The sequence below is a fragment of the Chondromyces apiculatus DSM 436 genome, from assembly GCF_000601485.1.
Classification (GTDB): domain Bacteria; phylum Myxococcota_A; class Polyangia; order Polyangiales; family Polyangiaceae; genus Chondromyces; species Chondromyces apiculatus.
In genome coordinates this window covers 230686-288356 of the sequence record NZ_ASRX01000002.1, presented here as the reverse complement: position 1 = coordinate 288356, position 57671 = coordinate 230686, and the positions used below count along the sequence as shown (strand labels likewise).

The 57671-nt window shown below is 70.6% G+C and carries 44 protein-coding genes (2 of these 44 only partly in view); 21 read left to right on the top strand and 23 right to left on the bottom strand.

Annotation, left to right across the window (positions count from 1 at the left end; all coding sequences use genetic code 11):
• The 3 genes in view from pdxA to CAP_RS01450 are tightly spaced (at most 42 nt apart) and all read right to left on the bottom strand, a layout consistent with a single transcriptional unit that may run on beyond the window.
• Positions 1-33 carry the 5' portion of a 4-hydroxythreonine-4-phosphate dehydrogenase PdxA gene (gene pdxA / locus CAP_RS01460; protein ID WP_044235100.1) on the bottom strand. Its footprint begins 978 nt before the window's first position, so only the first 33 of its 1011 coding nucleotides appear in the window; its start codon is at positions 31-33; its stop codon lies beyond the left edge, outside the window.
• Positions 30-758 carry a winged helix-turn-helix domain-containing protein gene (locus tag CAP_RS01455; protein ID WP_231511019.1) on the bottom strand — a complete coding sequence of 243 codons (729 nt, stop codon included), beginning with the start codon at positions 756-758 and terminating at the stop codon, positions 30-32. The genes pdxA and CAP_RS01455 overlap by 4 nt, the downstream gene beginning before the upstream one ends.
• Before the next feature lie 42 nt (positions 759-800).
• On the bottom strand, positions 801-2246 hold the full coding sequence (locus CAP_RS01450; RefSeq protein WP_044235099.1) for a TldD/PmbA family protein: 1446 nt from the start codon (positions 2244-2246) through the stop codon (positions 801-803).
• A gap of 120 nt (positions 2247-2366) precedes the next feature.
• Here CAP_RS01450 and CAP_RS43470 point away from each other — a divergent pair, with 120 nt between their 5' ends.
• Both CAP_RS43470 and CAP_RS01440 read left to right on the top strand, forming a co-directional pair.
• Positions 2367-2849, top strand: a complete 483-nt coding sequence (locus CAP_RS43470; protein ID WP_081864440.1) for a HemJ family protein — start codon at positions 2367-2369, stop codon at positions 2847-2849.
• Positions 2850-3141: 292 nt separating this feature from the next.
• Positions 3142-5847 (top strand): tetratricopeptide repeat protein, encoded by a 2706-nt coding sequence (locus tag CAP_RS01440; protein WP_052373933.1) that lies wholly within the window; start codon positions 3142-3144, stop codon positions 5845-5847.
• A gap of 158 nt (positions 5848-6005) precedes the next feature.
• Here CAP_RS01440 and CAP_RS01435 read toward each other — a convergent pair whose 3' ends face one another.
• From CAP_RS01435 to CAP_RS01420, 4 genes are read right to left on the bottom strand one after another with little or no spacing between them, the layout of a single operon-like run.
• Positions 6006-7382, bottom strand: a complete 1377-nt coding sequence (locus CAP_RS01435) for a hypothetical protein (protein ID WP_044235096.1) — start codon at positions 7380-7382, stop codon at positions 6006-6008.
• Between the two features lie 10 nt (positions 7383-7392).
• A complete protein-coding gene (locus CAP_RS01430; RefSeq protein ID WP_044235094.1) occupies positions 7393-8136 on the bottom strand; it encodes a hypothetical protein in 744 nt (247 codons plus the stop codon).
• 19 nt (positions 8137-8155) lie between these two features.
• The gene (locus CAP_RS01425) at positions 8156-9355 is read right to left on the bottom strand and encodes a DUF1549 domain-containing protein (RefSeq protein ID WP_156040388.1); all 1200 of its coding nucleotides are present in this window, start codon (positions 9353-9355) and stop codon (positions 8156-8158) included.
• 33 nt (positions 9356-9388) lie between these two features.
• Positions 9389-10696 (bottom strand): hypothetical protein, encoded by a 1308-nt coding sequence (locus CAP_RS01420; protein WP_044235090.1) that lies wholly within the window; start codon positions 10694-10696, stop codon positions 9389-9391.
• 345 nt (positions 10697-11041) lie between these two features.
• On the opposite strand from CAP_RS01420, the gene CAP_RS01415 reads away from it, so the two are divergent.
• Entirely contained in the window at positions 11042-11824 is a 783-nt protein-coding gene (locus tag CAP_RS01415) for a hypothetical protein (RefSeq protein ID WP_044235087.1), read from the top strand.
• Positions 11825-12026: 202 nt separating this feature from the next.
• Here CAP_RS01415 and CAP_RS01410 read toward each other — a convergent pair whose 3' ends face one another.
• Positions 12027-12938 (bottom strand): uroporphyrinogen-III synthase, encoded by a 912-nt coding sequence (locus tag CAP_RS01410; protein ID WP_063748620.1) that lies wholly within the window; start codon positions 12936-12938, stop codon positions 12027-12029.
• A gap of 60 nt (positions 12939-12998) precedes the next feature.
• Here CAP_RS01410 and CAP_RS01405 point away from each other — a divergent pair, with 60 nt between their 5' ends.
• On the top strand, positions 12999-13319 hold the full coding sequence (locus CAP_RS01405) for a hypothetical protein (RefSeq protein ID WP_044235086.1): 321 nt from the start codon (positions 12999-13001) through the stop codon (positions 13317-13319).
• A 56-nt stretch (positions 13320-13375) separates the two neighbouring features.
• Here CAP_RS01405 and CAP_RS01400 read toward each other — a convergent pair whose 3' ends face one another.
• Positions 13376-13873 carry a tellurite resistance TerB family protein gene (locus CAP_RS01400; protein ID WP_044235084.1) on the bottom strand — a complete coding sequence of 166 codons (498 nt, stop codon included), beginning with the start codon at positions 13871-13873 and terminating at the stop codon, positions 13376-13378.
• A 45-nt stretch (positions 13874-13918) separates the two neighbouring features.
• On the bottom strand, positions 13919-17056 hold the full coding sequence (locus CAP_RS01395) for an MXAN_5808 family serine peptidase (protein ID WP_044235082.1): 3138 nt from the start codon (positions 17054-17056) through the stop codon (positions 13919-13921).
• A gap of 153 nt (positions 17057-17209) precedes the next feature.
• On the opposite strand from CAP_RS01395, the gene CAP_RS01390 reads away from it, so the two are divergent.
• Together CAP_RS01390 and CAP_RS01385 are read left to right on the top strand one after the other, a co-directional pair.
• Positions 17210-17875 carry a hypothetical protein gene (locus CAP_RS01390; RefSeq protein WP_044235080.1) on the top strand — a complete coding sequence of 222 codons (666 nt, stop codon included), beginning with the start codon at positions 17210-17212 and terminating at the stop codon, positions 17873-17875.
• Positions 17876-18048: 173 nt separating this feature from the next.
• Entirely contained in the window at positions 18049-22926 is a 4878-nt protein-coding gene (locus CAP_RS01385) for a serine/threonine-protein kinase (protein WP_081864439.1), read from the top strand.
• A gap of 310 nt (positions 22927-23236) precedes the next feature.
• On the opposite strand, the gene CAP_RS01380 is transcribed toward CAP_RS01385, so the two are convergent.
• On the bottom strand, positions 23237-23929 hold the full coding sequence (locus tag CAP_RS01380) for a hypothetical protein (RefSeq protein WP_044235078.1): 693 nt from the start codon (positions 23927-23929) through the stop codon (positions 23237-23239).
• A gap of 137 nt (positions 23930-24066) precedes the next feature.
• Between CAP_RS01380 and CAP_RS01375 the strand changes: the two genes are divergently transcribed.
• Together CAP_RS01375 and CAP_RS01370 are read left to right on the top strand one after the other, a co-directional pair.
• Entirely contained in the window at positions 24067-24912 is an 846-nt protein-coding gene (locus CAP_RS01375) for a DUF2760 domain-containing protein (RefSeq protein WP_044235076.1), read from the top strand.
• Complete coding sequence (locus CAP_RS01370; protein ID WP_044235074.1) at positions 24909-26810, top strand: Hsp70 family protein; 1902 nt, start codon at positions 24909-24911, stop codon at positions 26808-26810. Before CAP_RS01375 ends, CAP_RS01370 begins: the two co-directional genes overlap by 4 nt.
• A gap of 12 nt (positions 26811-26822) precedes the next feature.
• Here CAP_RS01370 and CAP_RS01365 read toward each other — a convergent pair whose 3' ends face one another.
• The 4 genes from CAP_RS01365 to CAP_RS01350 form a co-directional block, all read right to left on the bottom strand.
• Complete coding sequence (locus CAP_RS01365) at positions 26823-27683, bottom strand: FG-GAP repeat domain-containing protein (RefSeq protein ID WP_052373932.1); 861 nt, start codon at positions 27681-27683, stop codon at positions 26823-26825.
• Positions 27684-28055: 372 nt separating this feature from the next.
• Positions 28056-29168, bottom strand: coding sequence for an FG-GAP repeat domain-containing protein (locus CAP_RS01360; protein ID WP_052373931.1), 1113 nt, complete (start codon positions 29166-29168; stop codon positions 28056-28058).
• A gap of 90 nt (positions 29169-29258) precedes the next feature.
• Complete coding sequence (locus CAP_RS01355) at positions 29259-29903, bottom strand: DUF4360 domain-containing protein (RefSeq protein WP_044235072.1); 645 nt, start codon at positions 29901-29903, stop codon at positions 29259-29261.
• A 57-nt stretch (positions 29904-29960) separates the two neighbouring features.
• A complete protein-coding gene (locus CAP_RS01350; protein ID WP_197040941.1) occupies positions 29961-30620 on the bottom strand; it encodes a DUF4360 domain-containing protein in 660 nt (219 codons plus the stop codon).
• 255 nt (positions 30621-30875) lie between these two features.
• Between CAP_RS01350 and CAP_RS01345 the strand changes: the two genes are divergently transcribed.
• Positions 30876-32423 carry a serine hydrolase gene (locus CAP_RS01345; RefSeq protein ID WP_197040940.1) on the top strand — a complete coding sequence of 516 codons (1548 nt, stop codon included), beginning with the start codon at positions 30876-30878 and terminating at the stop codon, positions 32421-32423.
• Here the strand turns inward: CAP_RS01345 and CAP_RS01340 are convergent.
• The 4 genes from CAP_RS01340 to CAP_RS01325 form a co-directional block, all read right to left on the bottom strand.
• Positions 32392-33486: a WGR domain-containing protein gene (locus CAP_RS01340; protein WP_044235066.1), complete on the bottom strand. Its 1095-nt coding sequence runs from the start codon at positions 33484-33486 to the stop codon at positions 32392-32394. The genes CAP_RS01345 and CAP_RS01340 overlap by 32 nt on opposite strands.
• A 213-nt stretch (positions 33487-33699) precedes the next feature.
• Entirely contained in the window at positions 33700-34641 is a 942-nt protein-coding gene (locus tag CAP_RS01335; RefSeq protein WP_044235064.1) for a response regulator, read from the bottom strand.
• Positions 34638-36239 (bottom strand): sensor histidine kinase, encoded by a 1602-nt coding sequence (locus tag CAP_RS01330; protein WP_044235060.1) that lies wholly within the window; start codon positions 36237-36239, stop codon positions 34638-34640. The genes CAP_RS01335 and CAP_RS01330 overlap by 4 nt, the downstream gene beginning before the upstream one ends.
• Positions 36240-36248: 9 nt before the next feature.
• The gene (locus tag CAP_RS01325; protein WP_044235292.1) at positions 36249-37190 is read right to left on the bottom strand and encodes a carbohydrate kinase family protein; all 942 of its coding nucleotides are present in this window, start codon (positions 37188-37190) and stop codon (positions 36249-36251) included.
• A 198-nt stretch (positions 37191-37388) separates the two neighbouring features.
• Here CAP_RS01325 and CAP_RS01320 point away from each other — a divergent pair, with 198 nt between their 5' ends.
• The 5 genes from CAP_RS01320 (at position 37389) to CAP_RS01300 (ending at position 44529) form a co-directional block, all read left to right on the top strand.
• Positions 37389-38516, top strand: coding sequence for a cytochrome-c peroxidase (locus tag CAP_RS01320; protein ID WP_044235056.1), 1128 nt, complete (start codon positions 37389-37391; stop codon positions 38514-38516).
• A gap of 94 nt (positions 38517-38610) precedes the next feature.
• Positions 38611-39051 carry a VOC family protein gene (locus CAP_RS01315; RefSeq protein ID WP_044235053.1) on the top strand — a complete coding sequence of 147 codons (441 nt, stop codon included), beginning with the start codon at positions 38611-38613 and terminating at the stop codon, positions 39049-39051.
• Between the two features lie 75 nt (positions 39052-39126).
• On the top strand, positions 39127-42069 hold the full coding sequence (locus CAP_RS01310; RefSeq protein ID WP_044235051.1) for an Hsp70 family protein: 2943 nt from the start codon (positions 39127-39129) through the stop codon (positions 42067-42069).
• 203 nt (positions 42070-42272) lie between these two features.
• On the top strand, positions 42273-42485 hold the full coding sequence (locus CAP_RS01305) for a hypothetical protein (RefSeq protein WP_197040939.1): 213 nt from the start codon (positions 42273-42275) through the stop codon (positions 42483-42485).
• A gap of 310 nt (positions 42486-42795) precedes the next feature.
• Positions 42796-44529 carry a hypothetical protein gene (locus tag CAP_RS01300; RefSeq protein ID WP_044235048.1) on the top strand — a complete coding sequence of 578 codons (1734 nt, stop codon included), beginning with the start codon at positions 42796-42798 and terminating at the stop codon, positions 44527-44529.
• A 95-nt stretch (positions 44530-44624) separates the two neighbouring features.
• On the opposite strand, the gene CAP_RS43465 is transcribed toward CAP_RS01300, so the two are convergent.
• Together CAP_RS43465 and CAP_RS01290 are read right to left on the bottom strand one after the other, a co-directional pair.
• Entirely contained in the window at positions 44625-46181 is a 1557-nt protein-coding gene (locus tag CAP_RS43465) for a formylglycine-generating enzyme family protein (protein WP_156040386.1), read from the bottom strand.
• Positions 46182-46410: 229 nt separating this feature from the next.
• Positions 46411-46935 (bottom strand): dihydrofolate reductase family protein, encoded by a 525-nt coding sequence (locus CAP_RS01290; protein ID WP_044235045.1) that lies wholly within the window; start codon positions 46933-46935, stop codon positions 46411-46413.
• 210 nt (positions 46936-47145) lie between these two features.
• Here CAP_RS01290 and CAP_RS01285 point away from each other — a divergent pair, with 210 nt between their 5' ends.
• Complete coding sequence (locus tag CAP_RS01285; protein ID WP_052373929.1) at positions 47146-47454, top strand: Dabb family protein; 309 nt, start codon at positions 47146-47148, stop codon at positions 47452-47454.
• Between the two features lie 269 nt (positions 47455-47723).
• Here CAP_RS01285 and CAP_RS01280 read toward each other — a convergent pair whose 3' ends face one another.
• Complete coding sequence (locus CAP_RS01280) at positions 47724-48455, bottom strand: YceI family protein (RefSeq protein ID WP_044235043.1); 732 nt, start codon at positions 48453-48455, stop codon at positions 47724-47726.
• Positions 48456-48800: 345 nt separating this feature from the next.
• Here CAP_RS01280 and CAP_RS01275 point away from each other — a divergent pair, with 345 nt between their 5' ends.
• The 3 genes from CAP_RS01275 (at position 48801) to CAP_RS01265 (ending at position 52237) form a co-directional block, all read left to right on the top strand.
• Complete coding sequence (locus tag CAP_RS01275; protein WP_063748617.1) at positions 48801-49370, top strand: hemerythrin domain-containing protein; 570 nt, start codon at positions 48801-48803, stop codon at positions 49368-49370.
• 86 nt (positions 49371-49456) lie between these two features.
• Positions 49457-51136: a thioredoxin domain-containing protein gene (locus tag CAP_RS01270; RefSeq protein ID WP_044235041.1), complete on the top strand. Its 1680-nt coding sequence runs from the start codon at positions 49457-49459 to the stop codon at positions 51134-51136.
• A 183-nt stretch (positions 51137-51319) separates the two neighbouring features.
• On the top strand, positions 51320-52237 hold the full coding sequence (locus CAP_RS01265; protein ID WP_052373928.1) for an alpha/beta fold hydrolase: 918 nt from the start codon (positions 51320-51322) through the stop codon (positions 52235-52237).
• Positions 52238-52270: 33 nt separating this feature from the next.
• Here CAP_RS01265 and CAP_RS01260 read toward each other — a convergent pair whose 3' ends face one another.
• The gene (locus CAP_RS01260; protein ID WP_231511017.1) at positions 52271-54202 is read right to left on the bottom strand and encodes a MutS family DNA mismatch repair protein; all 1932 of its coding nucleotides are present in this window, start codon (positions 54200-54202) and stop codon (positions 52271-52273) included.
• 247 nt (positions 54203-54449) lie between these two features.
• Here CAP_RS01260 and CAP_RS01255 point away from each other — a divergent pair, with 247 nt between their 5' ends.
• The 3 genes from CAP_RS01255 to CAP_RS43460 all read left to right on the top strand — a co-directional run.
• The gene (locus CAP_RS01255) at positions 54450-55754 is read left to right on the top strand and encodes an alpha/beta hydrolase (protein ID WP_052373927.1); all 1305 of its coding nucleotides are present in this window, start codon (positions 54450-54452) and stop codon (positions 55752-55754) included.
• A gap of 61 nt (positions 55755-55815) precedes the next feature.
• Entirely contained in the window at positions 55816-56427 is a 612-nt protein-coding gene (locus CAP_RS01250) for a hypothetical protein (protein WP_044235039.1), read from the top strand.
• Between the two features lie 164 nt (positions 56428-56591).
• Positions 56592-57671, top strand: partial view of a protein kinase domain-containing protein gene (locus CAP_RS43460; RefSeq protein WP_156040385.1) — the 5' portion only. 414 nt of this gene lie beyond the right edge of the window; only the first 1080 of its 1494 coding nucleotides appear in the window; it begins with the start codon at positions 56592-56594; the stop codon falls past the right edge of the window.

Genomic DNA, 57671 nt, shown 5'->3' with positions numbered 1-57671 from the left:
TCCCAGGCTGATCGCCAGGAGAGGCGCCTTCATCGCGCCGCTCCCTGCGTCGAGCCCGCGCCCCCTGCGCTCACCGACTCACCGTCCGTCGCATCGGGCCGCTCCAGCCGGTATCCCGCGCCGCGCAGGGTCGCGAGTGGCAGCGCCGCTCCGAGTTTCGCGCGCAGGCGCCTCACATGGATGTCCACCGTACGCTCGCCTCCCTCGTAATCCGAACCCCAGACCCGCCGCAGCAGCTCGGCCCGCGACACCACCTTCCCCCGCCGCTCGCACAGATACGAGAGCAGGGCGAACTCCCTGGCCGTGAGCACCACCTGGGCGCCGCCCACCGTCACCTCGTGCGCGGCGCGGTCGATGACCAGCGGCCCCACCTTGAAGCGCTCCTCGGTGGAGAACTCGCTCCGGCGCCACTCCACCATGCGCACCCGCGCGTAGAGCTCTGCGGGGACATAGGGCACGAGGAGGAAATCATCGAAGCCGCTCGACGGATCGAGCCGCGCGATCTGCGCCACGCTCACGGAGACCAGCGCCCCCACCTGCTCCAGGCGCGGCTCCCGCCGGAGCGCCCTCAGCGCCGCGGCGGCCAGATCGGGCCGCTCCAGCGCCTCGACGACGATGGCCCTCGCCGTCGACTCCTCGTCGCTGCCGAAGAGACGCCACGGCTCGTCCCACAGATCCAGCGCGCGCACCTCGGCCCCCAGCCCGCGCAGGACCGCCGCGGCGCCCTCCTCGCGACCCAGCTCGGGCTCGTGGCCCACGATGGCAATGAACGAGCGACGCCGCAGAAGCTCCGGCCTCTCTCAACCGATCCGCGTGCCGCCCACGGTGATCCGGTCGATCTTGATCGTGGGGCACCCGACGCCGACGGGAACGCTCTGCCCATCCTTGCCGCAGGTCCAGATCCCGTCCGAGGTCTCGACGTCGTGACCGAGCATGGTCACCCGCCGCAGCACCTCGGGGCCGTTGCCGATGAGGTTCACGCCCTTGAGGGGAGAGGTCAGCTTCCCGTCCTCGATGAGGTAGCTCTCGGTCAACGAGAACACGAAGTCGCCGTTCGAGATGTCCACCTGACCCCCGCCGAATTTCCTGGCGAACACCCCCCGCTTGACGCTCTTCAAGATCTCCTCCGGGTCGTCGGGCCCGGCGAGCAGGATGGTGTTCGTCATCCGCGGCAGCGGCGCGGCCCCGAAGCTCTCGCGCCGCCCGTTCCCCGTGCCCGTCAGGCCGTAGTGCCGGGCCGAGAGCCGGTCGTGCAGGTAACCGACGAGCTTCCCGTTCTCGATCAGGGTGGTCCGCTGCGGCTCGTTCCCCTCGTCGTCGACGTTGATCGAGCCGCGCGACTGGATCATCGTCGCGTCGTCGACCACGGTGCAGAGCGGGCTCGCGACGCCGTTGCCGATCTGCCCGGAGTAATTGCTGGTCCCCTTGCGGTTGAAGTCGGCCTCCAGACCGTGGCCCACCGCCTCGTGGAGCAGGATGCCGCTGTCGCCCGGAGCGAGCACCACCGCCATCTCCCCCGCAGGCGCCTCGCGCGCGTCCAGCATGATCACCGCCTGGCGCGCGGCCTCGGTCGCGTGCCACTCGGGTGACTTGCCGTCGAAGTACGCGAGGGTCATCCGCCCCCCGCCCCCGCTCGACCCTTCCTGACGCTTGCCGTCACGCTCGGCCAGCGCGCGCACCCCGAACCGGATCATGGGCTGGACGTCGTGGGCCATGCGCCCGTCGCTCGTCGCCACCAGGATCTCGCGCACCTCCTCGGCGAAGCTCGCCTCGACCTTGATGATGCTCGCGTCGTGGGCGAGCCCGGCAGCGCTGGCGCGCTCGAGGAGGGCCCGCTTCGCGAGCCCGGCCATGTCCAGCGAGATCTCCGGCAGATCGTAGCGCTGCGGCAGCTCCCTCCGGCGCAGCTCGATCCGCTCGACCCCGCCCCCGCCGGTGGCGATCTGGGCAGCGGTCTCCGCCGCCCGCTTCATCGACTCCCAGGTCAGGTCCTCGGTGTAGGCGTACCCCGTCGCATCCCCCCGCTGGACGCGCACCCCGAGCCCCAGCGAGACGCCGCGGGAGGCAGCCTTCAGGATCCCTTCATCGAAGGTGAACCCCCCACCGGCGCGGTACTCGAAGAAGAGGTCGGCATAGTCTCCGCCCCTGGAGAGCGCCGCGGAGAGCAGGCGCTCGCAGAGAGCGGCATCCACGGGGCTGTCCCCTCCGGGGGCGAACGGGGCGCGGTAGGCCTGGCTGAGTGTCATGCTGCCCAACTGTAAGCCCTTCTCCTCCCCCGGTCGAGCCGCGGCCGGCGCTCGGGAAGCGCGAGAGGCACGCGCAAGCAGCGTCCGGGCAGCGCCCGAGCAGCGCCCGGGGACTGCGCGATGCGCGCCGATAACGTGACCATCCCGCCAGCGCCAGCTAGCCTCTTCCGAAAGGCCTGCATGCTCACGCTCAACACCGTTCTCATCTGGCTGCACGTCGTCGGCAACATCACCTGGATCGGCGCGATCCTCGCCGTGGCCGCGGTCCTCACCGGGGCCGCCGGGGACGCCAGGACCCGCGGGGAAATCGGCCTCCGCGTGTACAACCACCTGGCGGTGCCCGCCTTCATCGTCTCGTTCGTGTGTGGCGCGACGCGGCTCGCCCTGGATACCTCCTACTACCTGGTCCAGAGCCACTGGATGCACCCCAAGCTACCGGCCGCCCTGGTGGTCATCGGGCTCCACCACGTCCTCGGCGCGCGCGCCCGGAAGATGGCGCAGGGGAAAGTGCAAGAAGCTGGCCCGGCTGCTAAGATCGCGGCAGTCTTGGCGCTGATGGCGGCCGCGGCTGCCTTCTTTGCCATCGTCAAGCTACCCAGGTGATTTCGTGGCGCGAGCCGTGTTCCGGTCCGGTCGCCACGCGCCTCCACCCCTCCCGGGTGAGGCGACCCTCTCGGACGCAGTGACCTGGCCGCCCATCCAGCGCTTCTGCCATAGCTTCAAGAAGTTCCGGTACCCCGTGCTTGTATGGGGTGACCGGATTCGGTAGGTGTTTTCAGTCGAGGTCCGGTGGCCCGGCGGGGGTCCTGGTCTCCGCTCCTCGCGGCTCTGGTCCCTAGACTTTCGTCCCACTGCTCAACGTCCGGACTCAGGTCCGTAGGAGATCCTCGACATCGTGGCGGTCGATCGCGACAAGGTGCTCCAGGCCGCACAGAAGCTGGTCGAGCGGAAGCGCTTCGACAAGGCCATCCTTGAGTACCAGAAGCTCGTCGCCGACGACCCGAAGGACGTCCGGACGCTGCTCAAGATCGGCGACCTCTACCTGAAGACCGACGAGTACGTCGACGCCATCACCACGTACGAGCGGGTCGGCGAGTTCTACTCGGGCCAGGGCTTCGCGCTGAAGGCGATCGCGGTCTACAAACAGATCCGCGAGATCATCAACAAGTACGTCCCGCACCTGTCGGATCGCTTCGGCCACATCGTCCCGCGGCTCGCCGAGCTCTACGTCCAGCTCGGGCTCACCAGCGACGCCCTCGCCACCTACGACGAGGTGGCGACGCGGCTCCAGAAAGCCGGCCGCGAGCGCGACGCCATCGACGTCTTCCGCAAGATCGTCGAGCTCGATCCCAGCAATCCCCTCCCCTACCTCCGCCTCGCCGAGGCGCTCGTCCGCATCAAGGACTTCGACACTGCCATCCAGCGCTTCGGCACGGCAGCCGAGATCCTGCTCAAGCACGGCCGCAGGGACGACGCCCTCAAGGTGCTCGAACGGCTCCTGCAGCAGCGCCCTGATGCGCGCTTCGCCCGCCTCGCCGCCGAGATCTACCTCGACCGCGGCGACCCCAACGACGGCATGGTGGCGCTCCAGCGGCTGCAGACTGCGTTCAAGGAGAACCCCAAGGACCTCCAGACGCTGACGCTGCTGGCGCGCGCGTTCGACCTGCTCAACCAGCCCGCGAAGGCCATCGAGGTCCAGAAAGCCGCCGCGCGCACCGCCAAGGAAGCTGGGCGATCCGACCAGTTCGCGGCGATCGTCACCTCGCTCCGCACCCGCGCGCCGAACGACGAGGAAGTGCGCCAGCTCGCGGCGCATCTCCAGCCGGCACAGCCGGCGAGCACCCAGGATCCTCGTGCCTCCATCGACGTCGAGGTCGAGGACTCCGTCGCCGAGGAGATCGACCTCGATCCCGACGAGGAGCCCGAGGAGGTCCGCGCGCCGGTGGCGCCTGTCGCGCATGCCTACCAGCGCCCTGCCCCGCCAGCGTTCAACACGCAGGACCCCGCGGCCATGGCGCATCAGATCATCGGCCAGGCCGATGGACTGCTCCGGGCCAGGCAGATCAACAGGGCGATTGGCCTGCTGCGCACCGGGGTCCAGCGTCTGCCCTCGGACCGCAGCCTCCGCGAGCGCCTCCACACGGCCCTGTACGAAGACGCGCAGGACCAGGACGGCGCCATCCAGGAGATGCTCGCCTTCGCGGAGATGCTCCTCGGAGAGAACGACGTCGACGCGGCGGTGCAGAAGCTGAACGAGGTGCTGCTCCTCGACGGAGAGTGCGCCCCCGCGATCGAGATGCTCGCCGCGCTCGGCTACACGGAGGCGGTCGAGGCACAGCACATCTACCCGGACGCCTACCAGCAGTCCGTCGCGCCGGAGGCGGCCTACAGCCCCGAGGGTCTCCCCTCCTACGACCCTGAAGCCGTCGACCCCGCGCAGGCGATCTCGCAGGACTACCGCCGCTCGGTGATGCCGAGCATCCTCGACGACCTCGACGACCCCTTCAAGGGCGAGCCCCTCCCGAGCTTCCCCCTCGACCCCCCGGCGTCGCAGCAGCACGGCGCGCCGCTACCGCACTTCCCCCTCGAACCGGAGCAGGCTCACTTCGACCAGCCGATCTACGCCTCGGTCGCCCCTGGCATGCCGAGCCAGCCCCCGTTCGCCTCGTACCGCCCTCCGCCCTCGCAAGGCGTGGGCGGCATGGGCGGCATGGGCTCGCAGTCAGCGCCTCCACCGACCTCGGGTGGCTCTCGCGCCGAAGCGCTCGACGAGGATGCCCTCGAAGAAGCGGAGTTCTTCGCGCAGCACCAGATGTACGGCGAGGCCCGCACCATCCTGCACGAGCAACTCGCGCGCCTGCCGAACCATCCCCTGCTCCTTGAGAGGCTCAGCGAACTCGACGGCCTGGAGCACCAGGCGAACCCTCCCGCGGACAACCAGAGCGGTACGCGCCCGAGGCCCGCGGAGGGTCAGGAGGCGGAGCAGGGCGACTGGATCGACATCATCGGCAACCTCGACAACCTCGACAGCGTCATCGAGGAGCCACCGCCGGCCGCAGCGTCGGATCAGGTGAGCGCCGAGGAGATCTTCAACCAGTTCAAGGACCAGCTCAAAGAGCACGTCAAGGAGAACGACTCCGCCACGCATTACGATCTCGGCGTCGCCTACAAGGAAATGGGCCTGCTTCCGGACGCCATCAAAGAGTTCGCGCTCGCCGCGCGCGACCCGGCGCGTGAATGCGTGTGTCAGTCGATGATCGGCGTCATTCACCTGGAGACGAACAACATCGACGGTGCCATCGATGCCTTCATCCTCGGCCTGCGCGCGCCCCAGAAGACGCTCGATCAAGAGCTCGCCCTGAACTACGAGATCGCCTGCGCCTACGAGATGCGCAGCGACCGTGACCAGGCGCTCTACTACTTCCACCGCGTGTCGCGGCTGAACGCGAGCTACAACGACCCGCGCGGCGCCGTCGCCGACCGCATCCGCCGCCTCGAAGCGCCCAAGCCGGTGGCCCGCGCCGCGGTGGGCGCCGATCCTCTCGGCGACGACTTCGACGCTGCCTTCGACGACCTGCTGAGCCGCGCCAAGCTGCCCTGAGCATCGCGCTCCCGGCCGTGGCGGCTGTGGCGGTCGTGGTGGTCGTGGCGGTCGTGGCGGTCGTGACGGTCGTGACGCAGAAGCCGCTGCGGAGCGCACAAAGAAAAAGCGCGCCTCCCTGGGGAAGCGCGCTCCTTCATCACGAGATGGCGACGAGATCAGCCGTCCAGATCGGGGCGGATGTAACCGTCGATGCCCTCGTCGGCCTGGTAGTAGTTGCGCACCAGCCGCATGTCACCGCTGATCGCGTAGAGCACTGCCGCGTTGGCGGCCGCCGTGCAGCTCGCGGTGTTGCGGTTGTTGTCGATCTTGCCGGTGACGGGGTTGCTGGCCACCGCGTTGCCCTGGGTGGGGTAGCGCATGAACCCACCGGTGCGCAGGCGCCCGTTGCCGAGCACGTACATCCAGTTCGAGTTGTTCGAGGTGCCGTCGGGCCAGCCGTCGCGCTGACGCGCGTCTTTCGGCGTGTCGCCGTGCACGGTGACCACGTACTCCTCGTTGAACTTCCCGCCGCTCTCCGAGTTCGCCACGTCGAGGTCCTTGTCGAGCATCTCGAAGTACAGCTTGAGGAGCCGCGCCGTCTCGTTCAGGCGGGTCATGTTGCCGAACGCGCCGTGCGGGTCGTCGCTCATGACCTGCACGATCACGCTCTGGGTCAGCCCGAGCTTGAACGCCTTCGACGCCGTGATGAACGTCTGCGCGATGCGGCGCATCTTGTTCTCGGTGTTGCCGTTGATCTCGTACCGCGCCAGGTCGTCCTGGGTGGGAGCGAGCTTGTCGCGGAGGTTCTGCCCGAGGAAGTTCGAGGCAGACCGGCCGAGATCCAGCGACTTGTGGAACGTCTGGCGGTTCGCGGCCTTGAGCAGGTTCACCTGCGCCTTGTAGGTCGACTCGAACAGCACCGCGTCCTGCGACGCCTGGAGGGCGTACTGCGACGCCGCGCTGTTGAAGAGCTCGACCATGCCGCCGGGGTCCTGGACCGTGGTGATCGCAGGCGCGCCAGGCGCGGTCCCGAAGTTGACGGGCTCGATGCCGATGACGGGCACCAGCGACGAGTTCACCATCTGCATCGACGCCACCGAGGCCATCATGGTCCGGTTGGGAGCGACCACCGAGACCTGGTTCGGGTTCTGGGTGTGCGTCTGGTTGACGCCGCAGCCGAAGATGGAGACCTGCTTGTTGCGCCCCATGCCCACGAACGGGGTGTCCGGACCGACGGCGGACGGCTCGTCCGTGTCTCCCTCCTGGACCTGCCCCATGCGGTGGTAGGAGAAGTTGTTGTTGCCCGACATCGCGATGTCGCGGTGAGGCCACAGCAGGTTGAACCACGCGAACCCACCGTTGCCGGCGATCAGGTGGATCGACTTCTTCGTGGGCGCCTTGGCCGACTGCGCGAGCGCCGAGCCACCGACGTCCGCGATCGCGTTGAGGATACCGGCCTGATCGAGGCCGATGGCCGCACCGAACGCCGTCGTCAGCTTGAGGAAGGTGCGACGCGACTCACCCTGGAGATTCTTTGTTTTATCGCAAACCATGTCGTCCTCCTCACTCGCACGAATGCGCCGCAGCAAGCAGCGAGGCCACAGCGATGATCTTGCCCTTCTCGACGCTGCTCGCGTCCTCGACGGTCTTCGAGCAGATCGAGATATGCTTGTCGGTCGCCGGCCTGCCGATCAGGCAGGTGACCGCGTCCGGGTTGCAGCTATCGTCCGCGTTGAACATCTCGACGCCACAGTGCTCCGTGGTCGGGAGGTTCTGGATGATGGCCGGCGCCGCCTGCACGAAGATGTCGAACGTCTTCGTGGCACCCGACGACCGCCACACGATCGACTCGGCCGCCATCGCGTTGTAGTCCTCGACGCCCAGGGTACGGAGGCCGCCGTTGTAGAGCTGCCCCGCGGAGGGCGGCATGCCCTGGCCCGCGCCGGCGCCGAGATCCACGCCGAAGTCCTGGAGGATGTTCCCCAGGGTCGCGACGGTCAGCTTCGAGCAGGAGTGCAGCCGGCTGCGCACCTGCAGCGGGCCCTCCTTCTCACGCTGGGCCATGATCTCCTCGTCGCTCTTCCCGGCGCCCGGAGTGAGATCGTCCATGTGATCGAACGTGCTGTCCTCGCCGCCGACGGTTGCGTCGTCGTCGTTGGCGATGATCACGTTGTTCTCCGGAGCTTCCTCCGAACCCGGCTCCTCAATTCCAGGAACCGACTCGACGCATCCGACCCCCGCGAGCATGAGCGCGGCGAGGAGGCCAGGTACGGCGAACCCATGCAGAATCGTTGTTGCACGCTTCATGGTTTCTCTCCTCTAGGCTCTAGTACTTCACGAAGTCTTCGCTCTTGAGCATCGCCCGGAGGACCTCCTTGAGGTTCCGGTTCGCGCTGAACATGTCGATGAACGGCTTGATGACCGCGCCATCGATGTTCGCCGCGTCGCTCACGATGTCCTCCTTCGACATCGTGAAGTTCCACGCGCGAGACACCATGCAGCGGTGCACCTCCGCGTCCTCGGCCATCACCGCGCCAAGGGCGGGAAGGTCCGCTGCCGGCTTGCCGAAGCGCCACGCCGTCTGCTCGGAGTCGGGCAGCCAGTGGGTGCGCTGCGAGTCCACGAGCTCGCCGTTGACGTTGGTCTTCACCGCCGGCATGTTCTGCCACATGCCGTCCTCGCCGAAGTTGGCGAAGAGCGGCGCCAGGTGATTGCTCGTCTGGTGGCAGTTGGCGCAGATCGCCGCCTGCGTGTCGAGGAAGTTCACCGGATCAGCGGAGATCGACTCCCACGGCCACGCCGCGTAGTAGGTCCCGTTGCCGCGGTTCTCCGCCTTGCCGGTCTCCGCGGGGAAGGCCTTGCACGCGAAGATCTCCTGCACCCAGCGCACCCGCCGGAACGCCATGGGGCCGTAGAACTGCCGCATCACGCCCGGGTTCGTGAGCACGCCTGCCTCGGCGGGAGCGCCGCTGTTGCAGGTCCCGGCCTGGAAGGTGTTCATGCCCTCGTTGTAGGTCGGGCAGTTGTTGGCCGTCGCGGTCAGCACGTCGGTGAAGGGACGATCCTCCACGATGAGCTGAGCCGCGAAGGTCGGCGCCGTGTTGCGATCGTCGCCGTTGCCGCCGCCCTGGCGCATGATGTCCTGCCACCACTTGACCATGCGGGCCGCGAAGAGCGGATCCTGGAGCATGTCGTCGATGGCAGCCTCGTAGGCCTCCTTGCCGCCAGTCTCCACTTCCTTGATCTCTGCCAGCGTGGGCAGCCGTCGCAGAAGCTTGAGGCTCGCGGTGCGGAGCGCCTCGGGGTACTCGATCTGCCGCTCGCCGAGCACCGTGAACTCTTCCTCCTCGGGCTCGACATCATCCGGGTTGACCGGCTTGTTGGGATCGTCGACCGAGCCGCCAGGCACGCCCGGGGTCGCCCCGGGGTTATTGTCCGTGTTGTTCGTGTCATCGGGAGAAGAGCCCGAGCACGCGGCCGCCACGACTGCCGTCGCAAGAGCCAGGAGAATCGGAGTGGTTCTCATAGACCGCCTCGCATTCCTTTCACCATGTTGCTGCTATTGACCTGCAGACTCAGCGGCATCCGCCTCAGCCTCGATCCAAGTCGTGACCGCCGTCCTGAAGTTGTTGAAATCATTCGCGTTCGGGAAACGAAAATCGTGATTCGCTTGCATCGCCGGGTTGGTGTTCCTGAAGATCAGGCTATTCGCAGGGTTTGCATAATCCCCCGATACCCGGACCCTGATCTGTGCACAGGCCTCCTCCGGACCCGTCGGTGCATTGTTCGTGAGCCCCGTCATATCGATCGCGGAGACTGCACGGTTGTTGTTGTTGTTTCCGTGGCAGCCACCGCAGCTTGCCCGGAACAGTTGCTGCGGGCTCTGCGCGCCGCCCACCCCCGTCGAGAACGACTCGAAGGCCTCGCATCCGCCCCCGCCCGTCTCCGGCCGAGTATACGGAGTGATGCTCTCGAAGAACATCGCGATCAGCGAGTCCGGCTCCCACTGCGTGAGAATCACCGAGCCGATACCGATATTTGCGGTCTCATTGGCACCGACGTCCACCTTGACCCCCGTGAAGCTCCGGTCCAGCACCGCGGGCTTGTTCGGGGGATAGACCGCGAACTTCGGGATGTTCACGGTCACGCCGGTCACGTTCGAGGTATAGACCCGCAGATCCGAGACATAGAGAATGCCCGCCTCTTCCTCGGCCATGAAAGTGACCGTCACGCCGTAAAGCTGAGGATCGATGTCCTCCAGGTAGATCGCATTGATGCCCATGACCGGCGTGAAGGGCTCGGTGCCAGCGCCGAGCGGGTTCGCCGGCGCCTCGATCAGGCTCGCCTCGGCCTGCAGCCACTCGGTCAGCCCGGTCTCGAGCGTGCCGTCCGAGAGCGTGTCGAAGTTCTTGCCGCCGTGAACGCTGCCCTGGGTCGGGTGCGTCGCGCCCGTCCGCGGGTAGACGAGGAGGACGCTCTCGTCCCAGTTCTTCTTGATGAAGCCATCCTGGGCCTTCAGGCGGTCATAACGACCTTCCGGAGTCTCGGCGTCGAGAAACAGATCCTCGGTCTGCCCGCCCTTGCCGTCGTGACAGCCCACGCCGCAGGTCGCGTTGAAGATGCCGTCGACCGCAAAATAAAGCGCTTTCGCCTCGTCGATCGTCTCCACGACCACCGGCGGCTTGCTCGTCCCCGCGCCCTCACCGTTGTTCGCGCCCTGACCCCCCGTAGGCTCCGGGGAATCGTCGGGGAACTGCTGCGGACTGACACAGCCCGTCGCCACGCCCATCGCGAGCGCCAGCGACCCGGCTCCCATGAGCACCATGGAGAAGAGGGGGTTCGATCGTGACAGGTGAACCTTGAGCATAGCCTCTTATCCTCTCCCGATTCCGGGAGACCTCCAAGCAGTTCTCCGCAGCGCGACCCTGTTACTGCACATCGCGGGCCAACCTCATCGGACCCTGGAAACCTCGGTGCAGGCGCGCATTTCAGCCTTTATTCCCCCCTCTCGCTGGAGAACCACAGCCAGAGCGGCCGACTGGATCATCTGTGACCCGGTCTCCCGGATCCCAGGGGCCCCTCCCTGACCAGGTCCACCCCGCGCGGCGCCACACCACGAGCGGCTTTTTCCGCAGCGCGAACGGGCCCCTCCGACCCGCCTTTGCTCCGGAAATTGGTCCCTTCGCCGCAACCTCCGGTAGCGGGGGAGCCCATGACGCGAACGCTCCTCTCCGCCGCCCTCGCCTCTCTCCTCGCCGTCGGCTGCGGCCGCGCCGCGCTCGACGCACAGCCGACGACCCCCGCGAATACCGCCAAGGCAAAGACGTCCAGTGACGCCGCCGCGACCTCCCCCGAAAAGGGAACGAATGACGAGATCTCCGGGAAATCCAGCCCGACCGCCACCGCCGCCGCCCTCCTCGCGGCGTCTCCCCTGCGGCAGCCTGGTGATTACGTTGCTTACCGTTTCACCGGATCCTTTCAGAAGAAGCCCGTCACCCTCACCCAGCGCGTCGTCGCCCGTGAAGGCGACGCCCTCCTCGTGGAGATGACCCTCTCGGCGGAGGGGCGCGACGAGTCCCTTCGCGTGCGCATGAGCGACGCGCCTGCGACGCGCGGTGAGGTCCTCGGCGTCCTGCGCGTCGACGCCACCGGCGCGGAGCGGCCCGCGACGCTCGCGGCCTACGAGGCCCTCATGGCCCGCACCATGGTGGCCGCCGACGTCAACGAAGCCGAGCTCGGGACCGAATCCCTCAACCTCGACGTGGGCGGCCAGCCCATTGCCTGCCAGCGGACCAGCTACCGGGTACGCATCGGCGGCAAGACCGCGACCATGCACACCGTGCAGAGCGAGCGGTTCCCCTGGGGCGACGTGGGCGGCGAGATCACCGCGGAGGACGGCAGCGTCATCTACCGCGCCGAGGTGATCGACGCGGGCCACACCAAGCCCTCGCGCACCTCCACAGCGATTGCCTCGGACGAGGATTACGAGCCCTGAGTACCTCGTTCACACGGCAGGGGCTCGCGCCCCCGCCCCCCACCGAGCAAAGCGCGTCGGGGCCCCCCACTCCCCGATCCACCCGCGGTTTCCAGAGCGCTCTGCCGCTTCGGGCCTGACGCCCGTCGCATCGGGAAGCGAACCATGTCCCCGGCCGTGTGTATCGGAGCGGGCATTGCGAGCGGGCATTCACCCCGCGCCATCACCCGGCCCCTCCGGCCCCTCCGGCCCCTCCGGCCCCTCCGGCCCCTCCGGCCCCTCCGGCCCCTCCGACGCCCTTGAGCGCGAGGATCTCCTCCGCCCGCGCTGCCGCCTCCTTCACGAGGTGCCCCATCTTCGGATGCTCCGGCTCCAGGTCGGGCGGCAGGCCATCGGCGCGGAGCGCCTCCGAGCACACCGGCCCGATCGAGGCCACCATCCCCTGCGCGAGCGCCGCGCGCACCGCGGCGAGGATCCCCTCCTCCGCGGCCACCATCGTGAAGTGCTCGATCTGCGGCCGGCTCGTGAACAGCGCGATCGGCACCTCCCCCGCGGCCAGGGCGTGGAGCGCCTTCCGCAGCGGGCCCGTGTCCTCGGGCAACGCCCAGCGGTACACGGGCACGGGCGTGACCACCGCCCCTTCGCCCGCGAGCGCCGCGTGGAAGTCCAGGTTCGGCGCGCCGTACTCCTGCACCACCACCCGCTTGCCGGCGAGCGGCGCCGAGACCCGCGCGAGCACCGCCAGCACCTCGCGCCACGTGTTCGGCTCGGGCACCGTGGCGAAGCCCGTCACCCCCAGCTCCCGCAGCGCCCCCGCGGGCTTCGGCCCCCTGGCCACCACCTGCACCCCCCCGAGTGCCGCGGCGAAGGCCTCACGGCTCATCTCGGGCTCCAGCTCCCCCGCGAGCGCCCGGGTCCCCACCCCGGTCATCAGCACCACCACGTCCACCTCGCCGCGCCGGAGCGCCGAGGCAAACGCGAGGGCGTGTTCGTTCCGGTCGACCACCACCTCGCGCAGCGTGGGCGCCTGGATGGGGACCCCACCGTGGCGCTGGATGAGCGAGGCCATCTCCGCTGCGCGGCGGCTCTCGAAGCTGACGACGCGCCTGCCGGCGAAGTCACGTGCGGTGCTCACCGCGCGAGCTTACCCCAACGCCGAGCCCCCCCACGCCCCTCGGTCTGGTAACCTGGACCCGTGGTGACGGCAAAACAGGCGGACCAGCGCGAAGACGACGAGGCCCCCTCCTCCTCGCCCGACGAGGCAGCGAGCGCGCGCAAACGTCCCGGACCTCCTGCCGCCCCTCGGCGCGCCACCACGGGTCCGGACCCGGTGATCGGCGCCGGCGTGACGCTCCTCGGCATCTTCCTGATGGGCATCGGCGGCGCGGGGGACATGCACTACCTCTTCAACGCCGGCACCCTGGTGGCCGTCGCTGGAGCCGTCCTGTTCGTCCTCTTCGTGACCCTGACCGCCCTCCGCCAGCGCCCCCGCAGCGAAGCCACCCAGGACCCCTGACCGTCGCCCTCATTCACACGGCCGGGGGTGGTGCTCGCTTCCGGAGGTGACGGGCGTCAGGCTGGCGGCGGGGGCGCGTTGAGGTCGGGCGCGATCTCTTCGAGCGGCACCCCCAGCTCCTCGGCGATGCGCTCGATCTCGGCCCGCTCCGCCTCCGTGGGCGCCCCGTCCGCGGCGGCGAGCTGGATGAGCAACCGGACGACGCGCGCCCGCTCATCCGCGTCGCAGAGCGACTTCAGCTCCCGGTAACAGCGATCCAGCTCCTGCTCGTGGATCGAGGGCAGCTTGCCTTCGAGGGCCGTGCACACCGCCTCGATGGCCCCTGCGCTGAGCCCCTCCACGTGCGCCAGGAGCGCGCGGAGCAGCTCCTCTTCCTTCCGGGAGAAGCGCCCGTCGACGCAGGCCACCTTGCCGAGCAGGACCACGACGATGGCGATGTAGCGAAGGACGACCCCCTCGTCGTCCGGGAGCGCCTGGCGGAGCTCCCGGAGCAAGGCGTCGAGGTTCGGGAAAGAGCTCTCCCGCTGCAGGCCGAGCCAGGACAGTAGACCCACTGCCTTGACCCTAGCAGACCCGCCGGACAGCGCTCACGGCCACCATCACTCCTCGACCGCCCCGGCGATCCACTCGTCCACCGGGTCGTCCGACTTCGGCGTCTTCAAGATCGACCCATCGGGTCCGTCCTTCCGCACCACCAGCGTCCTGCGGGTGGTGGTGTCCGCGTTCTCGCGCGCCACCACGCTGATCACGTTCACCCCGGGCCTGAGGGGCGCCTCGAACTCGATGCCCATCTTCTTGGGGTCGGTGCCGTCGCGGTTCGACTTGTAGTAGAGCTTGCGGCTCCCCACGAAGATGTAGGCGTCGAGCAGCCGCTCGCCGTCCGCCGCGGTCCCGGTGATCTTCACCGTGTCCCCGCGCGTCGCCATCTCCGAGGCGGTCACCTCGACCGAGGGCGGCGCGTGCGAGTAGACGTCCTCGAAGGTCACCGCCGCGGGCGCCGCGCCGCCGCGGGCCACGTCCTTCTCCGCCACGAAGGCGAAGCGGTTGCTCCCGAGGTCCACCTTCAGGTGGGCGCCCACCTTCCCGAGCACCTTCACGGCGGCCCCTGCGGCGAGCTTCCCGAAGGTGTGTCCGTTCGCGTCCGGCCTGTCGAGGAGCGCCGCGCCCTCCGCGCCCGCCTTCACGGTCCCGCTGTCCGCGGTGAGCACCGCCGGGGCCGACACCGGGATCTTCACCTTCTCGCTCGCGAACTCGCGCAGGTCGCGGTCGCCCACGGTGAGCGCCAGCGTCGCCTCGGGCTCCATGAGCTGCGGCTGCACATCGAACGAGAACACCACCCGCCGCACGTCGCCGGGCTGCATGTTCGAGATGTCGAAGCGGCCCCCGTCGAGGAGCAGCCCGTCCCCCGAGAGGTTCGAGATGTTCGTCTGCGACTCGTACGAGCGCCCCTTCCCCACGTTCTTCACGGTCAGGTACATGCTGACCTTCTCACCCTTCTGGATGAGCCCATCCCCGTTCCCGCCGCGGTTGTCGGCGATCTGGTACGAGTACTGGAAGAGCGGCCGCTCCAGCGCGCGCACCGTCGGCCGGATCTCCACGGGCGCCGGCTCCGACGACAGCCCCTCGGCCTCCAGCTTCACCTTGAGGCCATCGCTCCGCGACAGCGCGTCCATCGGGATCCGGCAGTTCCGCTTCTCGTCTCCCGAGCGCGGCTTGATGGTCCCGAACTTCCGCCCCTCCACCTCGCACCACCCGAGCGGCGTCTTCGCCGTCTTCGACTGGCCCGGCCCGACCTTCCCGAAGATCAGCTCCTTCGAGTTGAAGTACGGGTTGTCGCTGTCGGTTGTCCCGCGCACCCGGAAGACCGGCTGGGTCCCGGTGTTCTTCACCGTCACCCGCAGCTCCATGGGCTGCCCCGCCGTCACCTCCGCGTTCTTGCGGTCGGTCTCGATGGTGACCTCCAGCTCTGGCTTCACCGGAGCTGCGCCCTCGGGCGGCGCTGCCCAGTCCACCCCGAGCCTGCCGAGCTCCGCCGCGACCTTGTTCAGCTCCTCCTTGCCGACCTGCTCGATGAAGTCGTGCGCCGCCCGGAGCTGCTCCAGGCGGGGCACCCGCTGCGGCACCCGCGCCGCCAGGTCCCGCGCGAAGCGGATGGGGAAGTCGAGCGCGAAGTCGTCGTCGAGCTCCCCGCCGCGCTCCCGGAGCTGCTCCCGGTCCGCGCTGGTGAGCTGGTAGCGCACCACCTCCAGCGGCTTGCCGCCGGCGGCCTGCGCGTTCGACAGGTGGGCCGACAGGTCACGCTCCCGCAGGCCATCCTTGGTCACCGTGAGGTCCATCTCCAGATCGTCCACGGTCATGGGATCGAGCTCGATGTCCGGCGTCACGCCCACGCCCTGGATGGAGACGTCGCCCGGCGTCAGGTACTGGGCGATGGTCAGCTTCAGCGCCGCCTTCTCCGGGGTCACGTCCGGGAAGACGAGCTGCACGCTCCCCTTGCCGAACGACGTCTGCCCCACGATGACCGCGCGGTTGTGGTTCTTGAGCGCGCCGGCCACGATCTCGCTGGCGCTCGCGCTGTTGCCGTTCACCAGCACCACGATCGGGTAGGGCGGCTCGGTCCCGGGCCCCTTGGCCCGCTTCTCCTCGCGCCCCTCGGAGGCCCCCACCGTGGAGACGATGACCCCGTCGTTCAGGAACTTGTCGGCGATCCGCGCCGCCTGGTCGAGGAGCCCGCCCGGGTTGCCGCGCAGGTCGAGCACCAGCCCCTTGATCGGCCCCTTGGCCCGCATCTGGTCGAGCGCCGCGTCCAGCTCCGCCGTCGACGTCGCCTGGAACTGCTTGAGCCGCACGTAGCCCACCCCGGCGTCGAGCAGCCGCGACTCCACCGAGCGCACCTTGATCACCTCGCGGCTCAGCTCGAAGGGACGAGGCTCCTTCCAGCCCCCCTCCCCTTCGCGCACCACCCACACCGTGACCTTGGTCCCCGGATCCCCCCGCAGCCGCCGCACAGCGTCGTCGAGCGGCATGTTCAGCGTCGACTCGTTGTTGATCTTCACGATCCGGTCGAACCGCTTGATCCCCGAGCGCCCCGCCGGCGTGTCCGGCATGGGGTTCATCACCGTCAGGAGCTGGTCGCGCACCGAGATCACGATGCCGAGCCCCCCGAACGCCCCCGACGTGGAGACGTTCATCTCCTTGTAGGCGTCCGGCGACAGGAACACCGAGTGGGGGTCCAGCGTGTGCAGCATCCCGTTGCACGCCGCGTACTCCACGTCGCGCAGGTCGACCTCGGTCCCCTTCAGGTGCTTCTGCAGGAAGGCGAACACCTCCCGCAGCCGCGCCGACACGTCCCAGGGCCCCTGGATGTTGTCGACCCGGAATTTCTTCTCGTTGTTCTCGACCCGGACGCTGACCTCGTTCGCGTCCCCGCCGGTCAGGACGATGACCTGCGCCACGTCGCGCTGGACGTAGTTCAGGGCCGACAGGAACATCTCCCGCGGCTTCACCCGCTCCGGATCCACGTACTTGTCGCGGATCATCTTGAGCGTCTCGTTCACGGCTTCGAGGCGGGTCAGGTCGTAGGGCGCCTTCGCCGAAGGCCCCGTGACCGCGAGCGCCGGCTCGAACCCACGCCATAGACCGCCCGGTCCGAACTGCAGGGCGAAGTACGTCGCGAGGGCGAAGGCCCCGAACAGTGCCAGGGCTTTGCCGAGACGTTCGAGCAGTCTTTGGGGCATACGGCCGACGAGTATAGACCTGCGCCGCCGGACGTCGAGATGGGGCAGACGGATGCGGGTGCTTCGGCGCCGCGGATCCCCGTGCTACGCTCCCGCTCCCCCGTACCCCCTCCCCCACGCCAGCCAGGAACCCGAGGAGCGCCGCAAGACATCATGCTTCGAGGATCGTCGCCGCGATGGACGAGCTCCCTCCTCTCCGCCGCCGCGCTCACCGCCGCGCTCACCGCCGCCTTCACCGCAGGCATGGGCACCGCCAGCGCGCAGGAGAAGGTGACGGGCACCGGCAAGGGCATCGTCGGCACGGCCTTGCTCGGCGGCGAGGCCGTGATGATCGGCATGGGCGCCTTCGGCGTGGAGGCGACCTGGCCCTACCTGGTGTTCGGCAGCGCGGGCATGATCGCCGGAGGCATCGGCGGCTGGGCCATCGAGGGCGCGGCTCCCCCTGCCGAGGTGCCGCTCTACCTGCTCGCCGGAGGCATGGCGCTCATCATCCCCACCGTCGTGGTGACCCTCAACGCCACCGCCTACAGCCCCCCCGAGGAGCGCGACGAGCCGCTCAAGAACGAACCCTCCCCTGACGGCCCCAAGGTCGAGGGCGACCTCAAGGTGACCTCACAGCTCACCTCACAGCGTACCCGTCCCGCCGCCCATCCCCGCCCGCGCCCCGCCCTCGGCCTCCTCGACCTCGACCCCCAGCGCGTCGCCTTCGGCCTCCCCGCGCCCGACGTCAGGCCCCTCTATTCACCGCAGGAGATGCTCCGGTTCGGTGTCACCCAGGGCCAGGAATTCCGCTTTTCAGTGGTCCGAGCTGCATTCTAGGCACAGCGTCGCAGAGCGCCGCCAGATGGAATGACGCGCTGAACCGGCCATCGCGTGCCCCGCAAACGCACGGTGAGCACGCGGTGAGCGCCGACTCACACACACCCGGCGCGCACCCGGCTCCCCCGCACCCACAGCGACCGCGCTCGGATTGAGTGATACTGGTCCGTCCGATGAGCGGAGAACCCGCGCAATTCTCGGCCCTCACCAGGACAGCAGACGCGCCCCCCGGGCTGATCCCTGGCCGCCTCGCGCCCGACGCCTCGCCCGACGCCTCGCCCGACGCCTCGCCCGACGCCTCGCCCGACGCCTCGCTGGCGTCCTCGCTCCCGGACGTGCCGCCGCGGTCCGCGGAGATCTCGGTGGATCGCTTCCCCCTCGACCTCCTGCTGCCCGCGGGCACCCCGATCAAGCAGTACGAGATCATCCGCAAGCTCGGCGAGGGCGGCATGGGAGCCGTGTACCTCGCGCGCGATACCCGCCTGGGCAGGCTGGTGGCGATCAAGATGCTCCTTCAACATCGGGGCTCCCGCGGCGACCAGTTCATGGTCGAGGCCCGCGCCACGGCCCAGTGCAGGCACGAGAACATCGTGGTGATCCACGAGGTGGACGAGCACCAGGGCCACCCGTACATGGTGCTCGAGTACATCGAGGGCTGCACGCTGCGGGCGTGGATGGAGCGACGGGCCAGCGCCGCGAACGCGACCCTCCTCGACGGCGCGGAGACACCCGCCGTGCGCGTCTCCCCGAGCATGGCGATCGAGCTGATGATCCCCGTGGTGCGCGCGCTGGTGTGCGCCCACGCGCAGGGCATCGTCCACCGCGACCTGAAGCCGGAGAACATCCTCCTCTCCAACGCCGGGCCGGTGAAGGTCGTCGACTTCGGCATCGCCAAGCAGCTCAGCGCCGAGGCCATGTCGCGCCTCACCGGCGCGGGCCACGTCGAGGACGAGCGGGTGGGGACCATCCTCTACATGGCCCCCGAGCAGTGGCGGAACGAGGTCACCGACCAGCGCGCCGACATCTGGGCCATGGGGCTCCTCCTCTACGAGCTCTGCGCCGGGACCCACCCCCTCTGGCCCGTCCTCCCCGCGCGCATGGCCCGCGTCGCCGACCTCACCTTCCCCATGCCCTCGCTCCGGGAGGCGTGCCCCGAGGCCGGCGCCCTCGGCGCCATCGTCGACCGTTGCCTCCAGAAGCAGAAGGACGCCCGCTTCGCCTCGGCCCGGGAGCTGCTCACCATCCTCGAAGCGCTGCGCACCGGGCGCGACGTCCCGAACCTCGCGGACGACGAGAGCCCCTTCACCGGCCTCTCCGCCTTTCAGGAAGCCGACGCCGCGCGGTTCTTCGGCCGCGAAGCGGAGATCCCCGCCGTCCTCCGCCGCCTCGCCAACCAGCCGCTCCTCGCGGTCGCCGGCCCCTCGGGCGCCGGCAAGTCGTCGTTCGTGCGCGCCGGGGTGATCCCTGCCCTGAAGCGCTCGGGGGAGGGCTGGGAGGCGTTCATCCTGCGGCCCGGGCGCAGGCCCCTCGCCTCGCTGGTCGACGTGCTCACCCAGGTCACCGACCCCGCGCTCTCGCCCGCGTCCTCGCGCCACCCCGACACCAGCGGCGAGCGGGAGCGCATGCCCGGCGCCGCGGAGTTCGACGCCCTCGCCCACACCCTGAGCCACGAGCCCGGCGCCCTCGGCGCCTACCTCCGCACCCACTGCCGCCGCCGCCGCAGCAAGCTCCTGCTCTTCGTCGATCAGTTCGAGGAGCTCTACACCCTCGGCGTCGGCGCCGAGGAGCGCCGCGCCTTCCTCGCCTGCCTGGAGAGCGTCGCCGACGAGGCCTCCTCGCCCCTGCGGGTGATGCTGGCGATGCGCTCCGACTTCCTCGACCGGGTCGCTGGCGACCAGCGCCTCCTCGCCGAGGTCACCCGCGGCCTCGTGGTGCTCTCTCCCCTGGGCCGCGAGGGCCTGCGCCAGGCGCTCACCCGCCCCCTGGAGGCCCTCGACCACCGCTTCGAGAGCGAGGCCCTGGTCGAGGAGATGCTCGACGCGCTGGAGGGCGCGCGGAGCCCCCTGCCCCTCCTCCAGTTCACCGCGACCAAGCTCTGGGAAACCCGCGACCCGGCCCGGCGCCTGGTCACCCGCGAGCGCTACGAGCGCCTCGGCGGCATCGCCGGCGCCCTCTCCGCCCACGCCGACACCGTGTTCGCCGCCCTCTCGCCCCACGAGCAGCGCCTCTGCCGCGAGCTGCTTCTCCGCCTGGTCACCCCCGAGCGCACCCGCGCCGTGGTCGGCCTGGACGAGCTGCGCAAGCTCGCCCGCGAGGGCGGCGCCGCGCATGGCGCCCACGGCGCCCACGGCGAGCACGTCACGAACCCCACGGACGACGCGCGCGCCATCGAGCAGGTGGTCCAGCACCTCGGCGAGGCGCGCCTCCTCTCCATCGAGACCGATGGCGACGCCGCGCACGCCGCGCACGACGCGAGGCACGACGCCGCGCACCACCACGGCTCGACCGTCGAGCTGGTGCACGAGTCCCTCATCGACCGCTGGCCGCGGCTCGGGCGCTGGCTCGACGAGAGCGCCCTCGACGCCCAGTTCCTTGCCCGGCTCCGCACCGCCGCCCAGCAGTGGGAGGCTGACGGAGAGCCCGAGGGACTGCTCTGGCGCGACAGCGCCGCCGTGGAGGCCCGCGCCTGGATGGAGCGCCGGCGCACCCCGCAGGGCAAGGGCAGCGCGCGCCTCGGTGATCGCGAGGAGCGCTACCTCCGGGCCGTGGTGAGCCTCGCCGAGCGGGCGAGGCGCGTGCGCCGCTGGGCCTCCGCGGGCCTCATCGCCGCCCTCAGCGTGGTCGCGGTGGTGGTCTCCTCCCTCGCCGTGCGCGCCCGCGACGAGGCAGCCCGCGCCCAGCGCGCCGCCGCGCATGCCGCCGAGGAGGCCCAGCGCGCCGACCGCGAAGCCGACCACGCCCAGGCCGAGGCCCGCCAGGCCCGCAACGCCACCCGCCTCGCCGCCGCGCGCGAGCTGCAGACCGACCCCACCACCGTGCTCGCCCTCCTCCGCGAGATCGAGCTGCCCGAGGCCCCCCGCGGCTGGTCCGAGCTCGCCGGCTGGGCCCTCCGCCAGGGCGTGGCGAGCCTGGTCCTCGCCCAGCCGACCGGCATCACCCGCGCCTCCTTCAGCCCCGATGGCCAGCACATCGTCAGCGGCTCCTTCGACGACCTGGTGCGGGTGCGGCGCGCCGACGGCACCGGCGAGCCCCTCGTCCTCCGCGGCCACACCCAGCGCGTCTCCAGCGCCGCCTTCAGCCCCGACGGGAGGCGCATCGTCAGCGCCTCCCTCGACGGCACCGTGCGCGTCTGGTCCGCCGACGGCACCGGCGAACCCCTCGTCCTCCGCGACCACGAGGACGCCGTCTACTTCGCCGCCTGGAGCCCCGATGGCGAGCGCATCGTCACCGCCTCGAAGGACCGGACCGCGCGCATCTTTCGCGCCGACGGCACCGGCGAGATCGTGATCCTCCGCGGCCACGAGGACCAGGTCCGCTCCGCGACCTTCAGCCCCGACGGGAGGCGCATCGCCACTGCCTCCGAGGACAACACCGTGCGCGTCTGGCCCGCCGAGGGCAAGGGCAAGCCCATCGTCCTCCGCGGCCACACCGACGACGTCTGGCACGCCACCTGGAGCCCCGACGGCAAGCACATCGCCTCCGCTTCCAGCGACAAGACCGTGCGCCTCTGGTCCGCCGACGGCGTGGGCGAGCCCCTCGTCTTCCGCGGCCACGACGAGAAGGTCCTCTCCGCGGCCTTCAGCCCGCAGGGCACCCACCTCGTCAGCGCCTCCAGCGACAGGACCGTCCGCGTCTGGAGCGCGGGCGGCAAGGCCTCCGAGCCCATCGTCATCCGCGGCCACGCCGACGAGGTGATCTCCGCCGAGTTCGACGCCACCGGCCAGACCATCCTCAGCGCCTCCCTCGACCACACCGCGCGGGTGTGGCGCATGAGCCGCATCGTGCAGCCCATCCCCTTCCGCGGCCACCAGCGTGCCCTCACCGGCGCCGTCTGGAGCCCCGACGGCAAGCACATCGCCACCGCTTCCCTCGACAACACCGCGCGCCTCTGGAGCGTCGACGGCGCCGAGCCCCCCCACGTCCTCCGCGGCCACGACAAGGACGTCCACGCCGCCGCCTGGAGCCCCGACGGCAAGCGCATCGCCACCGCCTCCCGCGACGGCACCGCGCGCCTCTGGAACCCCGACGGCAGCGCCTCCCCCGTGGTCTTCCACCACGGCCCTGTCACCCTCAGCGTCGCCTGGAGCCCCGACGGAACCCGCCTCGTGACCGGCGGCGAGGACCGCACCGTCCGCGTCTGGAACGCCGACGGCACCGGCTCCCCCGTCGTCTTCCGCGGCCACGAAGGCCCCGTCTTCACCGTGGCGTGGAGCCCCGACGGCAAGCACATCGCCTCCGCGGGCGACGACCGCACCGCCCGCGTCTTCTGCGCCGACGGCACCGGCTCCCCCGTCGTCTTCCGCGACCACACCGACGTCATCCACGCTGTCGCCTTCAGCCCCGACAGCCGCCGCCTCGCCACCGGCTCCTGGGACGGCACGGTGCGCCTCTGGAACATCGACCACACCGGCACCCCCACCGTCCTCCGCGGCCACGACCACTGGGTCAACGACGTCGCCTGGCACCCTGGCGGCAAGACCCTCGTCACCGCGTCCCACGACAAGACCATCCGCGTCTGGAACGCCGACGGCACCGGCGAGCCCCTCGTCTTCCGCGGCCACGACGCCCCCGTGAACACCGCCGCCTGGAGCCCCGACGGCCAGCGCATCGTCAGCGCCTCCGACGACGGCACCGCCTGGATCTGGCCCGACCCCGAGCCCCTCCACGGCCTCGACGACGCGCGCCTCTGGGCGGCGACCACCTACTGCATGCCCGCCGCGCGCCGGATGGAGCTGCTCCACGTCTCCGAGGCCACGGCCCGGGCCGACGAGCAAGTCTGCCGGTCGCGGGTCGACAGCGTCCGCGCCACCGCGAAGCCCGGACCGAGGTAACCCCGGACACCTTCGAGGTGTCCCGGGAACAGGTCGGAGGTGTTCCAAGAACAGGTCCGAGGTGTTCCGCGGACACCTCCGAGGTGTTCCGAGAACAGGTCGGAGGTGTCCCCGTGACACCATATGAGTTGTCACGCGAACAGGTCGGAGGTGTTCCGAGAACAGGTCCGAGGTGTTCGCGGAACACCTCCGACCTATCCACCGGACACCTCCGAGGTGTCCCTGTGATCTCTGGTGAGGTGTCACTCGGATACCTCCCCAGGTATCCCCGAGACAGGTGGGGACCTCTCCACCAGATACCTGGGAGCGCTCAAGGGCCCGGGTAGAACGCCGCGAGGATCGTCACGATCAGGATGGCGAGGAGGACCGCCCCGAAGATCCCCAGCACGGCCATGTTCATGGCGATCTGGCCCCGGTCACCCGTGTCGAGGGCCAGGAGCCGGCGCCACCATGCAGCCCGGGGCGGCGGCTTCGCGTGCAGGGCGACCAGGAGCTGCGCGACGTTCCGGGTGTGCCCGCCGCCCAGGTTGGTCCTGAGTGCACGCACGGTGTGGAAGGGCCCCCAAGGGATGCCCCACCAGCCGAGCAGCAGCGTGGTGGCCGTGGGCAGGAGAGGTCGCCGGTCGGGGCGCGGCGCCGTGATGAACGAGATCTCCACGAGGATCAGAGAGACCAGCACCTCGTACTGGACCAGTGTCGTGGCGCGGGTGAGGCGCTGGCCGGCCCACGTGGCTTCTACCCGCCGGATCTCGTCCTCGTGCGCGACGAGCCACCGCGCCAGCCGGCGGGCCTGACGACGCTCGTTCCAGGCCCACCCGAAGAGGAAGAACGACAGACCGCTCGCCGCGGCCCAGAACAGATCGAGGCCAGCCTCGTGTTCCTGGCCGAGGACCAGCGCAACCCCTCCGACGACCACACCCAGAAAGGGTAAGGCCCAGAGCGTGCCGAGGCGCACGCCCGTGGCCCGGTCGAGGTCCCTGGACCTCAGGGTCGGCGTCTGCATCCGGCACCCGTTAGCCCAGCCTCATCACCGCAGCCATGCCCCTCCGCGATGCGCGTGGAGCACCGCGCGCGGATCGACGGCGCCACCACGGTGGCTTCCGTTGGGCACCCGACGTCGTGCCGCGGTAGGCTCCCGCCGTGCCCGAGTCCACCCCCCTGCCCCTCGCCACCCGACTCTGGTTCGCCTGGGTGTGCCTCTTCCGCGTCCTCTTCGACCCCGCGTTCGCGGCCCGCGCCTTCGCCCTGCGGCAAGGTGAGGCCGCGTCGCCCGAGCGGGAGCTCCCCCCTCCGCCCCGCAAGCGGACGCCCTCGCTGCCGTCGGCCGCGGAGCTGGCGCGCCTTCCGCAGGTGAAGCCCGCCCTGTCCGCAGCCGCGCGCGCCGCCCAGCAGACGATCCCCGATCGCCCCCGGCGCGGCCAGGCCCCGCTCTCGCCGCCGCCCGCGCCTTCGTCCGACCCTTCGTCCGAGCCCGAGTCTCCGGCCAAGCCAGAGCCCAGGCCTTCATCAGCGACCACGACCACGACCACGACCACGACCACGACCACGACCGCGCCTGCCACCCCCTCCGCGGCCGCGCCTGCGACCACGACCACGCCCGCGGCCCCCAGCACCGAGCCTGCCCTGCAGCTCCTCGCCCTGCTCCAGCGCGAGGGCCGCCTCATCGACTTCCTCCAGCAGGACATCGCCACCTTCCCCGACGCCGAGATCGGCGCCGCTGCCCGCGTCATCCACGAGGGCTGCCGCAAGGCCCTCCGCGACCACGCGACGGTCACCCCCGTCCGCACCGAGGACGAAGGAGCCCGCATCACCATCGCCTCGGGCTTCAGCCCCGCCGAGGTGAAGCTCAGCGGCAACGTGGGCGGCAGCCCGCCCTACCAGGGCGTCCTCACCCACCGCGGCTGGCGCGTCGCCCAGATCAAGCTACCCGTACCCATCGCGGGCCACGACCCCCACATCCTGGCGCCCGCCGAGGTGGAACTATGAGCGCACGCTTCGTCATCGGCATCGATCTCGGCACCACCCATTGCGCCCTCGCCTACGCCCCGCTTCCCGCCAGCGACGCGCGCAACGCCGGCGACACGCGCAATGCCAGCGACGCGCGCAATGCCAGCGACACGCGCGACCCCGCCCCCGTCAGCGTGCTCCAGGTCCCGCAGCTCGTCGCGCAGGGCACCCTCGATGCGCGGCCGCTCCTGCCCTCGTTCCTCTACCTCCCGCCGGAGAGCGAGGGCCCGCAGCCGCTGCCCTGGGACGCGGAGCGCCGCTTCGCCGTCGGCGAGCACGCCCGCGCCCGCGGCCTCGACGCCCCCGCGCGCCTCGTCGCCAGCGCCAAGAGCTGGCTCAGCCACCAGGCCATCGACCGGCGGGGCGGCGTGCTCCCCCTCGGCGCGCCCGAGGACATCGAGAAGATCTCGCCCGTCGAGGCCTCCTGGCGCTACCTGGAGCACCTCGGCGAGGCCTGGGACCAGGTGATCGCCAAGGGGGATCCCGACCTCGCCTTCGCCCAGCAGGAGGTGATGATCACCGTGCCTGCGTCCTTCGATCCCGCCGCGCGCGACCTCACCGTCGAGGCCGCGGTCGCCGCGGGCATCGAGGACGTCACCCTCCTCGAAGAGCCGCAGGCCGCGGTCTACGCCTGGATCGACGCCATCGGCGACGGGTGGCGCAAGCTGCTCAAGCCCGGCGACGTGCTGCTCATCGCCGACATCGGCGGCGGCACCACCGACTTCTCCGCCATCGCCGCGGTGGAGCAGGACGGCAACCTGGAGCTGACCCGCATCGCCGTCGGCGATCACATCCTGCTCGGCGGCGACAACATGGACCTCGCGCTCGCCCACGTGGTGCGCCAGAAGCTCGAGGCCGAGGGCAAGGAGCTCGACCGCTGGCAGATGACGGCCCTCACCCACGCCGCCCGCATCGCCAAGGAGCGCCTGCTCGGGGACGGGAGCCTGGACGCCGCGCCCATCGCGCTCGCGGCGCGCGGCTCGAAGCTCCTCGGCGGCTCGCTGCGCACCGAGCTGACCCGCGAGGAGCTGACCCGCACCCTCGTCGACGGCTTCTTCCCGGTGGTCCCCGGGAACGCCCGCCCCGCCACCCGCACCCGCGCCGGCCTCACCCAGCTCGGCCTCCCCTACGCGCAGGACCCGGCCGTGACCCGCCACCTCGCGGCGTTCCTCGGGCGTCAGGCAGGCGCCACCGCCAAGCTCCCCGGCTTCTCCGGGTCCCAGGGCGGCGCGCTGCTGCACCCCACCGCCATCCTCTTCAACGGCGGCGTGCTCAAGGGAGAGCCCCTCCGCGAGCGCCTCCTCGCCACGCTCAACGAGTGGCTCGCCGCCGATGGCGCCCCGCCCGTGCGCGTCCTGCCCGCCGCCGATCTCGACCTCGCCGTGGCCCGGGGCGCCGCTGCCTACGGCCTCTCCCGCCACGGCCGTGGCCTGCGCATCCGCGGCGGCACGGCGCGCGCGTACTACGTGGGGATCGAGGACGCGGTGCCCGCCGTCCCCGGTCTGGAGCCGCCGATCACCGCGCTCTGCGTCGCGCCCTTCGGCATGGAGGAGGGCACCGAGGCCAACCTCCCGCCCCAGGAGCTGATGGTCGTGGTGGGCGAGCCGGTGCACTTCCGGTTCTTCGGCTCCTCGGTGCGGCGCGACGATCAGCCCGGCACCGAGCTTCCTCGCTGGAAGCCCGGCGAGCTGGAAGAGCTGTCCCCGATCGAGGTCACCCTCCCGGCGGAGGGGCGCCCCGAGGGCGACGTGGTCCCCGTCCACCTGCACGCCTCCATCACCGAGATCGGCACGCTCCTCCTCGAAGCGATCCCGACGAGCCCGCAGAAGCCCAACGAGCGCTGGCGGGTGGAGCTGTCGGTCCGCTCCGAGGCGTGACGCAGGCCGCGCTCACTTCCGGGCGAGGGGGATGTCGCCGCTCAGCCCCCACTGCCTGCTGAACGCGCTGTTCCAGTCGCTGGCAGAGGTGCGCGCGTACCAGGTCCCGTTGCCGGGACGCCACACGGTCATCTCGGAGCGCCCGTCGCCATCGAGGTCGACGCTGGCGAGGGGGATGTCGCCGCTCAGGCCCCACTGCCTGCTGAATGCGCTGTTCCAGGTGCTCGACGAGGTGCGCACGTACCAGGTCCCGTTGCTCGGTCGCCAGACCGCCATGTCCGCCCGGCCATCGCCGTCGAAGTCGGTGCTGGCGAACGGCACGTCACCGCTCAGGCCCCACTGCCTGCTGAAAGTGCTGTTCCAGGTGCTCGACGAGGTGCGCACGTACCAGGTCCCGTTGCTCGGTCGCCAGACCGCCATGTCCGCCTGACCATCGCCGTCGAAGTCGGTGTCGGCGAGCGGCGTGTCACCACTCAATCCCCACTGCCTGACGATCGAGGTGCTCCAGTTGCTCGACGAGGTGAGCACGTACCAGGTCCCGTTGCTGGGTCGCCAGACGGTCATGTCCGCCCGGCCATCGCCGTCGAAATCGTTCTGCCCCGATGATCCCAGCGCGGACACGATCACCAGCGCATCCGCGCTCTCCGACACCGCCTCGTCGCTCTCCGACACCGCCTCGTCGCTCTCCGGAGGAGCGACCGCGCTCTCCAAGGGCATCTCCGTGCTCTCCGGGATCGCCGCATCGTCCTCCGCGGCCGCACTGGCGTTGTTCTCGCCGCTGTCGCTTTCGTCCTCCGTCGCCGTGATTCCACACGCAAAGGCCCCGCTCGCGAGGGAGGCGAGGAGGATAAGGGTGATTCTACCTGGATTCATCGTTCATGCTCCCGATGGGTGAAAGTGTTCTGGATGGCGATAGACGATCGATCGCCTCGTTCCCGTCACGCATGACCCTTGCCAGCGGGTGCTCGCCCGATGGAGGTCACGCGTTCATCCGCGCTCAACATGCGAATGACGGGTCGCGCGGCCAAGTCCCATGAAAACGTCAGATGTCCGTCATACTGCGCCGCAAGGACGAATACGACGCGCACCTTCTCGATAATGGCGGCACGCCTGCTGCATCCGATTCACCAGCCATGAATCGTTCTTCCAGCCGAGAGCGACCACCGAGCAGCGGCTGCGTGAGGGCCGCCAGCGTCCCCCTCAGGGCCGCAGGGTGACGACGAGGGCCTCGCAGCCCGCCACCGCTCACTTCCGGGCGAGGGGGATGTCGCCGCGCAAGCCCCACTGACGGGTGAACGCGTCGTACCACCCGCTCCCCGAGGTGAGCGCGTACCAGGTTCCGTTGCTCGGTCGCCACACCATCATCTCGGAGCGCCCATCGCCGTCGGTGTCGACGTTGGAGAGCGGGATGTCCCCGCTCAAGCCCCACTGCCGCGACAGCGAGACGTTGAAGTTGCTGATGGAGACGAGCACGTACCAGGTGCCGTTGCTGGGACGCCACACGGCCATGTCGGCACGACCATCGCCGTCGAAGTCGGCCCCGGCGAACGGCACGTCGCCCCTGAGCCCCCACTGCCGGGAGATCGAGCCATTCCAGGTGCTCGACGAGGTGCGCGCGTACCAGGTGCCGTTGCTGGGACGCCACACGGCCATGTCGGCACGACCATCGCCATCGAGGTCGGTATGCGCGAGGGGGATGTCCCCGCTCAGGCCCCATTGCCGGCTGAGCGAGCCATTCCAGTTGCTCGACGAGGTGCGCACGTACCAGGTGCCATTGCTGGGCCGCCACACGGCCATGTCGGCACGACCATCGCCGTCGAAGTCCGTGTCCGCGAGCGGCATGTCCCCGCGCAAGCCCCACTGCCGGACGAGTGAGGTATTCCAGTTGCTCGACGAGGTGCGCACGTACCAGGTGCCATCGCTCGGTCGCCACACGGCCATGTCGACGCGACCATCGCCGTCGAAGTCCGTGTTCGCGAGCGGCATGTCCCCGAGGAGGCCCCATTGCCGGACGATCGACGAGCCCCAGGCGCTCGACGAGGTGAGCACGTACCAGGTGCCGTTGCTGGGCCGCCATACGGCCAGGTCGGCCAGGCCATCGCCGTCGAAGTCGTTCTGGCCGAGGGAGCTGGCCGTGGTGACGACGGTCAGGTCCTCCGCGCTCTCGCCGACGTCCAGCTCGCCCTCCGACTCCGATGGCCTATCCGCGCTCTCCGGAGACACGTCGCCGCTCTCCAGGAGCGCCTCTGTGCCCTCGGGTTCCTGATCGCGCTCCTCCCACGGCAGCGGGGGTCCGCACGCGAACCCGCTGGCGCCGAGAAGGACGAGGATGACACGGGTGAATCGACCTGAGTTCATGGCTCACGCTCCTGTTGGACGAGAGGGGCACGTGGCTGGCGGTGCACGTGGTGGTGCACGCGGAGGCGCACGTGGCAGTGCGCGCGGTGGTCAGTAGCAACGCCTCCAGTCGATGTTGAACACCATCTGGAACTCACCCGTCTGCTGCGAGACCCGGATCACCCCGCTGCGGCGGCGGTTCGCCGAGTTGTCCACCTGGACCGTCGCGAGGGCCGTCATCGGGCGGTTACGGCCGCAGGTAGACCAGTTGGCGATGGTGTAATCGCCCACCAGGTCGAAGTCCTGGCCACCCACCAGGGTGGGGCCAGGGAGGCGGACCTCCCGCGATACCGGCAGTTGCCCGGGGAAGCTGAGCTTCGAGCTGAACCGCCCGGTCACGTAGCTGTCGAGCTGCGCGCTGCCGCTGTACGCGACGCTCGACACCGTCCACGACCAGCCCGCCGGGAAGCTGAGGTTGATGGTCGCCGTGCACGACTTCACGCTCTCCTGGAGCGGCACGCCTGGTCCCGCGGTGGCGTGGAACTCGTCGTAGGTGATGACGAACGCTTGCAGATCCTCCGTCAGCTCCACGTACGCCGTGCCTGGAGGGCACGCCGATCCGTTGAGGTTCAGGCTGCTGATCGTGACATTCGGGGGCACGTCCACCCCCGGGATGCCTGCCATTGCCGCGCCGGTCAGGGTCATCGCCGCTGTCGCCAGCGCGCCGATGACCAACCTGTGCATCTTGAGCTTCATGTTGACCTTCCTTTCACGTCATCCGAAGACATCGAGCAAAGACCTCACTCCCTCTCTTCAGCACTCCCTCCAGGAGAGCCGGTACAGGATCGCCTGGTAATCACCGCCGAGGGTCGCCAGGCCCCGCAGCGACGGCACGCCCAGGCTCGACATGCCGAGGGTGACGCCGAGGTTCATCGGCCTGTCCAGGCCGCAGAACGAGGCGACGGCGCCCGGGCCGAAGTTGGAGCCCACCAGGTAGGGCTCGCCGTCGCCCGAGCCCTCCAGGATGGCGGTGCGCGCCGACATCCTCGATCCCAGGAACCAGTAACGGGTGGAATGCAGGGCGATGGTCCCCGGGTCCATGTTCGCGTACCCCAGGTAGCTCACCCGATCGATCGCGAAGCGATACCCCTGGGGCAGCGACAGCCTGAGCTGGATGTCGCAGGCGCTGAGGACAGCGGCCTGCGGGACCCCAGGGCCCACCGCAGCCGTGAGCTGGCCCTGGCCGAACTGGAGAACGAGCCAGCCGCCGTCCTCGGAGAAGGAAGCGGTGACGGCGGAGGAATCAGGACAGCCTGAGCCCGAGGCCGTGACGCGCTTCACCATGGGACGCTCGCTCCCCTCCGGGAGCAGCGCGGACCCTTCGTCGCTGGAGCCCGCGGCAGATGCGCCTCCGCTCAGCGTGACGCCGGCGAGCGCGGCGACGAGGGTGAATCTCGCAAGGGCCGTGTTCATCTCCATCTCCTCCTGTGAGTGGGCGCATCGGTCTGCGCGCCACGTGGGTGCGGGCCGAGCCCGCGAGCGCCACCGCGCGTCCATGTCGCCAGCGGGCGCTCGTCCGACGGTAGGACGACGCACGCATGCCCCTCCAGCATGCAAAAGCCAGACGCGGCACGAGGCCCCGCGCCGATCACCCGGTGCTCACCCCACACTGTCGGCAGCGCGACGCACCCACCCCTCGCTCGTCTGTGCTGCGCTAGGCTCGCGCCTGTGAAGCGACGCCTCACCTCCCCGCAGGCCTTTTTCTCCCTCGTTCTCTCCTTCGCGGCGATGTCGTGCGCCGGCAGCCCGAAGCCTCCCGACAGGCCCGTCTCCGCAACCACGCCCGCGGCGCGGTCGGCGGCTCCCGAGCAACCAGCGGTGCCTCTTCAGGGCAAGGCCGCGGCGATTGATCGCCTCCTGCGCACGTACACGCGCCTCGGTCAGTTTCATGGCGCCGCGCTCGTCGCCGAGCATGGCAAGGTCATCTACCGGCAGGCTTCCGGCTCGGCGATCCTGGAGTGGGGCACGCCCAACACGCTGGACACGAAGTTCCTCATCGCCTCCGTGACCAAGCCCTTCACGGCCACGCTGGTGATGCAGCTCGTGCAGGAGGGCAAGCTGCAGCTCGAAGGAACGCTCGGCGCCTACCTTCCCGAGCTCACCACCACGCCGGCCGCAAAGGTCACGGTGCATCAGCTCCTGTCCCACACCTCCGGCCTCTCCAGCCCCGTGAACGGCAACCCCGACTTCTGGCCCGGCGACGGCCGGCGCAGCTATACCGTCGCGGAGTTCGTGCGCGCGCACATCAAGGGCAACCTCGATTACGACCCCGGCACGCGCTGGGCCTACAACAACGCCGGGTACTACCTGCTCGGGGTCCTCGTCGAGCGGGTGACGGGCCACGACTACGAGCAGGCGCTGAGGGCGCGCGTCCTCGCGCCGTCGGGCATGACCCAGACCGGGCTCGCGCGCGAGGGTGCCATCGTCCCGCGCGCGGCGTTCGGGTACTCGAAGGAGCTCGGCGAGATCATCGCCGCCCCTTACGTGAACCCGTCCTCCTACTACGCCGCGGGGGGCCTCTACACGACGGTGGACGACCTGTACCTGTGGGACCGCGCCCTCGCGGCAGGCAAGCTCCTCTCCCCCGAGACGCTGCGGCGCATGGCCACGCCCGTCCTGCAAGACTACGGCTACGGCTGGGACATCAAGCCCTGGGAGGTCGGCAAGACCGGCAAGACGCTCCCCGTGATGATGCACAGCGGGAACGTCCTCGGCTTCTCTAGCCTGGTGGTGAGGTCCACCTCGGACGACGCCCTCATCGTCCTGCTCGACAACATGAGCGAGGGAGACACGGTGCCCGCCCTCGGCCACGGCATCTTCGACATCCTGCACGGCGAGACGCCTCCGGAGCCGAAGCAGCGCCTCGCCGACGTCCTCGGCCCCGTGCTCCGGCAGCACGACGTCGAGGCCGTGGAGCGGGAGATCAAGCGCCTCAGGCGCGAAGCCCCCGACGTCTGCGATCTCGGGGAGCGCAGCATGAACAGCTTCGGCTACCAGCTCCTGCACCGGAAGCGGGTGGACGCGGCGGTCCGGATCTTCCAGCTCAACGTCGAGAGCTTCCCCACGTCCGGCAACGTGCACGACAGCCTGGGCGAGGCCTACCAGGTGCGCGGCGACAAGGCGCTCGCCATCGCGAGCTACCGCAGGTCCCTGGAGCTGGATCCGACGAACACCAACGCCGAGATCAAGCTGAAGGAGCTGGGCGCCCCGCGCTGAGCCCCCCACGCAGCCCTGCCGCGTTCACCGCCGCCGGCCGCTCACTGCTGCCAGAGGAACTTCGCCTCGTGCTCCTCGGGGCAGCAGAACAGGTAGCCATCGCCGCCGCCTCTTGCTCGGGCGCGTGCTCGTACCCCTTGGCGAGCTTCTCGCGCACGGCCTTCTCGTAGGCGACCCTCGCGTCACCCGTGCTCTCGAACGTGTAGCCCTTCTCGCTCGCCTTGCCGCCGCGGCGCCCCCAGCGCGCGATCCACGCAGTGCCCTTGCGCAAGACGAACCAGAATTTGTCGCTCTCCCCCTCCTGCAGCCGCAGCCACACCGCAGACGCCACCGCCTCCGGCTTCGGCGTGGTGCTCTTCGCAGCCGTGCCGCCCTTCGCCGCGCCGCCCTTCGCTGCCGCGCCGCCCTTCCCTGCCGCGCTGCCCTTCGCCGCGCTGCCCTTCCCTGCCGCTCCCTCGGCCTCTCCCGGCGCTGACACCTCCTCCGCCTCCCCCGTCGCCTCCCCCGTCGCTGCTGCGTCGAGCGCCTCTCCGATCGCCACCTCCGCCAGCGATGACTCACTCGCCACCACCAGCACGCGGCACCCGCTGTCGTACGCGACGATGCCCCAGGGCTGGGGCAGGACAGCCACCCCGGCGCGCCCCCACGCGCCAGCGAGCGGCTCGCCCACGTCGCGCCATACGCCGTCTGCACCAAGCTCGCGCACGGTGAGGCCGCCGCGGGCGCTCCGCTGCGCGTCGATCGCGCCATCCATGTCGCGCGTCCCCGCGAAGTGCACCAGCACGCCCCGCACCGGGTCGAAGACGAAGCTGTCGCTCGACGCGACCTGGATGCCGTTCTCCTGCGGGATGGGCGCGAAGGACTGGCCGTTCCAGGCGCCAAGCAGGAGGCCCTGGCCGAAGGCAGCGTCGTAGGTCGAGAAGAGCCACACCGGCGTGCGGCGCGCGGTGTCGACGTGGAAGGAGCTTCCGCCGTGCAGGTAGCGGCCAAAGCCGAGTGGCACGCCGAGCGCGTCCCCCTGGGCGACGAGGGTCCCCGAGCCGTCCTCGGCGACGCGCCACACCTCGCGGTTGCCCAGCGCGAGGAGCCAGAGGGCCTTCTCCTCCGGGTGCTAGAGAAGGAGGTGCGGCTGGCCAGGCGTGTCAGGGACCGGGGGGAGGGTGGTCTCGGAGAGGAGGCGGGCGGCGAGGGAAGCCATGGCGGACGCTCGTACAGAGGCCGCGGAGGGGCGTCAAAGCGGGGAGGTCGTGGAGAGAGAGTCGCTCCGCGACGTGCCTCAGGAACCTTCGCTCCCGCTCCCCTCGACCGTGGCCACCACGGCGCGCCGGTGCATCTCCTTGAGCACCTCACTGCGATCCTTGCGCCGGACCAGCTCGTCGAGGTCACCGGGACCGATCAGGATCACGAGTTTGTTCTCCCTGGCCCGCTGCAGTTGTTGCGTCTGCACCGTCTCGGCGAAGCCACCCGGTGCGATGAAGAGCGCCAGCCGACAGCGATCGTAGCGCCCGTCGAGCTTGCCCCAGAGATCGCGCAGCTCCTTGGTGCCGACGTGCTTCGACCAGTTCTTGCACTCGACCAGGAGGTACGGCGACTCCTTCTGCCAGAACGGGTCCAAGGAGCTGTTCTGCACGAGGAGGTCGAGCTCCTCGATGTCATTCCGGAGGCGGAGATCGAGGCGCTCGAAGCCGGGGATGGTCCTGAAGATCAGGGCGACGAGCTGCTCCAGGAGAACGCCCTTGCGGTTGCGGTCTTGCTCGGTCTGGACCTCTTCCCAGGTGGACTGGATCGCGCGCTCGGTGCCGTCAGGGTCGAGGGTGCCGAGCCAGCGCTCCCGCACCGCTTCCATGGCGTTGCGCACTTTGACCTGGAGCATCGTCCCGAAGACGGAGGTCTTCTCCAGGTAGTCGTAGGCACCCTCCCGGAACGCGCGCTCGATGGCCTCTTTGCTGGCGTAGGCTGTGACCAGCAACACCTTGGCACCCGGCGCACGTTGGCGGGCCTGAGTGATGAGATCCAGGCCGAGGTCAGGGCCCCCAGGACCTTGAAGCTTCTGGTCGACGAGCACGATGCTCCATCCAGGTTTGTCGAGCAGCCGGAGCGCGTCGGCGTGGGTCGTGGCGGTCACGACCCTGTAGCCCGCGTCGGAGAGCAGATCATTGTAGGCCTCCAGAAATGCCGGATCGTCATCGACGATGAGAATTCTTCCGTAGCCGCTCATCTGCTCTGTGCCTTCTTCGTAGGTACCACGATCTCGAATCGAGCGCCGCCCAGCGGGCTTCCCCCGCACGAGACAGCCCCCTGCATCTCGCCCTCCACGACCTGGCGCACCATGGAGAGCCCCTGACCGCTGCCGCCAGGGCGCAGTGCGATGCCCTGCTCGAAGATGGCCCGTCGCTGCTCGGGAGGAACACCAGGGCCGTCGTCGTCCACGTGGATCGCGACCTCTTGCTCGCGCACCTCGATCGCCAGCGCCACGGTCCCAGCCTTGCCGGAGGAAGGCGGTGCGGCATGAACGGCCTGGGCAGCATTGCGGAGGAGGTTGGTCACCGCGAGGACAAAGCGCGCGCGTGGGCCGGACACGAGCGCTGGCTCCTGGGGAACGGTGAGCTGGAGGCTGCCATTCAGCTCGCTGGAGACGCCCGCGACCGCATCGCGTACCGCGGCCATGACGTCGAAGGACGTTGAAGGTTCGACGCCGAGGTTGGCGACGCGCAGCATCTCGTCGGCGAACTGCAGAGCCCGCAGGAGGCCGGCCTCGACGCGCGCGCGGCTTCGCTGGAACGGCTCCGAACTGGCAGAGTCCCCGAGATCGCTGGCGAGGCGAGAGAGGGCAAGCTGGGAAGGGATGAGCGCGTTGCGGATCTCGTGGGCCACCATGCGCGCTTGCAAGGCCGTTGCCTCGGCCGCGCCATCAGGCAGCGTCTGGTTCACGTTCAGGCGCAAGGCATCAAGAATCTGAGCGTTCTCATCGCGAAGCAACGCGGCAGCCAGAACTGCAAAGGGAGTTGGATGTCCGTTGGCAATCTCTTCGAGGAGTGGTCGTGAACTCTTGAAAACCTCGTAGGAGAAGCCTCCCCCCCACTCCGGCGGTCGTGGCGTGTATGTCAAGATCCCCATCAGGTCGAGGCGCTCGAATGCAGAGGTGGAGAAATTCCACACCGGAGGCTCTGACACCACGTCACCGAACTCGTCCTGATAGTATGTGAGCCCCCCCGAGGGCACCGTGATGAGCTGCGCAGCCAATTCCTGAGAGATACGCCATTCATCCCGGGGCCCTTGCGTTTGAGCGGCCTCCAGAGTGAGGAGCCAGCGAACCGCATCCAACCCTCTGAGGCCGAGGAACGTGCTCCCGCTCCGGGTGATGACCATACGGTCTCCAGCGCGACGGACGGCCTGGATCTCCAGAGCATACTGCTCGGGCTTCGGGTCCTCCGACTTGGCCTCTGTTTCCGCCTGCGTGAGGGCGTTCATGGCAAGACGAAGGACCTCTCGATCGCTGTATGAAGAGGTTGCCGCGCTCCGCTGGTCCACTGTGGCGCTGAGCGCGAGTCTCAACAACTCCGACAACTCCTCGGCGGAAGCACCAGGCAAGAGATGCTCGACAAGGAGGGCGGCCAGATGCTGGCAGAAGGGCCGGAAGCACTGCTGAATACGATCAGCCACGTCTCGCTCCGCGCCCTGTGCGGAAGGCTCAAGGCGATCTCGCTCCGCGAGGAAGTATCGGAGCAGGGCGGCGTGATCGAGCTGGATGACGCGCTCTGCAGGAACATGGGCCACTTGCTCCAGGTACTCCCGGAGCCTGTCTAGAAAGCGCATGTGCTCGTCTCACTCTCCACGGCTGCCCTCATCGACGCCATGCATCGTCCCGCACCGTATCTCAAGCTCCTCCTGCGAGATCATCCGCTTCGGCACCCGCTGCGCGCACGCCACCCGCGCCGCCACCTGCCCTCGCTGCACCGCCTCCTCCATCGGCCTCCCCTCCAGCACGTGGCTCACCAGGAAGCCCACCGCCAGCGCATCGCCAGCCCCGTTCGTGTCCACCACCGGCAACTCCAGCGCCGCCACCTGGAATCGCCGCACGCCTCCCTCGCGCGTCGCCAGCGCGCATCCCGCTGCGCCCATGCCGATCACCAGTGCCCGCGCCCGCCCTGCCCCGAGCAGCGCCCTGGCCAGCGGCTCGGGGTCCGGATGATTCACACCTGAGCAGAACAGGTAATCCGCAGCCTCCACGAAATCGCGTCTATATTCATCTGCCGCATTCACCACATCCTGAAGGTCCACCGCAATCAGCGCCCCCACCTCCCTCGCAATCGGCAATACCCTCCGCCCCCAGTTGGGGATGTTCACGTGCACGAGCTGCGCCCCGGCCATCACCTCCCGGCACACGGCGAGGTCGGGCGCGAAGGTCATGTGACCCTTGCCGTCGTAGAAGTTCTTCCGGCGGCCTCCGGGGTAGATCAGGTTCGCGCTCCGGGCCGTGCCCTGCGGATCGACGAACACACCGCGCGCGTCGATGCCCTCGGCGGCGAGCGCTTCCCGGATCACGCGACCCGCCGGGTCGTCGCCGACGGTGCCGAGGAAGGCGGTGCGCCTCCCCAGCGCGGCGTAGCTGCGGCTCGCGTAACCGCCGGCCTGGCCGACGCAGTCGATGTTCTCGGTGAAGTTGCCCTCCACGGACCAGTCGATGTCGTCGCCGTACAGGTACACGCAGGTGTCGATGCCGATGTTGCCCACCACCACGACCTCGGCCCGCTCCGCTTCACGCATGGTCCTCTGCTCCTCCGCGCCGCCTCTCTCCTCCACGCCGCCGCTTCCTCCTCCGCACCGGCCTGGTTGTCTCCGCCCTCTCCCACAAAAACCCGGACGCGCTGTGGGTTTTCTCACGCCGGGGACCCGGCTCAGTTGACAGGGTGGCGGGCTGTTTATAGGTGGGGAGGACAACGTCAGTCAGGAGTCACCCTGCGCATGCGATCCCTTCTTACCCTTGTTCCTGCCATCGCGATCGCGGCATCCCTCGCGGCCTGTGAGCGCGAGTCCGACCTGAAGCCGCCGGGGGGCGCGAAGCCGGGTCCCGCGGCGAAGCCGAGCGCCGCGAGCAGCGCGAAGGTCGCCGAGGCAACGATGGCCTCCACGGAGCTGCAGGAGGAGCTGAAGAAGCTCAAGCCCCTGCCGAAGCGCATGGATATCGAGAAGAACCCGGCGACGGAGGCGAAGATCAACCTCGGGAGGATGCTCTACTACGAGCCGCGCCTCTCGAAGAACCACGACATCTCCTGCAACTCCTGCCACGACCTCTCGGCGTATGGCGTCGACGGCAAGCCGTTCTCGCCCGGCCACAAGGGGCAGCTCGGGGGGCGCAGCTCGCCGACCAGCTACAACGCGGGCAACCACGTCTCGCAGTTCTGGGACGGGCGCGCGGCGACGCTGGAGGACCAGGCCAAGGGGCCGATCCTGAACCCGGTGGAGATGGCCATGCCCGACGAGAAGAAGGTGCTGGAGACGCTGGCCTCCATCAAGGAGTACGTGGCGCTCTTCAAGGAGGCCTTCCCGGGCGAGCAGGATCCGGTGACGTACGACAACCTCGCCAGGGCGATCGGGGCGTTCGAGCGCGGGCTGGTCACGCCGTCGCGGTTCGACAAGTACCTCACGGGCGACAAGAACGCGCTCACCCAGGAGGAGCAGAACGGGCTGGCGAAGTTCCTCACCGTGGGGTGCCAGAGCTGCCACGACGGCGAGGCCCTCGGCGGCACGACGTACCAGAAGCTCGGGAAGATGAACGCCTTCGCGGAGCTGAAGGACTTCGGGCGCTTCGACGCGACGAAGAAGGACGACGACAAGTTCTTCTTCCGCGTGCCGTCGCTGCGGAACATCGCCAAGACAGGGCCGTACTACCACGACGGCCACATCAAGACGCTGGAGGAGGCCGTGGACAAGATGGCCTGGCACCAGCTCAACGTGAAGCTCAAGGAAGGCGAGATGAAGAGCATCGTCACCTTCCTGAACGCGCTCACCGGCGATCTGCCCACCGACTACATCAAGAAGCCCGAGCTGCCGAAGAGCGGGCCGAAGACCCCCAAGCCCGATCCGAGCTGAGCCGACGCAGCGCGCTCGCCCGAGCGGCGCGCCCTCCCGTCCTGCTGGCATCCCGCCCTGGCGTCCCGCCCTCGGCTGCGGCAGAGACAGCCGCATGGCCGAGCTGCTCATCAACATCGACGTCGACGATCTCCCGCGGGCCGTGGCGTTCTACACGCGGGCCTTCGGGCTGACCGTGGGGCGACGCTTCGGCGACGCGGGCGTCGAGCTGCTCGGCGCGGCCTCGCCCCTGTACCTCCTCGCCAAGGCCGCCGGCACCCAGCCAGTCCCCGCGCCGCGCGGCGCGGGAGACGGTGGCGCGGCAGGGGCGCGTGACTACCACCGACACTGGACGCCGGTGCACCTCGACGTCGCGGTGGCCGATCTGGAGGCTGCCGTGAAGCAGGCCGAGGATGCCGGCGCCGTCCTGGAAGCGCCCCTCAGCACCTCGGGCTGGGGGCGGATGGCGTGCATGGCCGACCCGTTCGGCCACGGTTTTTGCCTGCTCCAGTTCCACGGCCAGGGCTACGACGCCATCACCACGGGCCGCGGCTGATGGCTGCCGCGCGCAGCGGCCGGTCGCACGACCCATGACAGCGAGGGCGCGGCGTACCAGAATCCCCGCGCCGTCATGAGCGCGTCCTCCCCCTCCCCGACCTCGCTCCCCGCCGGACCGACGCCGCGCCCGACGTCAGCCGCTGGAAGCGCGCGCTGCGTGGTCGGCATCGACCTCGGCACCACCCACACCGTCGTCGCCTGGGCAGACGCCGCGGGCAGCTCGGGCAGCTCGGGCACCGCAGGCACCTCGGGCAGCTCAGGCGCCGCGGGCAGCTCGGGCGCAGCAGCAGCCGGGGTGCAGATCTTCCCGGTCCCCCAGCTCGTCACGCCCACCGAGAGCAACGCGCGCCCCCTCTTTCCGTCGTTCCTCTACGCGCCGGTGGCCTCCGAGCATGTCGCCGATCCGTGGGGGGACGCGCCCTTCCTGCTCGGCGAGCTGGCCCGGCGCCGCGGGACGGAGGTCCCCGGTCGGCTCATCGCCTCGTCGAAGAGCTGGCTCTGCCACCCGGGCGTCGACCGCACCGCGCCCATCCTCCCCTGGGGCGCGCCCGAGGATGCCGTCGACCTTCCCCGCGCCTCGCCGCGCGACGCCGCCACGCGCCTGCTCGCCCACGTGCACCGCACCTGGGACGAGGCGCACCCCGAGGCGCCGCTCGCAGGGCAGCAGGTGGTGCTCACCGTGCCCGCGTCCTTCGACGAGGTGGCGCGCGAGCTGACCCTCCAGGCGGCGCAGGGGGCAGGGCTCGACGTCCGCCTCCTCGAAGAGCCGCAGGCCGCGTTCTACGACACCATGGATGCCCTCGGCCCCGAGGGGCTGGCGGCGCTCGTCGAGGAGCGCGGCGGCGAGGCGCTGGTGCTGGTGGTCGACGTCGGCGGCGGCACCACGGACCTCTCCCTCATCCGCGTCGCCCGCGCGGACGGCGCGCCGCTCCACATCGAGCGCATCGCGGTCGGCCACCACCTGCTCCTCGGGGGCGACAACATGGACCTCGCCCTCGCGCACCGCTGCGAGCGGCGGCTCCTGCCCGAGGGCGAGCACCTCGATCCCGCGCGCTTCTCGCAGCTCGTCCTCGCCTGCCGCGCCGCCAAGGAGCGCCTCCTCGGCGGACGCGAGGACAGCGGCGGCAGCGGCGGCAGCGGCGGCCCGGAGGCAGGCATCCCCGACGCGGTGCCCATCGCGCTCCTCGGCACGGGCTCGCGCCTGATCGGCAACACGCTGCGCACCGAGATCACCCGCGCCGAGGTGGAGGCGCTGGTGCTCGATGGCTTCTTCCCGGCAGTCCCCCGCTCCGCGCGCCCCGAGCGCTCCCGCGCGGGCCTCCTCGCGTTCGGTCTCCCCTACGAGAAGGACGCCGCCATCACCCGCCACATCGCCTGGTTCTTCGCGCGCCACGCGCCCCCGGGGCCCGATGGCGCGCCGGCGAAGGGGCCCCACGCCCTGCTGCTCAACGGGGGCGTCTTCCGCGCCCGCCGCGTGACCGAGCGCCTCCAGGAGGTCCTCCAGGCCTGGGGCGGGCCTCCCCTCGCCCTCTTGCCGAACGCCGATCCCGACCTCGCCGTGGCCCGGGGCGCCGTCGCCTACGGCCTCGCGCTCGGCGGGCGTGGCCTTCGCATCGAGGGGGGCGCGCCACGCGGCTACTACGTGGGCATCGATCCGGCGGGCGCCCCCTCGCGCCGCGCAGTCTGCGTCGTCCCCCGCGGCTCCCCCGAGGGTGTCCCCCAGGTGGCCGCCGGCCGTACCTTCGCCCTCGTCGTGGGGCGGCCCGTGCGCTTCGACCTCTTCGCCTCGGACGACGCGCGCGTCGACCAGCCCGGCGACGTGGTCTCCCTCGACGACGAGCGCTTCGAGCCGCTCCCGCCCGTGGCCACCGCGTTCGACCACGGCACGGCGAAGCGCGGCACCGAGGTGAAGGTGCAGCTCGAAGGCGAGCTCACCGCCATCGGCACCCTCGATCTCGGCTGCGTCGAGGTCGCCGCCGAGCGTCCGCGCCGCTTCCGCCTCGCCTTTCAGCTCCGCGACGACGCGGGGGCCGCAGGCGACGCGAGCGCCTCCAGCGTGGCGCCTCGGATCGGGGGCAAGCGCCTCGACGAGGCCCGGGAGGCCATCGAGCGGGTCTTCGGCAAGGGGCGCCCAGACGTCGCGCCGCGGGAGGTGAAGAACCTCATCCGCGAGCTGGAGCGCATCCTCGGCGAGCGCCCCACGTGGACCACCGACACGGCACGCGCGCTGGTGGACACCCTGCTGCCGAACGCCCGCTCCCGCCGCCGCACCGCGGACCACGAGCGGGTGTTCTGGCAGATCGCCGGCTACTGCCTGCGCCCCGGCTTCGGCGATCCCGGCGACCCGGCGCGCATCGCCGCCCTCACCCCGCTCCTCGCCGAGAAGCTCGCCTTTCCGCAGGAGCCGCGCGGCTACCAGCAGCTCTGGATCGCCTGGCGCCGCGTCGCCGGAGGGCTCGACGAGGCGACGCAGGTCGCGCTCCGGGATCTCGCCGACCCCTTCCTCGCCCCTTCCGAGCGCAAGCTGAAGAAGCCCAAGGGCTTCAAGCCCGAGGCCCTCGACGACCTCCTGGAGCTTGCGGCCTCGCTCGAACGCGTCCCGCCGAACCGCCGCAGCGAACTCGGGGCCTGGCTCCTCGAACGCACCTGGACCGACCGCGATCCACGCCTATGGGCCGCCATCGGCCGCCTCGGCGCCCGCGTCCCCACCTACGCCAGCCTGCACCACGTCGTCTCCCCGACCACCGTCGACCGCTGGCTCGATCACCTCCTCCGCGAGAAGTGGGACACCCTCTCCACCGCCGCCGCCGCCGCGGTGCAGATGGCCCGCGTCACCGGCGACCGCGCCCGCGACATCCCCGAGCGCACCCGCGCCGAGGTCGCGCGCCGCCTGGAGAAGGTCGGCGCCCGGGAGGCCTGGATCCGCGCTGTGCGCGAGCACGTGGCCGTGGAGGAGTCCGACCGGGCAGCCTTCTTCGGCGAGGGGTTGCCCGTGGGCCTGCGGCTGGTGGAGTGAAGACGCGATGCACGACCACGCAGCGTTCGAGGATCACGCACCGGACACAGGACAGCCGGAAGCGGGGACGGAGCTCGCTTCGACGGCACCGCGCCCGGGGGATCCCATCCCCGCTGGACTTGGACGCAGGGCGGGGGCGAGTCTTGGATGCGCATGATCCACGCGAGCCAAGCCAGGGCGCGGTCGCGCGTCCCAAGGCCAGCATGGCGCTTCATTCGATGAGCTTCCGCGCGCGCTGCCGCGCTCTCCTTCCCCTCGTCGCGCTGGCCGCGCTCTCCGCCCTCGGCGGGGGGTGCGCGCCCCCGCTCCAGAATGGCAGCATCGAGGTGCTCGATGGCGCGGCGGGCAGGCTGCAGGCGATGTGCCGGTTCCGCCGTGGCTTCGCCGAGGGCGGGGAACTCTGCGTCGCCCCCTGAACCAGCCAGGGCGCTGACAGGGGCGCGCCACGGGCGCTGATACATGCGGTCAGGGACATTGACCGCTTCCCGAGGTGACGGGCGTCAGGCCCGAAGCGGCAAAGCATTTTGGACATCGAAGGTGGAGCGCGGAGTGGGGGGCCCCGACGAGCTTTGCTCGGCGGGGGGCGGGGGCGCGAGCCCCTGCCGTAAGAATGAGGGCGCTGAGAGGCCCAGGACCGGGGGCAGGCCGCTGTTGCCGGGGCCGTCCTGTCTCCGGTACACCCGGTCTCCGGAAACCTTTTCCCTCCGCACCTGTCCGAGGATCTCGATGCGCCCCTTCCTCCTCGCTCTTCGTCCCCTCGCCCCCCTCGCCCCCCTTCGCTCCCTCCTTGCCCTCCGTCCCGTGCTCGCCCTGGTCACCGCGCTCCCGCTGGCAGCATGCGCGGCGTCCCCGGTGGTCGCGCCCCAGACGCCCGTGGAGGGGGCGCCCGCGCAGGCAGGTCCCGTCGTCCAGCCACCTCCGCCCCAGGGCGACGTCTTCGCGGTGAGCGGACCCCTCAAGGAGGAGACCCTCTCGATCTTCGAGGAGCCCACCTTCGATGCCCGCACGGCCGCGGTGCCGCCAGCGCCCATCGGCCTGCCCGCGCCGCCGCCGACGTGTGACGCCTTCGTCAAGCGCGCTCCGGTGAAGGAGCCGGCGTGCGCCGATCGGCCGGCAGGCCTCGCCGCGCTCGACGCAGCCCTCGCCGAGGCCGACCCCGCCCAGCGCGACGCCCGCCTCGCGGGGCTCGAAGCGTGCGCCGGCATCGAGCCGGGCCTCGTCCGCGCCCTGCGCGCAGACCTCGCGCCCACCGCCTGCGCCGACGCGATCGACGCCTCGGTGCTGGCGAAGCCGCCCGCGGGGCTCAGGGGCGACATGCACCAGGTGCTCCTCGGGCAGACGCTCGCCGCGCGCCTCGCCCGCACCGCCCAGCAGCCGCCGAAGATGGCGCCTCCCTACGACAAGGAGCGGGTCCTCGCCTTCACCAAGGGGCCCCTGCTCGCCTGGCTCACCGACCAGGCCCGCGCCATCGAGGACCTCGGGCGCCTCGGCGTGGAGCTGCGCCTCTACGCGCGCGGGCTCGTCGCGGTGGAGGCGGGCATGGCCGACCTGCGGCTCGTCGAGGCGGTGCGCGCCGCGCCTCTCCCCGACGGGATGGCGAAGGACGAGGAGGCCCGCAACGTCTACTACGGCACCCTCGACCAGCTCCTCGATCCGTGGAAGTCGCGCGGCCGTGACGCGGCCCTGGTGGGCCTCCGGGAGATGGCCATGGTGGGCATCCTCCACGACGCGCGGGTCGACGCCTCGCGCGCCATGCTCTCCCGGCTCTACGGTGGGCGCCGCATCGACGCGCTCGACACCCTGATGGTGCCGCCGCTGCCCGCCGCGAGCCCCGCCTCGACCGAGGAGCGCCTCGCCGCGACGCTCCCCACCTTCTACGCGGGCCGCCTCCTCCCGGCCGAGGCCGTGACCAGGCCCGGCACCCTGCGGGCGCTGCTCGCGCGCGGCGTCCCCATGCAGCAGCGCGCAGCCCTGCACGAGCTGGGGCTCACGCCCGAGGGGCGCGCGCTCTACGCGAGGGCCCGGCTCGACCTCGGCCGGCTCTACTGGCGCGCCGTCGACTTCGATCAGGCGACGGCGCTGCTCAAGGTGTGGCCCAAGGACACCGAGCGCCCCGCGGACGTCACCTTCACCCTCGCCCTCGCCCTCGCCCTCCGCAACGGGCCCGAGGACGCCGCGCTGATGATGCGCCGCGCGCCCCTCACCGCCCTCGGCCTCGGCGAGGTCACCGCGCTCGACTGGGTGGCGCGCAGCAAGCCCGCCTCGCCGTTCGCCGGAGCAGCCGCCTTCAACGCCGCCCTGGTGAAGCAGATGTCGGCCCCCCAGGACGCGGGCGCCGCCGTCTTCCGCGAGATCGCCGCGCGCTTCCACGAGGCGGCCTCGCTCCTCTCCGGCGCCGAAGCGAAGGACGCCGAGGACCGGGCCCGCGCCGCCGAGGAGACCGCGAAGGCCATCCAGTAAGACGACGCCCTGGCCGCGCCGCAGCCCGCTGAAGGCAGGGCGGCGGAGGCCGGTCAGGAGCACGGCGCCCCCTCGTGAAGGGGGCGCTCAGCCTCTCACAGGCAGCAGCGGAAGCCGCGGTACACGTCCGAGTTGTCCAGCGGGTCGTCCATGAGGTCGGCGTCGCAGCGGATCTGGTCTTCACTCGTCGTGTTCACCGAACCGCCCCGCACCCTGCAGCTCGTCATCGTGGCGTTGCAGGAGTCCTCCCATTCGGAGGCATTCCCGCTCATCTGGTAGAGCGTGGAGACGGCCCCGTTGCAGGTGGGGAAGGGGGGCAAGTCCACCTCCGGGGGCACCGGGTTCTCACGCTTCCTCTGCAGCGTCGTGCCGTTGGAGCCGCCGTTGCACATACCGGCCGAGTACGTATTGCCGTACGGATAGGCGCTCACGCCCTGGCCCGAGCAGGCGCTGAACCACTCGCTCTGCGACGCGTTGGCGTGGGAGCCCGGCGGGTTGGTGCCCCCCCCGATCCTGCCGCACAGGTGCTTGCCCGCGTACTTGCAGTAGGTGTAGGCGTCGCACCAGTCGATGGCGGTGACGGGCGTCCGGGTATCCACGGGAGGCCACTCCGCCGAGGGCTGGTAGACGTTGCCGGCGCAGATGGTCGGCAGCCCGGCCATGTTGGGGTTGGCCTGGAGGAAGATGTTGTACTCCTTCTTGGTCACCTCGTACTGGTCGATGCAGTACGCCCCGCCGCCGATCACCGGGGAGACCAGCATCCCCGTCGGGCACGCGCAGAGCCCCTGCGGCGTGCAGGCCCCTGTCGAGCAGTCCGCGTTCACGCTGCACTTCTGCCCGGGCGGACACTTGCTCCCGCACGCGCTGCCGCAGTCGATGTCGCTCTCCATGCCGTTCTTCACGCCGTCGTTGCAGGTGTGCGGCATGCACACCCCGGTGGTGCAGACCTGGTCCATGCAGTCGGCGGGGATCACGCACGCGCTCCCGGCGGCGCACGCCGGGCAGGGACCACCGCAGTCCATGTCCGTCTCATCCTGATTTTGCGAGCCGTCGTTGCAGCTCTCGGCCAGGCAGACGTTGGTCGAGCCGCAGTTCAGGGTCTCGCAGTCCTCGCGCACGCTGCACCCGGCCGTGAGCGGGCAAGGCGGGCACGCCGGGTTCGAGCCGGTGGTCATGGTGCCACCACCGCAATCCACGTCGGTCTCGCTGCCGTCCTGCGTGCCGTTGGTGCAGCTCGCCGCGACGCAGACGCTCCCCTGACACCGCCGCGATACGCAGTCTCCGGCCACGCTGCAGGTGGCGCCGTCGGCGCACGAGGGGCACGCGCCGCCGCAGTCCAGGTCGGTCTCGCTGCCATCCATCGTGCCGTTCGTGCAGCTCACGGGCGGTGGTGTGCCGCCACTCCCACCGTTTCCGCCAGCGCCGCCTTCACCGACCATGCCGCCAGCGCCGCCTGTGTTGCCGCCGCCTCCCGCGCCTGACCCACCCTCACCGGTGGACGTGGTGCTGGTGGAGGTGGTGGTGCCGCTCGTGGTCCTGGGCGGCGGCTTGTCATCGCCACCGCCACACGCGCCGAAGGCGACGGACGCAAACAGCAACCCTGCGAGAGACCCGAGAACGGACCTCGAAACGATGGTGGGGGAAGGCTTCACGATGGCACCTCGCGGTTGATCGGGCCTCGCCAGGCTATCAACACCTGGCCCGCGCCTCCAGCGGACACACCGACGATCACGGATACCGCCCGCTCACGAGCCCGCGAGCGCCCCGCACGCGCTCGTGCCGGCTTCCCTGGGCCCCGCCCAGCGCGTCGGGCGAGCCGCGCCCAGTGGAAGGTCAGCGAGGGCCTCGCCACCGCCATCTGGCGCACGAAAGACTGCGCGCTCACCGCGTGACCAGGTAGCGGAGCAGCACCACCCCGTTCCTGTACGTCTTGCTGCTCGCCAGCTCCAGCGACGCCCTGGGGATGTGCGGCCCGAACAGCGGGATCCCCGTGCCGAGCAGCACCGGGTTCAGCTTGATCACCACCTCGTCGATCAGCCCCTCCGCGAGGAGCAAGCTCGCCAGCTCCCCTCCGCCACAGAGATAGATCGCCTTCCCTTCCCCTTCCTTGAGCTTCCTCACGAAGCTCGACACGTCATCGGCGACGATCTCCACCTGTGGATCCGGCGAGGCCTTCATCGACCGCGAGAAGACGATCTGCCGCATGGTCGGGTACGGGCTCGTCACGTTGTATTTCAGCCCCACCTCGTACGTCTTCCGACCCATCAGGACCACGTCGTACCCACGGAAGGCGTCGAGATAATCGGTGGCGTGCTCCCCTTCCGCGAGGAAGGCATCGAACGTCCCGTCGGGCGCCGCGATGAACCCGTCGACGGTGGAGGCGACGTGATACTTCAGCGTTTTCATTCAAGAACCTCTCTTCTCGGCAGATCATGGCAGAACGAAGGGGACCCGGAACATTCTCTCTGGCGCTCCTGGAACCTCCTCGCCAACCGACCGCCGCTGCGCTGATCATGCCTCGCGCGGGAGCGCACCGTCATGTCCGTGCTCGGTGTGAGCCGCCTCGATGCCCGACGCCGCTCCCCGAGACCACCATCACCGAGAGGACCTCGCCCCATGATCAAGCACTGCGTGCTGTTCAAGCTCCGCCCTGGCACCCCGAAGACCACCGTGGACACCTGTCTCCGCGAGCTGGGCGGTCTCGTCGGACAGATCCCCGGCCTCCTCGACTTCGTGGGCGGCCCTGACGCGAGCACCGAGAGCCGCAGCCGCGGCTACACCCACGGCTTCGTCATGACCTTCGACAGCGCCGCGAGCCGCGACGCCTACCTCCCCCACCCCGACCACAAGCGCGTCGCCGCAAACCTCATCCAGATCGTCGACGGCGGCCCCGAAGGCACACTCGTCATGGACTTCGAGTCCTGACCTCCGTTCAGGCGTCATTCCTGGCGGCGCATCTCCTGGCGCACCAGGGGTGACCCCGCACACGTCAGCCCCTTCCACGCCCCTCCAGAGGCCCACAGGGCCCCTCGGAGCACAGGAAGTGCGACCCACGAACATCACAGCGGCTCCGGGAGCACAGGAGACCCGATCCCATGGAGACGGCTTCCAGCCGCTGAAATGCAAAACGCCGCACACCAGGCGCGGCGTCTCGCTTCAGAGCTGACCGGGCGCCTCGTGGCGCGCCGGGGGGCTCACTTCTTGCGGGGGGCCTTCACGTCGAACTTGATCACCACGTCGTCGCGGATCGCGTCGTCGGGCTTGCCGGGGTAGATGATGGAGAAGTCCTTCCGGTTCAGCACGAACTCGGTCTTGGCGGTGATCTCGGCGTCGCTCACGGTGACAGTGGCGGGGAAGGAGATGCTCTTCTTCACGCCGTGCAGGTCGAGGTCGCCGGTGACGGTGTGGGTCGCGCCCTTGTCGCCGCCAGCCTTGATCTCCGTGGAGACGAACTTGGCGGTGGGGAACTTGGTCGTGTCGAACAGGTCGGGGGACTTCAGGTGACCGTCGAGCTTGGCCTCGTCGGTCTTCACGCTGTTCATGTCGATCTCGATGGTGACCTGGCCGCCCTCGGCCTTGCCGTCGGCGCTCGGGGAGAGGGTGCCGCTGAACTTCTCGAACTTGCCCTCGTGCTTGCCGGTCACCTTGGAGCCGATGAAGCCCACGGTGGAAGACGCCACGTCGATCGGCACGCCAGCGCCGGTCGGGGCGGCAGCAGCGGCAGCGACCGTGGGGGTGGCAGCAGCCGCGGCGGAGCTGGCGCCGAGGGGCAGGTTGGCGGCGCCCGTCGGCGCAGCGGCCGCGCTCGCGCCGGAGGTCGGGGCGACGGTGGCGCGGGGCTTGTCCTTCGCCGGGTCCTCGCAGGCGGTGGCGGCGAGGCACAGGGCGAGGGGAGCTGCGAGCTGGAACAGACGAACGAGCTTCATGGCGATCATCCTCTTGCGGTGAATTGAGGGAGGCTTCTAGTCCCGGCGGCGCGCCTCGTCCAATAAGACGGACACGATGGAGCGGCGTCCTCCAGCCGAGGCTGCCGGGTTCTGTTCCCGCGTTCGCATCTCCGTCGGGAGGTGTTCAGCAACGGGTGTGCAGGATGGGCGGAGTGCGCACGGGAAGCCCTGGCGTGCTCGACAGTCACCAGGAGAGGCGGTGTCCGGTGAGCCCGCCCCCGGGAGATGCGCCAGGGGTGGCCCCGACGTGTGCACCCGATGAGCCACTCGGTGCGGATGACGCGGGCCCGAGATTTGCTGATGGATTGAAGGATGAACTCAGGGATGAACGCGATCGACCTGCTGGTGGGCCACCACCGTCGTCTGGAGGATCTGTTCGAGAAGGCGATGGATGCGACCGAGGACAGCGAGCGGGGCCGGTGCTTCACCGAGGCGGCTGACTTGCTGATGGCGCACATGACCATCGAGGAGCGGCACTTCTATCCGGCCGTGAAGGCGAAGCGCACGGAGGACGTGCTGCTCGAAGGGCTGGAGGAGCACCTGTCGCTGAAGCGGGTGCTCGCCGACCTCGTGGAGATGACGACGAAGGACGAGAAGTTCGAGCCGAAGCTCCACGTGCTGAAGGAGCAGGCAGAGCACCACCACGAGGAGGAGGAGGAGCACCTGTTCCCGAAGGTGAAGAAGCTCTTCGACGAGGAGACGCTGACGTCCCTCGGCGCCGAGATGGAAGCGACGATGAAGGAGCTCGCGCAGAAGAAGCCCCGCGAGGCGGTGCTCGGTCAGACGGAGGAGTCGGCAGAGCTGCCCGATGGCGAGGCCCTGACGACCCGCGAGGAGAAGAAGGAGCAGGAGAAGAACGCGCAGGAGAACGCCAGGAAGCGCAAGGCCGCCTGACGGCGTGTCCCTGAACGGGCGGCGGTAGGCCCTGGCGTGGTCCGGGATGAAACGGCCGCGCCGGGGCGGCGTAGCATGGTCACGCCATGCGCATCCCTGCCCTCTTTCCTGTCCTCGCAGCCCTGCTCGTCGCGTGTGCCCCGGCTCCGGTGCGTCCCCCGAGGGACGCCGTGAAGGGCGCCGCGGAGGGGAGGCACGGGGTGGTGCCGGAGGGGACGCCGCCGGAGGTGGACATCGCCCGGTCGCGCGCCCGCGGTGGGGAGCAGCGGTTCGCGTGGGCGCCGTGGGGGGAGGAGAGCTTCGCGCGGGCGAAGCGGGAGGGGCGCTTCATCCTGCTCGATGGGGCAGCGTCGTGGTGCCACTGGTGCCACGTGATGGACGAGACCACCTACCTCGATCCGGAGGTGAACCGGCTGCTCCAGGAGCGGTTTGTGGCCATCCGCTTCGACGTGGACGAGCACCCGGATCTGGCGGAGCGGTACGGGGACTGGGGGTGGCCGGCGACCATCGTGCTCACGCCGGACGCGCGCGAGCTGGGCAAGTACCGGGGGTACCTGCCGCCGGAGGAGCTGCGCACGATCCTGGGCGAGATCGATCAGGCAAGGGCCGCGCTGGAGAGGGCCGAGGCCGCGGTGGCAGGGCCGCGGCCGGCGGAGAAGCCGGGGCCTCCCGAGGCGCTCGGGTGGATCGCGGCGCGGGTGGGGCTCGACATGGATCGCTACTACGACGACGAGGAGGGGGGCTGGGGGCGGCAGAAGGTGCCCCTCGGCTGGAACGTGCTGTTCGAGCTGCGGCGCGCGGAGCACGGCGACGGGGAGGCGCGGGCGCGGGCGGTGCTCACGCTGGGCAAGCACCGGGCGCTGCTCGATCCGGTCTGGGGCGGGGTGTACCAGTACTCGGTGGGGGGCAGGTGGGACGATCCTCACTTCGAGAAGCTCATGCCGCTCCAGGCCTCGAACCTGGAGGCGTTCGCGCGGACGTACGCGCTGACGAAGGATCCGGCGATGCTCGCCAGCGCGCGCGCGATCGCGGGGTATCTCGACAGGTTCCTGAGCAACGCCGAGGGGGCGTTCCTGGTGAGCCAGGACGCGGACGTGGGCGGGCACGATCGGCGGGAGCGCTTCGTGGACGGGCACGTGTACTACCGGCTCGACGAGAAGGCGCGGCTCGCGCTGGGGACGCCGCGGGTGGACGACAGCGTGTACGGGCACGAGAACGGGCTGGCCATCGCGGCGCTGTGCGCGCTGCACGAGGTGACGAAGGACGCGGGGCCGCTCACGAGGGCGCGGCGCGCGGCGGACCTGCTGCTGCGGACGCACGTGGAGGCCGACGGGGCAGTGCAGAGGCCGCGGCGGGACGGGGTGGTGCGCAAGGCGCGGTATCTCGCCGATCACGCGGCGCTGGGGCTCGGGCTGGCGCGGCTCGCGGAGGTGACCGGAGAAGCGAGCTACCGGGAGGCGGCCGTGCGGATCGCGGCGGCGATGGACCGGGACCTGACCGATGCGGCGAGCGGCGCGTGGCTCGCGAGCACGCCCGATCCGGCAGCGGCAGGGGTGTTCGCGCGGCAGGAGCGGCCGGTGACGCCGAACGCGCTGGCGCTGCGGCTGGAGGCGGCGCTGCACCGGCTGACGGGGGACGAGGCGTACCGCGCCCGGGGGCGGCGGGCGCTGACGGGGCTCGCCACACCGGCAGCGCTGGCGAGCCAGGGGCGGATGGTGGGTGAGGTGCTGCTCGCGATGGATGAGCTGGGCGTCTATCCCTGGTGAGGCTCCCATGCGGGTGAGGCAGGGAGGGAGCGGAGCAGGCTCGTCGCTGAGCCTCAGGCCGTTCAGGCCCGCTGCCGTTCAAGCCCGCTGCTGTTCAGGCCCGCTGCTGTTCAGGCCCGCTGTTCAGGCCGAGGGGCGGTCCTGGTGTTGGGAGGGGACGGCGGGATCTGGTAATGCGGGGGTATGGTGCTCATCCCCTTCGCCGAGCGGCTCGCGCAGCGGGCGCTCACTGCCCGCGGTGTGCAGAGCCGCTTCGTCGAGACGTCGGTGGCGCGGCAACACCTGTACGACGCTCCCGGGACGGGGCCGCTCCCGACCATGGTGGTGATCCACGGGATCAGCAGCTCGGCGCTGGGGTTCGCGCCGGTGATCGAGCGGCTGCGGCGGAAGGCGCGGCGGGTGATCGTGCCGGAGATGCCGGGCCACGGCTTCAGCAGCGATCCGCAGGTGCCGCTCACGGTGGAGCTCTTGATGGAGTCGATGACGGAGCTGCTCGACCGGGAGCTGACGGAGCCGGCGATCCTCTGCGGCAACTCGCTGGGGGGCGCGGTGTCGCTGCGGTATGCGCTGGAGCGGCCGGAGCGGGTGCGGGGGCTGGTGCTGACCTCGCCGGCAGGGGCGATCATGGAGGCGGCCGAGATGGAGGCGCTGCTCGCGGGCTTCAAGATGCGCTCGCGCGCGGACGGGGTGGCGTTCCTCGCCCGGCTGAACGGGCGGCGGTCCTGGTACTTGCCGCTGCTCGCGCCGGACGTGGTGCGGCAGTTCTCGCGGGAGGTGATCCGCTCGCTGACAGGGGCGGTCCGCGCGGATCATGCGTTCACGCCGGAGCAGCTCTCCGAGCTGAAGATGCCGATCCTCCTGCTCTGGGGGACCGCAGACCAGCTCTTGCCGACGTCGAGCCTGGCCTACTTCCGGCGGCACCTGCCGGCCCACGCGCAGATCGAGGAGCCGGCGCTGGGCCACTGCCCGCACCTCGACGATCCGCGGTGGCTCTCGCACCGCATCGTCACGTTCGCGCGGGAGGTGGTGGCGGCGTCGGGCGAGGGCGAGGCGGGCGGCGACGCCGGGGGGATGGCCGCGCCGGCGAAGCGGGCCGGGTAGGCCGGCGGATCAGGCTGCGGGAGGGAAGGACGCTCAGGCGTCGGGGAGATCCACGCCGATGCCCGCGAGCCGCATGAGGCGGAGGGCGTTGGCGCTGGAAACGACGCCGGGCTTCAGGGTGTAGTCGAAGGACATCTTGTCCTCGATGACGCTCTCCTCGAAGTGCGCGTTGCGCACCCGGCCGGAGGTCTCGTCTTCGAGGGGGGCGAGGCCGAGGTCGTGCGAGGACACCGCGCCGATGGCCCCGTGCTCGATGAGGTGCTTCACCACGGCGCGGGCGCCGAGGATGCGCTCGCGGGAGTTGGTGCCGTGGAGGATCTCGTCGAGCAGGAAGAGCACCCGGTCGCCCCGGTTGGCGCTGTCCACGACGCGCTTGAGGCGGCGCACCTCGGCGTAGAAGTGAGAGACGCCCTGCTCCAGGGAGTCGGCGATGCGCATGCTGGTGCGCACGGCGACGGGGGTGAGGGAGAGGGACGCGGCGCAGACGGGGGCGCCAGCGAGGGCGAGGACCGTGTTCACGCCGATGGAGCGGAGCATGGTGCTCTTGCCGGACATGTTGGAGCCGGTGATGAGCAAGGCCACGGGCACGTCGCTCGATGCGTCTGCGGGGCGGGTTTCGAGCTGCAGGCCGTTGGCGACGCGGCTCGCGCGGGGGAGGAGGGGGTGGGCGATGTCGCGGACCTCGAAGCGCGCCGGGCCCTCGTCGACGTCGGGGAAGGCGTAGTCGGGGTTCTCGTCGGCGAAGGTGGCGAAGCTCGAGAGGGCCTCCATCTGGCCGAGGGCCTGCATCCACCCGCGCAGGCGGGGGCCGGTGCGGGCGCGCCAGCGGTCCAGGGCGAGGGCGCACCACACGTCCCAGAGCAGCGCGACGTTGAGGATCACGTGGACGAGGGCGCTGTGGCGGAGGTCGGCGTAGCCGAGGATCTTCTGGAGGGAGAGCATCTCCTCGGAGGCGGGGCGGGCGTCGGGCGCGGAGCCGCGCAGGGCGACCTGGAGGCGCTTGAGGAGGGCCGCCGAGAAGGGCTGCGCCTCGATGGCCGCGAGGACGGGGCGGTAGCGGCCGAAGGGAGCCTCGCGGGAGGAGGCCGCGACGAGCGTGGGCTCGGTGCGCGAGCGCAGGGCGCCGAGGAGGACCATCTGGGCGAGGAGCAGCAGGATCCAGAGGTGCCGCAGGAGGCCGAGGGTCGCGGGCTCCATGACCTGCGTGACGGTGAAGGCAGCAAGGGTGATGGGGACGAGGATCATCGCGAGCCGCACCAGGGGGTCGCTGGCGGCGAGGAGGGGCTGCGCGCTGGCCCAGGCGATGAGCGGCTCGGCGTTGCGGCCGCGCGCGCCCGAGGTGGCGCCGAGCACGGACAGCTCCTCGCGGAACGCGCGCTGGTCGCAGAGCTCGCGGACGGCAGCGTGGCGCTCGGCGATGACCTCCGCAGAGGCGGGCTGGAGGAGCCACTCGGCGAGGGTGGCCTCGCCTTCGCCCGTCTCGGCGACGCAGAGGAGCTGGAAGAGGGAGCCGGGTCCGAAGAGGTCGAGATCGCTGGCGTAGTCGTGCTCGGCAGGGGCGAGGCGCTCGCCGCGCGTGGGGAGGCTCTTGAAGTCGCCGGTGGTGCGGCGGCGGGCCCGCTCGAAGAGGCCGACGCGCAGTTCCAGCTCCGCCATGCGGGTGACGAGGACGGCGTGGACGACGACGAGGACGATGAAGAGGGCGACGGCGACGCCGGTGCCGATCCTCACGGCCGGGAGAGGAGCGCCGAAGCCGAGGTAGAGGCCCCCCGCGACGGCGAGGAGGAAGGTGACGCCGCGCATCCAGGAGATGCTCTGGGAGCGCCCGTCGAGCTTCTGGACCTCGGCCCGGAGGACTGCGAGGCGCTCGTCGTAGCGGCGCAGCACGGGCTGGAGGACGGCAGGCTGAAGGGCGGTGGGGATCTCGCCGGGGGGCGCGGCATCCTTGGGAGGCTGGGGCGACACCCACGCTCCATAGGCCAGCCTGCTCCGCTCATCCAGCGGCAGGAGAAGCATTCGGTGGCGAGGGCGCGGCGCCGAGGCGCGGGTGCGGCCAGCGCGGATGCTCCGGCAGCGCAGTTCACGGCGGCGCGCGGGGGAGCGTGGGGGAGCGTGGGGGAGGGAGATAGATGTCGGGGGCGAACTGGGGCATGGGCGCGCCCGGGGGAGGCCGGTAACATGCGCGGGATGCTGGCGTGAAGCGGAGGTCGCCATGAGCAACGATGCGTCTCTCCCGGAGGACGAGCAGGGCCTCACGAGCCTCGCCAGCCAGCTCGTGCAGCACCTGAGCGAGCAGAAATTCGCGGAGATCGTGGCGCACTTCGACGCCACGATGACCGCGAGCCTTCCCGTGGAGCACCTCGCCAGGGTCTGGGAAGGCCTGATCGGGCAGGTGGGCTCCCTGAAGAGGGTCGGCGCCGCGCGCGTGACCGTCCGGGGGGCGTACCGGGCGGTCCTGCTGACGTGCGCGTTCGAGCAGGCCTCGCTCGACGTGAAGGTGGCCTTCGACCAGGCGGGGCAGGTCGCGGGCCTCTACTTCACCCCCACGGAGCCCCCCACCCTCGCCTGGGAGGCGCCTGCTTACGCCGACCTCTCGACGCTGACCGAGCGCGAGGTGGTGGTGAACGCCGGGCAGTGGCCCCTGCCGGGCACGTTGACCTTGCCGGGGGGCCCGGGGCCGTTCCCGGCCATGGTGCTCATCCACGGCTCGGGCCCGCAGGATCGCGATGCCACCGTGGGACCGAACCGTCCGTTCAAGGACCTCGCCCTGGGCCTCGCGACGAAGGGCGTGGCGGTGCTCCGGTTCGAGAAGCGAACCAGGGCGTACGGCGATCGGCTGGACGTGCAGCAGTTCCGGATGGACCAGGAGTCCATCGAGGACGCGCTCGCCGCCGTGGCGCTGCTCTCGCGCGAGGGGGCCGTCGATCCGGCGCAGATCTTCGTGGGCGGCCACAGCCTGGGGGGCACCTTCGCGCCGCGGATCGGGAGCGAGGCGCCACACCTCGCGGGGATCGCGATCCTGGCCGGCGCGACGAGGCCCATCGTGGAGATGATGCGCGAGCAGATCGCCTACCTCGCCTCCGCGGAAGGCAAGGCCCCGGACCAGGTGAACGCGCAGCTCGACGGGTTGAAGTCCGCCGGAGAGCGCATCCGCGCCCTCCAGGGGGGCGCCGCGCCGGGCCCGGGAGAGGTCATCCTGGGCGCAGGCGCCGCCTACTGGCGCGACGTGGGCGCGTACGATGCGCTCGCCACGGTGAAGACCCTGAAGATGCGCATCTACGTGGCCCAGGGGCAGCGCGACTACCAGGTCACCGAGGTGGACTACCGGGCCTGGGAGGAGGCGCTCGCGGGCAGGAAGGACGTGACGCTGAAGCTCTATCCGGAGCTCAACCACCTCCTGATGCAAGGCGCCGGCAAGAGCACCCCGAGCGAGTACCAGCGGCCCGGACACGTGGACGAGCGCCTCGTCGACGATCTCGCCGGATGGATGAAGGGAGCGTCTGGCACGCCGCCCTGATCGATGGTTCCTCCACACGCCCCGACTTCCTTCTCCATCCCTCTCACCTCAGGTCGTTTCCATGCAGAACCCCCGTCCACGCAGCAGCCTGCTCCTTCACGCCTGCGTCACTGGAGCGCTCGCCCTCTCCACGGCCCTCTTTGTCACCGCGGCGCGCGCGGATGCCGTGCCACCTCCGCCCGAGGATTGCCCCCCCGGAGCGCTCGGCGTGACCGGGCACCTCGGCGAACACTGCGCGCCCACCACCTGCGCGGTGGACAGCGACTGCGAGAAGGTCGCGGCGCGGAGCTTCTCGCGCAAGAGCCCGCCGCTCGCGTGCCGGGAGCAAGGGCTCTGCGTGGAGCGGCGCAAGGTGGACGTACCACCCTTCAGGCATGGAGGTGCCAAGGAGGTGGAGCTGCAGATCGCCGCGCGCGCGTGCGGCGGCGCGGAGAGCTGCGCGGCACCCGCGGCGTGCGAGGTGGTGAAGCGCTGCGTGCCGGCGGAAGCGGCGGCCGGGAGCACGGCCGCGGGCACACCTGCCGCGATGAAGGGGTGCGGCTGTGGGGTGGCGCCAGGCGGTGAAGGGGCCGCAGCGATCGCGGCTGGGTCGCTCGTGGCGGCATGGGCCGTGCGGCGGCGAGGGCGGGCGCAGAGGCAGGAGCAGAGGCGGGCGCAGCTCGGGGAGCGCTGAGGCCCGCGGCGGCGAGCGCACCGCGAGAGAACGGTGAAGCGACGCGAAGCGCTGGCCCGACGAGGAGCGCTGACCCGACGAGGAGCGCGCGCGCCGCGGCCGCGTGATCCTTGGCAACGATCTGGCGGCCGATTACGCTCCTCGGCACATCGAGGAACCGCCGGTTGCCCCCTCTCGTCCATGTAGGCAGATACGAGGTGCACGAGGCCATCGCCAAGGGTGGCATGGGCTCCGTGCACCTCGGTCGCCTGCGCGGGGCCGCGGGCTTCGGCAGGATCGTGGCCATCAAGCGGATGCACCCGCAGCTCGCCGACGACCCGCGGTGCGTGGCGATGTTCCTCGACGAGGCGCGGCTCGCCTCGCGCATCCAGCACCCGAACGTGGCGCCCACCCTCGACGTGGTCGCCGCGGACGGCGAGCTGTTGCTGGTCATGGAGTACGTCCGGGGGGAGGCGCTCTCCGGGCTGCTCAAGGCGCACCGCGAGGCCAGCGAGCCCCCGCCGATCCGGGTCGTGGCCGCCGTGGTCGCGCACGCGCTGCACGGGCTCCACGCCGCGCACGAGTCGCGGGACGAAGCGGGGGCGCCGCTCGAGATCGTGCACCGCGACGTGTCTCCGCACAACGTGCTGGTCGGCGCCGACGGGCTGGTGCGCGTGGCCGACTTCGGGGTGGCCAAGGCCGCGGTGCGGCTCCAGAGCACCAGCGAGGGCCAGATGAAGGGCAAGGTCGGCTACGCCGCGCCCGAGCAGATCAACGGCCGCGCCTCGCGGCAGTCGGACGTCTACTCCGCAGGGGTCGTGCTCTGGGAGGCGCTGACCGGGGCGCGCCTCTTCCAGGGAGACAACGAGATGCAGATCATGCTGGCCGTCCTCACCCGGCAGATCGTCCCGCCCAGCCAGGTGCGGCCGGAGATCCCCGCGGCGCTCGAAGCGGTGGTGATGCGCGCGCTGAGCGAGGACCTCTCCCAGCGCTTCGCCACCGCGAAGGAGATGGCCACCGCCATGGAGCAGGCGGTCGAGATGGCGACCACGGCGGAGATCAGCGCCTGGGTGCAGCGGGTGGGGAGCGAGAGGCTCGCGGCGCGTGACGCCATGGTGGCCCACATCGAGGCGACCGGGCCGGTCTCGTTCCGGAGCGCGGAGGACGCACTGGCGGAGGTCAGGGCGAGCGCGCCACCGGCTTCCGGCCCTGGCGCGGCGTCGCTCCGCGAGGCCTCGTTGCTTCCAGCCGCGGCGGTGGTGGAC

Coding starts and splice junctions, on each gene's coding strand:
- CAP_RS01420 (WP_044235090.1), bottom strand. CDS start 10,696: ATGCTCAAGGTTCACCTGTCACGATCGAACCCCCTCTTCTCCATGGTG.
- CAP_RS01415 (WP_044235087.1), top strand. CDS start 11,042: ATGACGCGAACGCTCCTCTCCGCCGCCCTCGCCTCTCTCCTCGCCGTC.
- CAP_RS01390 (WP_044235080.1), top strand. CDS start 17,210: ATGCTTCGAGGATCGTCGCCGCGATGGACGAGCTCCCTCCTCTCCGCC.
- CAP_RS01305 (WP_197040939.1), top strand. CDS start 42,273: ATGGCGCTTCATTCGATGAGCTTCCGCGCGCGCTGCCGCGCTCTCCTT.
- CAP_RS01315 (WP_044235053.1), top strand. CDS start 38,611: ATGGCCGAGCTGCTCATCAACATCGACGTCGACGATCTCCCGCGGGCC.
- CAP_RS01325 (WP_044235292.1), bottom strand. CDS start 37,190: ATGCGTGAAGCGGAGCGGGCCGAGGTCGTGGTGGTGGGCAACATCGGC.
- CAP_RS01255 (WP_052373927.1), top strand. CDS start 54,450: ATGAGCAACGATGCGTCTCTCCCGGAGGACGAGCAGGGCCTCACGAGC.
- CAP_RS01360 (WP_052373931.1), bottom strand. CDS start 29,168: ATGAACTCAGGTCGATTCACCCGTGTCATCCTCGTCCTTCTCGGCGCC.
- CAP_RS01270 (WP_044235041.1), top strand. CDS start 49,457: ATGCGCATCCCTGCCCTCTTTCCTGTCCTCGCAGCCCTGCTCGTCGCG.
- CAP_RS01425 (WP_156040388.1), bottom strand. CDS start 9,355: ATGAGAACCACTCCGATTCTCCTGGCTCTTGCGACGGCAGTCGTGGCG.
- CAP_RS43470 (WP_081864440.1), top strand. CDS start 2,367: ATGCGCGCCGATAACGTGACCATCCCGCCAGCGCCAGCTAGCCTCTTC.
- CAP_RS01310 (WP_044235051.1), top strand. CDS start 39,127: ATGAGCGCGTCCTCCCCCTCCCCGACCTCGCTCCCCGCCGGACCGACG.
- CAP_RS01450 (WP_044235099.1), bottom strand. CDS start 2,246: ATGACACTCAGCCAGGCCTACCGCGCCCCGTTCGCCCCCGGAGGGGAC.
- CAP_RS01365 (WP_052373932.1), bottom strand. CDS start 27,683: ATGAATCCAGGTAGAATCACCCTTATCCTCCTCGCCTCCCTCGCGAGC.
- CAP_RS01250 (WP_044235039.1), top strand. CDS start 55,816: ATGCAGAACCCCCGTCCACGCAGCAGCCTGCTCCTTCACGCCTGCGTC.
- CAP_RS01330 (WP_044235060.1), bottom strand. CDS start 36,239: ATGCGCTTTCTAGACAGGCTCCGGGAGTACCTGGAGCAAGTGGCCCAT.
- CAP_RS01320 (WP_044235056.1), top strand. CDS start 37,389: ATGCGATCCCTTCTTACCCTTGTTCCTGCCATCGCGATCGCGGCATCC.
- CAP_RS01275 (WP_063748617.1), top strand. CDS start 48,801: ATGAACGCGATCGACCTGCTGGTGGGCCACCACCGTCGTCTGGAGGAT.
- CAP_RS01385 (WP_081864439.1), top strand. CDS start 18,049: ATGAGCGGAGAACCCGCGCAATTCTCGGCCCTCACCAGGACAGCAGAC.
- CAP_RS01380 (WP_044235078.1), bottom strand. CDS start 23,929: ATGCAGACGCCGACCCTGAGGTCCAGGGACCTCGACCGGGCCACGGGC.
- CAP_RS01300 (WP_044235048.1), top strand. CDS start 42,796: ATGCGCCCCTTCCTCCTCGCTCTTCGTCCCCTCGCCCCCCTCGCCCCC.
- CAP_RS01280 (WP_044235043.1), bottom strand. CDS start 48,455: ATGAAGCTCGTTCGTCTGTTCCAGCTCGCAGCTCCCCTCGCCCTGTGC.
- CAP_RS01430 (WP_044235094.1), bottom strand. CDS start 8,136: ATGAAGCGTGCAACAACGATTCTGCATGGGTTCGCCGTACCTGGCCTC.
- CAP_RS01290 (WP_044235045.1), bottom strand. CDS start 46,935: ATGAAAACGCTGAAGTATCACGTCGCCTCCACCGTCGACGGGTTCATC.
- CAP_RS01265 (WP_052373928.1), top strand. CDS start 51,320: ATGGTGCTCATCCCCTTCGCCGAGCGGCTCGCGCAGCGGGCGCTCACT.
- CAP_RS01335 (WP_044235064.1), bottom strand. CDS start 34,641: ATGAGCGGCTACGGAAGAATTCTCATCGTCGATGACGATCCGGCATTT.
- CAP_RS01355 (WP_044235072.1), bottom strand. CDS start 29,903: ATGAAGCTCAAGATGCACAGGTTGGTCATCGGCGCGCTGGCGACAGCG.
- CAP_RS01350 (WP_197040941.1), bottom strand. CDS start 30,620: ATGAACACGGCCCTTGCGAGATTCACCCTCGTCGCCGCGCTCGCCGGC.
- CAP_RS01285 (WP_052373929.1), top strand. CDS start 47,146: ATGATCAAGCACTGCGTGCTGTTCAAGCTCCGCCCTGGCACCCCGAAG.
- CAP_RS01435 (WP_044235096.1), bottom strand. CDS start 7,382: ATGGTTTGCGATAAAACAAAGAATCTCCAGGGTGAGTCGCGTCGCACC.
- CAP_RS01395 (WP_044235082.1), bottom strand. CDS start 17,056: ATGCCCCAAAGACTGCTCGAACGTCTCGGCAAAGCCCTGGCACTGTTC.
- CAP_RS01370 (WP_044235074.1), top strand. CDS start 24,909: ATGAGCGCACGCTTCGTCATCGGCATCGATCTCGGCACCACCCATTGC.